The 57,671-nt window shown below is 32.4% G+C and carries 51 protein-coding genes and 1 tRNA gene (2 of these 52 only partly in view); 22 read left to right on the forward strand and 30 right to left on the reverse strand.

From position 1 onward, the window contains the following. From ATE84_RS06695 to ATE84_RS06705, 3 genes are all read right to left on the reverse strand, one after another. Positions 1-2,101, reverse strand: partial view of a CHAT domain-containing protein gene (locus ATE84_RS06695; RefSeq protein ID WP_158237197.1) — the 5' portion only. Its footprint begins 506 nt before the window's first position; the window shows 2,101 of its 2,607 coding nt (coding positions 1-2,101); its start codon is at positions 2,099-2,101; the stop codon falls past the left edge of the window. Then, positions 2,082-4,070, reverse strand: coding sequence for a PKD domain-containing protein (locus tag ATE84_RS06700; RefSeq protein ID WP_101446941.1), 1,989 nt, complete (start codon positions 4,068-4,070; stop codon positions 2,082-2,084). Before ATE84_RS06700 ends, ATE84_RS06695 begins: the two co-directional genes overlap by 20 nt. Positions 4,071-4,218: 148 nt before the next feature. After that, positions 4,219-5,256: a hypothetical protein gene (locus ATE84_RS06705; RefSeq protein WP_143273586.1), complete on the reverse strand. Its 1,038-nt coding sequence runs from the start codon at positions 5,254-5,256 to the stop codon at positions 4,219-4,221. Between the two features lie 105 nt (positions 5,257-5,361). Between ATE84_RS06705 and ATE84_RS06710 the strand changes: the two genes are divergently transcribed. The 12 genes from ATE84_RS06710 to ATE84_RS06765 all read left to right on the forward strand — a co-directional run bounded on the left by ATE84_RS06710 (position 5,362) and on the right by ATE84_RS06765 (position 13,746). Further along, positions 5,362-5,949, forward strand: coding sequence for an RNA polymerase sigma factor (locus tag ATE84_RS06710; RefSeq protein ID WP_101446944.1), 588 nt, complete (start codon positions 5,362-5,364; stop codon positions 5,947-5,949). Next, entirely contained in the window at positions 5,946-6,683 is a 738-nt protein-coding gene (locus tag ATE84_RS06715; RefSeq protein WP_101446946.1) for a hypothetical protein, read from the forward strand. The genes ATE84_RS06710 and ATE84_RS06715 overlap by 4 nt, the downstream gene beginning before the upstream one ends. Positions 6,684-6,792: 109 nt before the next feature. Further along, complete coding sequence (locus ATE84_RS06720) at positions 6,793-7,581, forward strand: TatD family hydrolase (protein ID WP_101446948.1); 789 nt, start codon at positions 6,793-6,795, stop codon at positions 7,579-7,581. Positions 7,582-7,619: 38 nt separating this feature from the next. Further along, a complete protein-coding gene (locus ATE84_RS06725) occupies positions 7,620-8,654 on the forward strand; it encodes an asparaginase (RefSeq protein ID WP_101446950.1) in 1,035 nt (344 codons plus the stop codon). A 69-nt stretch (positions 8,655-8,723) separates the two neighbouring features. After that, positions 8,724-8,811, forward strand: a tRNA-Ser gene (locus ATE84_RS06730). An 82-nt stretch (positions 8,812-8,893) separates the two neighbouring features. After that, on the forward strand, positions 8,894-9,703 hold the full coding sequence (locus ATE84_RS06735) for a MotA/TolQ/ExbB proton channel family protein (protein ID WP_101446952.1): 810 nt from the start codon (positions 8,894-8,896) through the stop codon (positions 9,701-9,703). 97 nt (positions 9,704-9,800) lie between these two features. After that, a complete protein-coding gene (locus ATE84_RS06740; RefSeq protein WP_101446954.1) occupies positions 9,801-10,295 on the forward strand; it encodes a hypothetical protein in 495 nt (164 codons plus the stop codon). Between the two features lie 6 nt (positions 10,296-10,301). Continuing rightward, positions 10,302-10,910: a biopolymer transporter ExbD gene (locus ATE84_RS06745; protein WP_101446956.1), complete on the forward strand. Its 609-nt coding sequence runs from the start codon at positions 10,302-10,304 to the stop codon at positions 10,908-10,910. A gap of 23 nt (positions 10,911-10,933) precedes the next feature. Continuing rightward, on the forward strand, positions 10,934-11,416 hold the full coding sequence (locus tag ATE84_RS06750; protein ID WP_101446958.1) for a biopolymer transporter ExbD: 483 nt from the start codon (positions 10,934-10,936) through the stop codon (positions 11,414-11,416). 396 nt (positions 11,417-11,812) lie between these two features. Continuing rightward, positions 11,813-12,427: a biopolymer transporter ExbD gene (locus ATE84_RS06755; RefSeq protein ID WP_101446960.1), complete on the forward strand. Its 615-nt coding sequence runs from the start codon at positions 11,813-11,815 to the stop codon at positions 12,425-12,427. A gap of 16 nt (positions 12,428-12,443) precedes the next feature. Next, positions 12,444-12,920, forward strand: a complete 477-nt coding sequence (locus ATE84_RS06760; protein ID WP_101446962.1) for a biopolymer transporter ExbD — start codon at positions 12,444-12,446, stop codon at positions 12,918-12,920. A gap of 118 nt (positions 12,921-13,038) precedes the next feature. Beyond that, the gene (locus ATE84_RS06765; RefSeq protein ID WP_101446964.1) at positions 13,039-13,746 is read left to right on the forward strand and encodes a porin family protein; all 708 of its coding nucleotides are present in this window, start codon (positions 13,039-13,041) and stop codon (positions 13,744-13,746) included. Here the strand turns inward: ATE84_RS06765 and ATE84_RS06770 are convergent. The 18 genes from ATE84_RS06770 to ATE84_RS06860 form a co-directional block, all read right to left on the reverse strand. Beyond that, complete coding sequence (locus ATE84_RS06770) at positions 13,741-14,346, reverse strand: hypothetical protein (protein WP_101446966.1); 606 nt, start codon at positions 14,344-14,346, stop codon at positions 13,741-13,743. The two genes, ATE84_RS06765 and ATE84_RS06770, sit on opposite strands and share 6 nt — an antisense overlap. After that, positions 14,346-15,806, reverse strand: coding sequence for an RNA polymerase factor sigma-54 (gene rpoN, locus ATE84_RS06775; RefSeq protein ID WP_101450866.1), 1,461 nt, complete (start codon positions 15,804-15,806; stop codon positions 14,346-14,348). The genes ATE84_RS06770 and rpoN overlap by 1 nt, the downstream gene beginning before the upstream one ends. Positions 15,807-16,307: 501 nt before the next feature. Further along, on the reverse strand, positions 16,308-16,949 hold the full coding sequence (locus ATE84_RS06780) for a response regulator transcription factor (RefSeq protein ID WP_101446968.1): 642 nt from the start codon (positions 16,947-16,949) through the stop codon (positions 16,308-16,310). A 50-nt stretch (positions 16,950-16,999) separates the two neighbouring features. Continuing rightward, positions 17,000-17,794: a sensor histidine kinase gene (locus tag ATE84_RS06785; protein ID WP_101446970.1), complete on the reverse strand. Its 795-nt coding sequence runs from the start codon at positions 17,792-17,794 to the stop codon at positions 17,000-17,002. Continuing rightward, entirely contained in the window at positions 17,767-18,429 is a 663-nt protein-coding gene (locus ATE84_RS06790) for a hypothetical protein (RefSeq protein ID WP_101446972.1), read from the reverse strand. The genes ATE84_RS06785 and ATE84_RS06790 overlap by 28 nt, the downstream gene beginning before the upstream one ends. A 26-nt stretch (positions 18,430-18,455) precedes the next feature. Then, positions 18,456-19,136, reverse strand: a complete 681-nt coding sequence (locus ATE84_RS06795) for a hypothetical protein (protein ID WP_101446974.1) — start codon at positions 19,134-19,136, stop codon at positions 18,456-18,458. 452 nt (positions 19,137-19,588) lie between these two features. Next, on the reverse strand, positions 19,589-20,266 hold the full coding sequence (locus tag ATE84_RS06805; protein WP_101446978.1) for a hypothetical protein: 678 nt from the start codon (positions 20,264-20,266) through the stop codon (positions 19,589-19,591). Continuing rightward, a complete protein-coding gene (locus tag ATE84_RS06810; protein ID WP_101446980.1) occupies positions 20,256-20,984 on the reverse strand; it encodes a hypothetical protein in 729 nt (242 codons plus the stop codon). Before ATE84_RS06810 ends, ATE84_RS06805 begins: the two co-directional genes overlap by 11 nt. Positions 20,985-21,223: 239 nt before the next feature. Next, entirely contained in the window at positions 21,224-21,697 is a 474-nt protein-coding gene (locus ATE84_RS06815; protein WP_101446982.1) for a GNAT family N-acetyltransferase, read from the reverse strand. After that, entirely contained in the window at positions 21,694-22,185 is a 492-nt protein-coding gene (locus ATE84_RS06820; RefSeq protein ID WP_101446984.1) for a MarR family winged helix-turn-helix transcriptional regulator, read from the reverse strand. Before ATE84_RS06820 ends, ATE84_RS06815 begins: the two co-directional genes overlap by 4 nt. A gap of 97 nt (positions 22,186-22,282) precedes the next feature. Further along, on the reverse strand, positions 22,283-27,208 hold the full coding sequence (locus ATE84_RS06825; protein ID WP_101446986.1) for a DNA repair ATPase: 4,926 nt from the start codon (positions 27,206-27,208) through the stop codon (positions 22,283-22,285). 287 nt (positions 27,209-27,495) lie between these two features. Further along, the gene (locus ATE84_RS06830) at positions 27,496-27,747 is read right to left on the reverse strand and encodes a hypothetical protein (protein ID WP_101446988.1); all 252 of its coding nucleotides are present in this window, start codon (positions 27,745-27,747) and stop codon (positions 27,496-27,498) included. A gap of 48 nt (positions 27,748-27,795) precedes the next feature. Then, the gene (locus ATE84_RS06835; RefSeq protein ID WP_101446990.1) at positions 27,796-28,146 is read right to left on the reverse strand and encodes a DUF3592 domain-containing protein; all 351 of its coding nucleotides are present in this window, start codon (positions 28,144-28,146) and stop codon (positions 27,796-27,798) included. Positions 28,147-28,595: 449 nt separating this feature from the next. After that, the gene (locus tag ATE84_RS06840) at positions 28,596-30,662 is read right to left on the reverse strand and encodes a flotillin family protein (protein ID WP_101446992.1); all 2,067 of its coding nucleotides are present in this window, start codon (positions 30,660-30,662) and stop codon (positions 28,596-28,598) included. 5 nt (positions 30,663-30,667) lie between these two features. Further along, entirely contained in the window at positions 30,668-31,390 is a 723-nt protein-coding gene (locus tag ATE84_RS06845) for a hypothetical protein (RefSeq protein WP_101446994.1), read from the reverse strand. A 149-nt stretch (positions 31,391-31,539) separates the two neighbouring features. After that, positions 31,540-31,854 (reverse strand): YbjQ family protein, encoded by a 315-nt coding sequence (locus ATE84_RS06850; RefSeq protein WP_101446996.1) that lies wholly within the window; start codon positions 31,852-31,854, stop codon positions 31,540-31,542. Positions 31,855-31,926: 72 nt separating this feature from the next. Further along, positions 31,927-32,640: a PspA/IM30 family protein gene (locus ATE84_RS06855; RefSeq protein ID WP_101446998.1), complete on the reverse strand. Its 714-nt coding sequence runs from the start codon at positions 32,638-32,640 to the stop codon at positions 31,927-31,929. Between the two features lie 4 nt (positions 32,641-32,644). Then, complete coding sequence (locus ATE84_RS06860; RefSeq protein ID WP_101447000.1) at positions 32,645-33,040, reverse strand: molecular chaperone Tir; 396 nt, start codon at positions 33,038-33,040, stop codon at positions 32,645-32,647. A 325-nt stretch (positions 33,041-33,365) separates the two neighbouring features. Between ATE84_RS06860 and ATE84_RS06865 the strand changes: the two genes are divergently transcribed. The 9 genes from ATE84_RS06865 to ATE84_RS06905 all read left to right on the forward strand — a co-directional run bounded on the left by ATE84_RS06865 (position 33,366) and on the right by ATE84_RS06905 (position 44,088). Then, positions 33,366-34,127, forward strand: coding sequence for a helix-turn-helix domain-containing protein (locus ATE84_RS06865; RefSeq protein ID WP_101447002.1), 762 nt, complete (start codon positions 33,366-33,368; stop codon positions 34,125-34,127). A gap of 252 nt (positions 34,128-34,379) precedes the next feature. Beyond that, positions 34,380-34,574: a hypothetical protein gene (locus ATE84_RS06870; RefSeq protein ID WP_101447004.1), complete on the forward strand. Its 195-nt coding sequence runs from the start codon at positions 34,380-34,382 to the stop codon at positions 34,572-34,574. A gap of 420 nt (positions 34,575-34,994) precedes the next feature. Then, a complete protein-coding gene (gene katG, locus ATE84_RS06875; RefSeq protein ID WP_101447006.1) occupies positions 34,995-37,232 on the forward strand; it encodes a catalase/peroxidase HPI in 2,238 nt (745 codons plus the stop codon). A gap of 280 nt (positions 37,233-37,512) precedes the next feature. Beyond that, positions 37,513-38,076, forward strand: a complete 564-nt coding sequence (locus ATE84_RS06880; RefSeq protein ID WP_143273587.1) for a hypothetical protein — start codon at positions 37,513-37,515, stop codon at positions 38,074-38,076. Between the two features lie 440 nt (positions 38,077-38,516). Beyond that, a complete protein-coding gene (locus tag ATE84_RS06885; RefSeq protein ID WP_158237198.1) occupies positions 38,517-39,269 on the forward strand; it encodes a matrixin family metalloprotease in 753 nt (250 codons plus the stop codon). 400 nt (positions 39,270-39,669) lie between these two features. Beyond that, positions 39,670-41,127, forward strand: a complete 1,458-nt coding sequence (locus ATE84_RS06890; protein WP_101447012.1) for a hypothetical protein — start codon at positions 39,670-39,672, stop codon at positions 41,125-41,127. Between the two features lie 108 nt (positions 41,128-41,235). Beyond that, positions 41,236-42,237 (forward strand): sensor histidine kinase, encoded by a 1,002-nt coding sequence (locus ATE84_RS06895; RefSeq protein WP_158237199.1) that lies wholly within the window; start codon positions 41,236-41,238, stop codon positions 42,235-42,237. Between the two features lie 77 nt (positions 42,238-42,314). Next, on the forward strand, positions 42,315-43,349 hold the full coding sequence (locus tag ATE84_RS06900; RefSeq protein ID WP_101447016.1) for a histidine kinase: 1,035 nt from the start codon (positions 42,315-42,317) through the stop codon (positions 43,347-43,349). Next, entirely contained in the window at positions 43,330-44,088 is a 759-nt protein-coding gene (locus ATE84_RS06905) for a LytTR family DNA-binding domain-containing protein (protein WP_199176859.1), read from the forward strand. Before ATE84_RS06900 ends, ATE84_RS06905 begins: the two co-directional genes overlap by 20 nt. Positions 44,089-44,176: 88 nt before the next feature. Here ATE84_RS06905 and asnS read toward each other — a convergent pair whose 3' ends face one another. From asnS to rplM, 9 genes are all read right to left on the reverse strand, one after another. After that, the gene (gene asnS, locus ATE84_RS06910; RefSeq protein WP_101447020.1) at positions 44,177-45,619 is read right to left on the reverse strand and encodes an asparagine--tRNA ligase; all 1,443 of its coding nucleotides are present in this window, start codon (positions 45,617-45,619) and stop codon (positions 44,177-44,179) included. Positions 45,620-46,224: 605 nt separating this feature from the next. Next, on the reverse strand, positions 46,225-48,633 hold the full coding sequence (locus ATE84_RS06915; RefSeq protein ID WP_101447022.1) for an RND family transporter: 2,409 nt from the start codon (positions 48,631-48,633) through the stop codon (positions 46,225-46,227). An 86-nt stretch (positions 48,634-48,719) separates the two neighbouring features. After that, on the reverse strand, positions 48,720-51,164 hold the full coding sequence (locus ATE84_RS06920; protein ID WP_101447024.1) for a DUF5686 family protein: 2,445 nt from the start codon (positions 51,162-51,164) through the stop codon (positions 48,720-48,722). A 91-nt stretch (positions 51,165-51,255) separates the two neighbouring features. Beyond that, positions 51,256-51,819 (reverse strand): ribosome recycling factor, encoded by a 564-nt coding sequence (frr, locus tag ATE84_RS06925; protein WP_101447026.1) that lies wholly within the window; start codon positions 51,817-51,819, stop codon positions 51,256-51,258. A 46-nt stretch (positions 51,820-51,865) separates the two neighbouring features. Beyond that, positions 51,866-52,573 carry a UMP kinase gene (gene pyrH, locus ATE84_RS06930; protein ID WP_101447028.1) on the reverse strand — a complete coding sequence of 236 codons (708 nt, stop codon included), beginning with the start codon at positions 52,571-52,573 and terminating at the stop codon, positions 51,866-51,868. Positions 52,574-53,026: 453 nt separating this feature from the next. Then, positions 53,027-53,992, reverse strand: coding sequence for a translation elongation factor Ts (gene tsf, locus ATE84_RS06935; protein ID WP_101447030.1), 966 nt, complete (start codon positions 53,990-53,992; stop codon positions 53,027-53,029). A 172-nt stretch (positions 53,993-54,164) separates the two neighbouring features. Then, positions 54,165-55,067, reverse strand: coding sequence for a 30S ribosomal protein S2 (gene rpsB / locus ATE84_RS06940; protein ID WP_101447032.1), 903 nt, complete (start codon positions 55,065-55,067; stop codon positions 54,165-54,167). A 128-nt stretch (positions 55,068-55,195) separates the two neighbouring features. Then, entirely contained in the window at positions 55,196-55,618 is a 423-nt protein-coding gene (gene rpsI / locus ATE84_RS06945) for a 30S ribosomal protein S9 (RefSeq protein WP_101447034.1), read from the reverse strand. Then, on the reverse strand, positions 55,618-56,073 hold the full coding sequence (gene rplM / locus ATE84_RS06950; RefSeq protein ID WP_101447036.1) for a 50S ribosomal protein L13: 456 nt from the start codon (positions 56,071-56,073) through the stop codon (positions 55,618-55,620). The genes rpsI and rplM overlap by 1 nt, the downstream gene beginning before the upstream one ends. A 281-nt stretch (positions 56,074-56,354) precedes the next feature. Here rplM and ATE84_RS06955 point away from each other — a divergent pair, with 281 nt between their 5' ends. After that, positions 56,355-57,671, forward strand: partial view of a DUF5916 domain-containing protein gene (locus ATE84_RS06955; RefSeq protein ID WP_101447038.1) — the 5' portion only. It continues 1,377 nt past the right edge of the window; 1,317 of the gene's 2,694 nt are visible here — the first part of the coding sequence; its start codon is at positions 56,355-56,357; its stop codon lies off the right edge, out of view.

A 57,671-nucleotide genomic window follows, 5' to 3' on the forward strand; every position in this document is an offset into this window, starting at 1 on the left:
ACAAATGAATGATATCATGTTTTTTTGCTAATTCTGTAAACCGTTGATAGGTAGCTTGTTCTTTTTCTATAAAATCACCATTAAAATAACGCTGTATAGATTTGCTTTCGTTTTTTGAAAATGAAAGTTCTGTCTCTGTGTTTTCAAAAACAGGAAATACCCCCAAGACAGTTTTTTTCTGAATGTTTTTAGGATTAGATCTCAAATATTTACTAGCCGAAATTTCATAACTTACTTCAGTAGATCTTAATAAAAAAGACATTTCCTTAAAATTCATAGAACTAGTTTCTTCTAGAAGTAAGGTTTCAAAAGGAATAAAATAGAGAAGACCATCGGGTATAATTAATAACCTTTTGGATTGCCTGGGGATTTTTAATACATTAAAAAGTTCGGCAGCTTTTTTTGTGAATTTGGTAATGTCACGGGTAATGATCGAAGCATTGTCGAAATAATGAACATATTTTTTGATTATGCTTTTGAAATACTCAGGATTTTCTATTTTTTTGATCTCAAAAGAATCTTGGGTGATTACAAATTGATATATGTTTCGATTTCCATAAAAATATTCAATCAAAGTAGTGTGATCTTTTTTTAATTTTTTCTGAAGAGTAGGAATAGAAATGTTGTTTTGATACCGAAGTAGTTTGGGGTATGCGTAATGAAGTTTTTTGAGCATCCCTTTAAGGGCAATAGATGTAGTGTCGTGAGCTGTAGTCCATTTTTGAATTTGAGCGATATTGGCGCCTTCTCCTTTTAATTTTTCTTTTAAAATTAGGGTCTCATAAGAGACTAATTTTGAATTAAGACGATTTTTATTTGAGACCAAAGAATCATTTTTATATTGAGATAATAGTTTTTTGGATATCAAAGCTTCATTTACAAAAGGGGCTTTAGAACGTTCGGCTGCTTGAAACGCTTGTATACCATATTTTTTGTCTTTTTTGTCTTTGTAAATGGTAAAAAGAAGATCGATATAGGTCTCTGTTCTGTTCCTGTTTTGACCGTGTTGAATAATCCGGGTATCTTGAAGGGGATATAAAATATTAAGTTTTGAGTTCACATCAAAGGCTAAATCAAAAGCAGCTATCGCTAGAAGAGGATTTTTAGTTTCTTGATAAATATAGACATGAATGTCTAAAGCTTTTAGCAGAAGTCTATCTGCAATAAGGTGTTCTTTTGATGGTAAATCAGTATTTGCTGAATATCCTGGTAGGAGAGAGGTGTATATTTCTTTCAGGTTTTTTTGAACCTCTCCAAACTCTGATTTGGATAATAAAATATCAATATACGCCAATTGCCATTTGATCGTAGTTCTGGCCGATGTGTTTTTGTTTTTGAGTAATTGAGATCTGGCTTGTAAAATGTAATCCTGAGCATTTTGGAATTCTTTTCTTTCTAAAGCAGTAGCGGCAAGAATCTGATAAGCGTTTATTTGATTAGCATCTATAGCGATTACTTTATTTGCAATTTTTTTTGCTTTGTCATAATTACCAGAATCCAGATAGTTGGTAGCTGTGTTTGTTAATAAATTGGTGTTGTCAGGATCAATGTCCAAGCCTTGTTTAAGTATTTTAAGTGCTTTTGGGTAATTTCCTTGATTGTGATATGCTATTGACAGATTGGTAATTCCTGAAATAATTTTTGAAGTATTCTCAGATTGTTCAGCCAGATATAGATAATTTTTTATGGTGGTTTCAGCTTTGGGTAAATCTCCAATTTCTATATAGATATTGCCAAGAGGTTGCAGACAGTTTTCGATTATATCATAGTCGGTTAATTCTTTTTCATAATATGTTTTCCAGGCAGTCTCATAATATAAAATAGCCGTTGGTTTATGGTTAAACTGATTGTGATAATAGCCTAGATTACAGTTTACAATCACCCAGGCCAACTGATCTGCTTTTGTATGAAGCTGATTTTTTTTTGAAGCAATCATTTTACTTAACCGTAGCGCTCCAGAATTTGAAGGTTTTTGCGCAAAATAATCTAATTGATTATATAAAAATTCCGAGGTTTTTGTTCTTTGTTGTGCCTGCACTGTTGTATTACCTAACCACAGAGCAGCGATACATACCAATGTTCTAAAACTTCCAAATTCCATAAAATTGAATTTGAGAGTTTGGGCTATCAAAATTATGAACATATCTAATTCCCAGGCTTGGTCCTATTCTTACTGTTCCAAAATTCATTCCAACAAAAACACCAGTCTGTATATTTGTAAAATCATCTTTGATTTCTTGTGTTTCTAAAACATCAAGATCTGGGTTTCGAATAATTTCTGTAGTTTGCCCATTTCTGAAAATAGAGAAACCTTCTCCTATGGTTTCTTGATCATTTTTACTGGTAATATCCATTTTTAATTGAATACCTGCTCCCATAGCAAAAAAGTTGTTGAAATTATAGCGAAATGATCCGGGAACTGCATAAATAGAAATGTTATTAAATGTATTCGTTTCAGAGAATTGGATTAAACTCTGAGTGCCATTTGGATCTATAGAAGAAGTTTCAAAGTTTCGTAGTTCATCATATGAAGATGCAGATGCCATTATTTCGGCTTGATAATACCCTCTGTATGATTTAAATGGAGATAGAGTTGCTCCAACAAAGTACTCTTTTTGATTGTCAAGTTCAGGAACCACAATATATCCTGCTTTTGCACCTATAGAAATACCAGGTATAAATCGGGTAGTTGCATAGTTGGTGATAATTGGTTCGTTTTTATCAAAATATATAGCAGTACGACTTTTGGTCTTTTTTTTGTGAAAATTTTTGCCAAATCTCATAGAGTATTTTACAAACCCTTTGGTCGAATCTATTTCTTCTACGTTTTTTTGCTGACTTCCCGGGAGATAAATACGGTTAAACTGAAAAATGATCTTGTCTTTTTTTAAAATAGTATCAAGGCAACTGTAATTAACCTCTCTTTCTTTAGGACATATAGGGCATTCGGGATACATGCCGTCAATTTGCAAGGTAGTTTTATCAAACATTTCTGGAGTGTCTACTGCTAGTTTTATCGTATTGGCAGGACCTTCTCCATTATTTTGAAAACGGACTTTAAATTTGAGGCGTTTAAATCGTACTAGTCGATAATTCATTAACCAGCCATTAGAAGACATTTTATTAGGGTCATGAGAAGTAACAATTTCCATTTCTGTGTCCTTCACGGTATGGTTGTCAAAATTTTCATCAGGAACATAGATGCTTCGTAACGTAACAATGGCACTGGTATCTTTGATCATTTCAGGAGTTGTTTTCAAGGTCCTAAAAATGTTTCGCTCTTCACCAGGTTGCATATCATTAAATGCTATAACTTGATAATTACGATATAATGATTTGGATTCTTCTAATGTGAGTGGAAGGTTTTTTCTTTTAGTAGTGTCCTGAACAAATAATGTTCTATTTTGTAGAGTGGTATGTGCAGAAGAAGCTAATAAAGTATGATCATCATTTTGAGAGAGTGTTTCAGAAATAATGGGTAACGGGATAATCTTTTCCCCATGATGCAATCGAGTGTCTTCTAGAATAAAATTGTCATTTTTGAATTGATTATCATTATAAAATAAGTACAATTTACCACTAGAAACATAGTTATTTGTATTTTTATAACCTGTTATAAATACCATTTCCTGATCTGGTATAGGTTCACGATTTCGTTTCAGAATTAAATCATCATTTTCAATAAAAGGAGAATTAGAATCTACAGAAGCCTCGTCAGATGCATCACCTATAATTATTGATTTAGGTCTACTTGCAGGAGGTTTTCCATTATCATAATTATTAGTTGCCCAAAGTTTGGCTTCGTATGTCCCTGAAGATGTATACCGATGTGTCGGTTTTTGTTTAAAACTGTAATTACCATCACCAAATTCCCAATAGTAGGTGTAAAAAGCTTTGGGAGCACCGGCAATTTGATTTAGAGGAGGCATCTCGGCTTTATAGGCTACTTGATTTCCAATAATTTCATAGGATATAGGTGCTATTCTTGGAATGGTGTCATTGATAAGTATTTGTCCAAAGCTTAAAAATGGAAATAATACTGTACAGTATAAGATGATGTAGCCTCTCATGATTTGTTGTTAGTAGTTACTAAAGATAAGTAAAAAGTTAAATTAGAAATATAGATAAAAATATTCCGGGAGGTAACCTCCCGGAATATATACTGGAATTTGCCGTAACCCCCGCTAACTAATTTACATATTCCAGTATGATTTTGTATTATGGTAACCCGTTTATTAATGTTATTAACTCGGCTTCAGTACCTGTGGTAGTGGACCCTATCATTTCTACATGGTCTTCAGTAATAGTAGCTCCCTGGATTGCATATGTATACGCACCATCCTGAACAGATACAAATATGAAATGTACTTCTAATCCGATAGGGATTTGCCCATAATGCTCAGAGAATAATTCGGTTTCTTCATTATAAATATCCAATAATGCTAATGCGGTTGGTTCGCCATCATAAGATACATATACATTACAATTTGTATTGTCATACCCTTCAGGAACATCTACATAAATAACGGTTTTTGGCCTTGGGTCATTATACCAACGATCAATGTTAGTCCATCCAAAATTATTGATGAAACCAGAATACCCCATTACTCCTGTTCCGCTAGGTCCTTCTCCTTGACCAAGATCAATATTCCCTTCTTCATTTTCTTCCCAAACGACATCGCAATTGATTACATCGTTATCACAACCATTTTCTGCAGCTTTAAAGAGCCTCATTTCAGGATCAAAATTTTCATTTGGCGAAAAAATCTCAAATGCACTTGCAAGTTGTAGTTGGTTTCCATTCTGATTTGCATTTACAAAAAATTCTCCAGCAGATTTTAAAGTCTCGATATCCCCATTTGGACGCTTACCATTGGTAGGCATTTTGGTTAATAGCATTTTGGCTTTATCATAGATTTCTACTAATTCGATAGTAACACTCCCACTAACGGGATCGCCATTTTGATCTAAAAAACTATTTGCAGGAAAATGTAGTTGTGTGCCTTCTTCTCCATACATGTATCCTCCGGTATCAGCATTCATGACAAAAGTTTGGATAGCCTCTTCGCGGTTATCTTTAATTGCTTCTTGTAGCTCTATTCCGTCTATGAATTTTTCAATAATAATATCATTATCATCGTTTTTACAGCTTCCTAATAAAAGAATAGCTGCACCTAAAAGTAAAAAATTCATCATCGCTTTTTTTACGTTCCTACTATTCTTCGGTACTACAGTTGTTCTATTTGATGTTCTCATAATTTTCGAAATTTTGTTGTTTACATCATCAGATCAATAGCTTTGATTTTTTGTTACCCTTATTTTGATAACTTTTTTTAAATTAGTTGCTTATATTCACTATTTATGGGAAATACCAAATTTCATTCTGATCAAAAATATATTGAAGCTCTTTTGAAGAATGATACAATAGTCTTAACCGAGATTTATAATAAATTTGCTCCCAAAGTGGTTGGGTATATAAAAAACAATAGCGGAGATGAGGCCAGAGCTCAGGATATCATCCAGGAAACCTTACTCACTATTTATAAACAAGCAAAAGAGAAAGGATTACAACTTACTTGTCCTTTTGATGCTTATTTCTTCTTGTTGTGTAAGCGTAAATGGTTGAATGAATTAAAAAAGCATTCTAATAATCAGGTAACAATTAATGAAGAGGTTGTATCTATAAATGATGAGAGTGTTCGTTTTGCAGAAGAAACTGAAATATTTAATGCAAAGCACGAACTTTTTAAAGAGATGTTTGACCAATTAGGTAAAGCTTGTAAAGAATTACTGAAAGCAACTTTTACTATAAAATCTATGGAAGAAGTGGCTTCGAAATTAGGGCAATCCTATGGATATGTTCGCAAGAAAAAATCGTTATGTATTGGTCAATTAACAAAACTTGTTCAAAACACTTCTAAGTTTAATAAAATAAAAAATTTGTTATGACCCCAGAAGAAAAATATGAGTTGTTTGATCGGTTCTGTAGTAAAGAGCTTTCTGCTACCGAAGAAGAAACACTAACAAAATTGATTAGAGAGGATGAATCTATTGCAGAGGAGTTTAAACTGTATCAAGAGTTAAATTCACATCTTGATATACGTTTTACTTCAGAAAAAGAGGAGGGAGCATTAGAAAATAATTTGAAAACGATTGGAGATTCACACTTTAACAGGAAAGCAACTACAAAAGAAACCAAAGTCATAAGAATGCCTGCTTGGGTATATGCAGCGGCTGCAAGTGTGGCTGTAATTTTTGGAGTATACTTTTTTGGTCAAAGTAATCCTGTATATAGCGATTTTGCAAATATTCCTGAATTATCAATTACAGAAAGAGGAAATGTAGAAAAGAATAGTAAGAGTGCTGAACATGCCTTTAATTCAAAAGATTATGTTGAAGCCGAAAAACACCTATCCGTATTACTGTCAAAAGATGAAAATAATACAGAATATCAATTCTATTATGGACTATCATTATTAGAACAAGATAAATATGTAGAAACTACTCAGGTTTTAGAAAAATTGTATCGAGGTAACTCTGGATATAAATACAAAGCATTATGGTTTGAAGCACTAAATCAGCTAAAACAGAAAAAACATGATCAATGCATCGCACTGTTAAAGAAAATACCCAAAGATGCGGAAGATTATAATCTGGCTCAGGAATTATTGAAAAAACTGTAGCCTATTGTAATTTATTAATTTGTTTCCTGTATAGTGATATTAAATGAATTCAAAAACAAAAGCAATACATTGCTGATTGGTATTAACTCTAATTTAATACTTTTGCGGCATGATACTAACCGATACCCATACCCATATTTATAGTGAAGCCTTTGATGAAGATCAAGATGAGATGATGCAACGTGCTATAAAAAATGGTGTAACACGATTTTTTGTTCCTGCAATTGATTCTACATATGTCAAAGCTATGTATGCAGCAGAAGCTAAGTATCCTAAACATGTTTTTTTGATGATGGGATTGCATCCTACGCATGTAAAAGAAAATTATAAGGAAGAACTTGTATTTGTAGAGAATGAAATCAAAAACCGTTTCAATGAGGAGGCGGATAAGAATTTTTATGCAGTAGGTGAGATAGGTATAGATCTGTATTGGGATAAAACTTCTTTGGCAGCACAGCAAGAAGCATTTAGATACCAAATCCAATTGGCAAAAAAATACAAACTACCTATAGTAATACATTGTCGTGAAGCTTTTGAAGAAGTTTTTGAAGTATTAGAATCAGAAAAAAGTGATGACTTATTTGGGATTTTTCATTGCTTTACAGGAACCATAGACGATGCTAATCGAGCTATAGGTTATAATATGAAATTAGGAATAGGAGGAGTGGTTACTTTTAAGAATGGTAAAATAGATACGTTTTTAAACCAGATCTCTTTAGATCATATTGTTCTGGAGACAGATGCTCCATATTTGGCGCCGACTCCGTATCGAGGTAAACGTAATGAAAGTTCTTACTTACTTAATGTCCTAGAAAAAATGGCAGAGATATATCAAAAACCGATAGAAGAAATAGCAGCAATTACTACCAAAAATTCTAGAGATATATTTGGAATATAGACCAATAAAAAACGATTTAATTTTCGTTCATTTGCTTTATGAATACTTCGCCAAACATATTACTTATTTATACCGGAGGAACAATTGGAATGGTCAAAGATTTCAAGACTGGTGCTCTGGTAGCTTTTGATTTTGATGAGTTGTTATTAAACATCCCAGAACTCAAACAATTAGATTGTAATATCAACACTATTAGTTTTGAGAAGCCTATTGATTCTTCTGATATGAATGTTGATCGATGGAAAGAACTAGGAGATATTATCAATGTCAATTATAAAAAGTATGACGGGTTTGTTGTTTTGCACGGAAGTGATACCATGTCTTATACAGCATCAGCAATTAGTTTTATGTTTGAAAACCTTGCTAAGCCTATTATTTTTACAGGTTCTCAACTACCAATAGGAGATTTACGAACAGACGCAAAAGAAAATTTGATCACAGCTGTTCAGATTTCGGCATTACAAGAAAAAGGAAAGCCTGTAATTACTGAAGTAGGACTATATTTTGAATATAAGTTGCTTAGAGCCAATAGGACTACTAAGATTAATGCAGAACATTTTGAAGCATTTCAGTCTCTTAATTATCCATCTTTGGTAGAGTCTGGAGTACATCTTAAGATCAATACCTCTTTTTTGCTAAAAAGTAACCGGCGAAAAAAGATGGTATATCATACACATTTTGATAATAATGTTGTTATCGTTAAGATGTTTCCGGGAATTAACGAGAGTATTTTAAAAAGTATTTTTTCTTTAGAAGCGATAAAAGGAATTATTTTAGAAACTTATGGTGCAGGTAATACAACGACAAAAAAATGGTTTACCACTATAATTTCTGATCTGATACAAAAGGGAATACCTGTGGTAAATGTTACACAATGTATAGGAGGAAGTGTAGAAATGGGTAAGTATGATACTAGTATTGCACTAAAAAAAGCAGGTGTTATTTCGGGAAAAGACATTACAACAGAGGCTGGAGTGGCAAAATTGATGTATTTACTAGGAGAAAAATTACCACTTAAAGTCCTCAAAACCATTTATGAAACCTCCCTTCGAGGTGAAATGTTAGAAAATTAACGCCTCAAATTTCACTAGTTAACATTTTTTTTGTTATTTGCTCATCCTTATTTTTCTAAGGGAAAACACAGAGAGGTGGCCGAGTGGTCGAAGGCGCACGCCTGGAAAGTGTGTATACGCCAAAAGCGTATCGAGGGTTCGAATCCCTTCCTCTCTGCATTATTATCAATTTTTTAATAAATTTTATAATATTTTTATATCTTTAACCCTTTAACTAATTAAAATTAAGAATCAGCGCAATGAAAAGATTATTTTCTATTCTGGCAATCGCAGCAGTAATGACCTTTGGAAATTTACAAGCATCTACTGCACCTGCCCAGTTATTAACGGCAAACGTGCAATTATTAATTGCTCCTATAACTAATACGACAACAACTCAAGAAGAAGCAGTATCCGAGACGACTACAGATGAGCTATCTTTTCATCAAAAACTGAAAAAACGTTTTATAGAAGGTGGTCCAGGATTTATGGGTATCGTGCTTCTATGTTTGATTTTAGGTCTTGCGATAGCAATTGAAAGAATTATCTTTTTAAGTCTTTCTACAACAAACACTAAGAAATTACAACAAAATGTAGAAGATGCACTAAATAGTGGTGGTGTTGAAGCAGCAAAAGAAGTATGTAGAAATACAAAAGGACCTGTTGCATCAATATATTATCAAGGTCTAGACAGAGCAGACGAAAGTATAGACGCAGCAGAAAAATCAGTTGTGGCATATGGTGGTGTTCAAATGGGACAATTAGAGAAAAATGTTTCTTGGATATCATTATTTATCGCTCTTGCTCCAATGCTTGGATTTATGGGTACGGTAATAGGTATGATTACGGCATTTGATAAGATTGCGGCTGCAGATGATATGCAACCTTCTCTTGTAGCAGGTGGTATTAAAGTGGCACTTCTTACTACAGTATTTGGTCTTATTGTTGCAATTATTCTTCAAATATTTTATAATTATATCGTTGCAAAAATTGATAGAATAGTAAATGATATGGAAGATGCTTCGATTACATTAATCGATATTTTGGTAGATTACAAGAAAAAGAAATAATTGATGTTTCTAATAAAGATCTGATTTAAAAGATTTTTAATTTACACTTTTATTTAATTACGGATTACTCATGTGATCCATATAAAAAATTAGTAACATGAAAATTTCAAAAATATTATCATATATCGTAATGGCTATTGGTGCTATAGGAGCTGTCTTGTTGTTCTTGATGAGCAATAATTTCGATGGTCTTATGGAGAAATATGGTATTACAGAAACCAAAGATTTTGTTAGAGATGGTGGATCAATGGATGTTTTAAAAGAAGCAACATCTTTAGTAGATCCATTATACGCTCTTACTCTTCTTGTTTTTGTAGGTGTCATAGTCGTTACTTTGATAGCCGTTTTCTCTGCCATGGCTAAGAACTCAGGAGGTCTTAAAAATACTGCAATTGGTATAGTAGCTTTCCTTATTGTTGTAGGTGTTGGCTATGTTGTAGCAGAAGGAGTAGAAGCGCCATTGAACGATGGAGGAGTCCTTTCTGAAAATGGCTCTAAATGGGTAGGAACAGGATTGTATACATTTTACTTTTTGGCTGCTATTGCAGTTGGGTTAATGTTCCTTTCTGGTATTAAGAAACTAATTAAGTAAACAATTATGGCAAGAAGAGCAGCACCAGAAGTTAATGCAGGGTCTATGGCAGATATTGCATTCTTACTTCTTATATTTTTCTTGGTTACTACCACGATCGAAACCGATACAGGTATTAGCCGTAAACTCCCTCCTCCTCAAGAGGAAGATATAGTTCCGCCAGTTCTTAAACAAAAAAATATTTTTGTTGTAGAATTGAATAAGAATAATGATTTATTGGTAGAAGAATCTCCTATGGAATTGAAAGATCTTCGGGAAGCTGCTATTAAGTTCTTAGATAACGGAGGTGGAAGAGGAGAAGAAGCTTGTAGTTACTGTCAAGGTGATAGAGATCCTTCTTCTTCAGATAATCCTACTAAAGCGGTTATATCTTTAAATAACAATAGAGAAACAAATTATAGTGCGTATATAGCAGTTCAAAATGAATTGGTAGCAGCGTATACTACATTACGTAATAGAGAAGCACAACGTCTTTTTGGTAAAACATTTGTACAAATGGAAGCCGACTTTAAAGATGTGAATTATTCTGGAAGTAAGACTAAACTTAAAGAAGATATCAAAAAGATACAATTTTTGTTTCCTGAAAAACTTTCAGAAGCTGAGCCTAAAAAATAGAAATAACATAAAACAGAATTCTTATGTCTAAGTTTAAAAAGAAAAAGAGTGGTGAATTACCTCCAGTTTCTACAGCGTCATTACCGGATATTGTATTTATGTTATTGTTTTTCTTTATGGTGGCAACGGTGATGCGTAAAAATACGCTAATGATAGAAAACAAATTACCTGTCGCCGATCAAATAGAAAAACTAGACAAAAAAAATCTAGTGATGTATATCTATGCAGGAAAACCTAGTTCTAGATATCGTGCAAGTGCAGGTAGTCAAGCAAGAATACAGCTTAATGATAAATTTGCTGATGTAAGTGAAGTAAAAGCATTTGTATTGGCTGAGAGAGCAGCAAAAAGAGAGGAAGAAGTTCCTTTTTTAATTACAGCTCTTAAAATAGATGGAAAGACCAATATGGGACTTGTAGGAGACATCAAAAAAGAATTAAGAGAAGTTCAGGCATTAAAGATTAATTATACAACCAAATCAGGTAAAGCTTCGGATAATTTTAAGTAATACGATACAATTATCTATAGCATAAATGTCTAAATGATATTAAAAATCCTGCCTTTAGGCAGGATTTTTTTAGTACTATTCCTTCCGTCATTTTTGAAAAATGGCATAACAATTGTTGCTAATTTTATATTAGCTGTGATCTATCATTTTATAGCATCAATATCTAACCTTCCAAAGTGATATTGAATATATTGATAAAATGGTTATAATATGAAATAAATTTTTCGAACCCCTCTAGAATATACTTAGTTTACTTCTTGTTTCTGTTAAGAGGTAATATTGTTGGGTATGAAGGTTTTAAATATAATTTCAACATATTTTCTTCTGCATATTTCTTGTCACTTATGATCATGGTTTCTTGATTCTGTAAGTAATTATTAACTAAATATGTTTATTATGACAAGAAGATTAAGACCAAGTGTTAATGCGGGATCTATGGCTGATATCGCATTTTTATTACTCATCTTTTTTCTGGTTTCTACTAAGATGGAAACAGATTATGGGATCACCAGAAAATTATCACCTCCAGCAGATGATTATCCTACAGAAGCAATTATCATGGAAAAAAACCTCTTTAAGGTAGAATTAAATCAGCTTAATGAATTATCGGTTGAAGGGACTTCAATGAAGATTTCGGCTCTTAAAGACGCAGCCATTGCATTTCTGGATAATGGAGGAGGGTTTGGCGAATTAGCCTGTAACTATTGTAAAGGAGAAGGTGATGTTACATCCTCTGATCACCCAACTAAGGCGATTATATCTCTTATTAATAATCGTGAGACAAATTATGCTACATATGTAGCTGTGCAAAATGAATTAGTAGCTGCATATACTGAGTTACGTAATCGAGAAGCAAAAAGATTATATGGTTTTTCCTTTACGGAAATAAGGAAAAGTTTCAAAGATGCTCGTAATCCTAATGATAAAGAAGTGTTAAGAGAGCGAATTAAGACAATTCAATCCCTGTACCCAGAAAAGATTACTGAAGCAGAACCTAGAAATCAATATTAATTTAATTTATATAATTATGTCTAAATTTAAAAATAAGAAAAACGAGCAGTTACCAGAAATTTCAACTGCATCACTTCCCGATATTGTATTTATGCTGTTATTTTTCTTTATGGTGGCTACTGTAATGCGTAACAATACGCTAATGATAGAGAACAAATTACCTGTCGCAGATCAAATAGAAAAATTAGATAATAAGAATTTAATTATGAATGTATATGCAGGAAAACCTAGTTCTAGATACAGGAATATAGGTTCTGAAGCCAGAATTCAGCTTAATGATAAGTTTGCAGATATAGAGGATATAAAAGCATTTATTTTGGCAGAAAGGGCTTCTAAAACAGATGCAATGCTTCCTTTCCTGATAACTTCTTTAAAGATTGATGAGCATACTAAAATGGGACTGGTCGGTGATATTAAGAATGAATTGAGAAAAGTTCATGCTCTTAAAATTAATTATGCCACCAAAATCGGAGAAATGAATGATAATTTTTAGCAAACTTGTTTAACTAGTAATCAAAATCCTGCCGAAAGGCAGGATTTTGTATGATTTCGTTTTGTTTTTATAAACTTTCTCTTATTTCTAAAGAAATAGATTTATTTTAGTGATCTATATGAAAAAATTGTTTGTATTCATTGTATGTTATTTGTTTGTGTTTCTTTCTTCAGGACAGGAAACCGAGCAGGATTCTACTCAAGAAATAGAGATAGATTCTTTATATCGAGAAGATCAATTTTACGTAGGCGTAACATTTAACCTACTACTTAATAAACCAGCAGGTGTGAGTCAATCTGGTTTTTCTGGAGGATTACATTTAGGGTTTATACGAGATATGCCAATTAATAAAAGGCGTAATGTTGCTATAGGTTTGGGAATAGGCTATTCATTAAATGTTTATAATCAGAATTTGTTTATAGGGGAGCAAGAAAATACAGAACAGAGTATATTTAGAAGTTTAGAAGGTGTTGATTACAGTACAAATAGATTTACCACGCATTTGGTTGAAGCTCCTTTTGAGTTTAGATGGCGTACATCTACTTCTAAAACTCATAAATTTTATAGAGTTTATACAGGTGTTAGAATGGGGTATCTATATTCTTTTAACTCTAATTTTAAGCAACCTGGAAACCGTGTGAGACAAACAAAATTAGATGAATTAAATAGATGGAGGGTGGGAGCGACCTTCACATTTGGATGGAATACTTTTAATTTTCATTTCTATTATAGTTTAAATACCTTATTCAATAATGATGCTGTAATTGAGGGAGAATCTGTTGGATTGAATACTGCAAAAATAGGATTGATGTTCTATATTTTATAACCAGAAATTTGCTAAGGTAAGTTGTGGGATTATCCCAATTAAAAATCCTAGGATTAATTCTAAGTTACTATGTGCTTTGCAGTGTAATCTAGATGTGGCTACCAATCCATTAAAAATCATTAACATGGCTATTAGAATGGTTAAATTAAGTCCAAAATGAATACTTATTGCTACAGTAAACATGGTGATTCCACTAATTCCAATCATATGTAAGCTTGCTTTTATGTTAAATAATACCATAAAAATTGCACTTAATGATGAAAACAAAATCCCTAAAAAGAAAAAGTATAATTCAGGGTAGTGATACACATCAATCACCATTTTGATGACTACTATAAGTAAAATAGATTGTAGTAGTAGTGGGATTTTACGTTGTTTTACGTTTTCAAGATGTATTGAGGTAATAGTTCCGGTGCTTTTTAATAAAAAAAATAATACGATGGGTATTAGGATAGTAAGAATAATTAGCCCAAAGACTTTGGCTCTAATAATTTCGATAGGGATAAATCTTGGAGCAGTACTAAAATAAATTATAGCACCCAAAAGAGGCATCAACAACGGATGTAAAATATAAGAAACACTTCTAAGAAAAAAATTCATTAAATTTTCTTTCGTAATCTGGCAACAGGGATATCTAATTGCTCCCTGTACTTGGCTACAGTTCTTCTGGCTATAGGATATCCTTTCTCTTTAAGGATTTTGGCAAGCTTTTCATCCGTAAGAGGTTTTTTCTTGTCTTCTTCGCCTATAGTTATTTCCAGTATTTTTTTAATTTCTCTGGTAGAGACTTCTTCCCCTTGATCATTAGTCATTGATTCAGAAAAGAACTCTTTGATAAGTTTTGTCCCATAAGGAGTATCAACATATTTACTGTTTGCTACTCTTGAAACAGTACTTACATCCATAGAGATCTCATCGGCAATGTCTTTTAAAATCATTGGCTTAAGATTTCTTTCGTCTCCACTAAGAAAATAACTTTTTTGATAGTGCATTATTGCACTCATAGTAATAAAAAGTGTCTGTTGTCTTTGCTTTACAGCTTCGATAAACCATTTTGCAGCATCTAATTTTTGTTTAATAAACAAAACAGCATCCTTTTGTGATTTAGATTTTTCTTTACTGGCTTTATATCCTTGAAGCATATTGTTGTATTCTCTAGATACATGAAGTTCTGGAGCATTACGGCCGTTTAGAGTCAATTCAAGTTCACCATCTACAATTCTGATTGTAAAATCAGGAACTACATGTTCAATCAAACGATTGTTACCTGCATATGCTCCTCCTGGTTTAGGGTTAAGATGTTCAATTTCATCGATTGCTTCTTTTAGTTGTTCTTCAGTAACGTCAAATTTCACTAAAAGTTTGTCATAATGCTTTTTGCTAAAATGGTCAAAAGCCTTTTTTAAGATCCCTGAAGCTAATTTTATTGGAATAGTGGTTTCTTTTCTATCCAATTGAATCCAAAGACATTCTTGCAAATTACGAGCGCCAACACCTGCAGGATCCAGTTGATGAACAATTTGTAAGACATTTTCTATTTTTTCCTCGGTAGTATATACATTTTGAGTGAAGGCTAAATCATCTAAAATATCAGATAAAGGCCTTCTTATATAACCGCTTTCATCAACACTACCAACAAGAAATTCAGCAATTTCTCTTTCTTCATCATTAAATCGGTAGGTGTTTAATTGATTAACCAAATGTTGATGGAAAGATGTTCCAGAGGCGTAAGGGACACTTTTTTCCTCATCATCAGCACTATAATTATTAGAACTTAACCTGTAACTTGGAATCTCATCATCACTAAGATATTCATCAACATTGATGTCTGCCTCTATTTTCTCGGTTCCATAATCCTCTTCTGCAGCACTTTCATTACTAAATGCATCATCAAGTTCATCCGCTTTATCTTTTCCGCTATCAAGAGCAGGGTTCTCTTCCATTTCTTGTTTCAAACGTTGTTCGAATGCTTGCGTAGGAAGTTGAATCAACTTCATGAGTTGAATCTGCTGTGGAGAAAGTTTCTGAGAAAGCTTAAAATTTAATTGTTGTTTTAGCATAAAAATGATCAATGTTCTTCTACTTACAAAAATAAACAAAAAACACTGTTTTTAAAGTAGTATAAGACGGTTAGTTTATTTAAAAGAATGCTATAAAACCATAAATGAGATGATTTTATTTCTGGCTGTAATCAATAAACGGGCCAAAAGTAATTATAATATGTAATAAACGAGGTTTTTTTAATACATAAACCGGGCAAAGTTAGATCAGTTATGGATAGGGTCAAAACTTCTTACTACAAAGAACTTGTTGAAGTGTTTTCAGATTTGTGTTTCTCAAACATCTTCGATATGCTTTATGCTTTTAATCAAAGAATTAACTTAAAGGTATTTATGGACTTAGTGTAAGAATTCAATTTTCAAATTCCTTTCTATATAGAGGAAAGGATTGTGCTGTGAAAAACTCAGCTAGGCTATTAAGGATAATATTTTTTTAAATTTTTAGATGTTCTTTTATCCATATTTGTATGTAGAAATCCAAAATAAAGGAGAGATCATAAGCTAAGGAACAAATAATTTACTTTTGATAGCATAAATAACCAAACCTGTTCTGTTTTTTAGATTTAGTTTTTCAAAAATAGAATCTCGATATCCTTCAATTGTTTTTGGACTTAAACACATGTCGTTTGCAATTTCTTTATATGTTTTCTCGGTACAAGCATGTTTAATAAATTCTACCTCTCGATCTTTGAGTACGACATTGTTTTCTTCTTTAGGGTTTAGTGATCCTAATAATAAATTGGTTACATCTTTTGTGTGGTAAAAACCTGTTTCCTGCACCTGGATAAGCGCATTTTCCAGAATACTTTTTTCTGTATCTTTTAATAGATATCCTTTTGCACCTGCTCTAAGCATTTTAAGGATTGTATTTTCGTCTTCTTCTACTGATAATGCTAGTACCTTTACTTGTGGGTATTGTTCCTTTAATGCCGCTGTAGTTTCAATCCCATTCATGATAGGCATATTGATATCCATAAGTACAATATCCGGGATGTTTTTAGGATCTTTAAATCGGGTAAGTAGCTCTTTCCCGTTTTTACAGATATATAGAATTTTAAATTTAGGAAACCCATTTACTAGTCCAGATAATGCCTGGGATAGTAAAATATGATCTTCTACAATAACTACTGAGTATTTCATGATTGATGATACTTATTATTTGTTTGTGTGAATAGTTTTCTTTCTATACAAAGTTAATTAACTTCATTGTCTAAAGCCATCGAACTTTCGTTTTTATAAGGATAAGTTAGTGTTATTGCCGTTCCTTTTCCTTTTTGTGATGTTATTTGTACGATGGCATCGATTAATTTCCCTCTATTTTGCATGTTACTTAGTCCTATCCCTCTTTTAGTAGGGCAATCTATTTGATCAAAACCAACACCATTATCTTTTGCATGGATTACCAATTTATCGATACCATAATGTACATCAACATCCAGATTTGAAGCTTTAGAATGTTTGATGGTATTCGTAAAGAATTCCTGTAATATCCTAAAGATGATAATCTCGGCCTTATCATCCAATACTTCTATCTCTTCATTACTGGTGATTGTGGCTTTAATAAATTGCATGCGATTAAATCGTTCTATTTCTAAGGTTATCGCTTCTGTAAGACTTAAGCTTTTTATAGTATCTGGGTTAATCAATTTTGATAGCGATCGCAATTCTGTAAGGCTTTTGGTTATAGTCTCGGTCACCTCTTCTAATTTATCGGGGTCATCTTGCGCTATATTTACTTGTATTTTGGCCAGCGTGAGTAGCTGGCCAATATTATCATGTAACTCCCAGCTAATATTACGGAGTGTCTCTTCTCTGATTTCGATCTGAGTCTCTGCAATAGCTCTTTCAAACTTTTTCTCTGCCTCCTTTTGTTGTAACAAGAGACTGTTCTTCCTTTTTTGAAAAATCAAAAAAAGAGAAATCATTAAAATGATAATTACAACAAGTACTGTACTTGCTATTAATATTGCTGTTTCTTGTCGCTCCATATAAAGCCTATTATAAAGCAAAGGTTCATAATTATAGTTAAAGTTACAGTAGTTAAAAATGAAACAAAACCATCTGTTAAACTTACATAATAATTTCTGAGAATTCTAAATGGAATTTGACCAATACTATGTATTAATAAACCAATACTTATCCAAAAAAGTAAATTTTTTTCTATTCTTAATACTTTTTTGGATTTAAGAATTTCTATATAGTAAAAAATAATGGTAATAATAAGGAAACACGCTGCTATAATATATGGTATAATTTGGAGTTGAATCAAATAATTTTGATAGAACCCATTAATTACTAATGATATTATATATAATGAATAAAAAATATTAATAGCCTTTTTATATTCCTTATTGACAATGTAACTTTTAAAAAGAAAAAAATAATATGAGAAATTTATTAGATAAAAGATATTATATAAAATACGCGCTTCTTCAATGTCTAAACTTCTTCTTAGGTAAATTCCTGTAAACAGTTCATTAATTGCAGTATACCAGATTAAATATATGAAATTATTGAGTTTTGTTTTCTTATATTTTTTTTGATATATAGTTCCAATAATTGCAGTTAGTAATTCTATAAAAATAGTTACATGCATTATTGTTATTAGAAGTTCATTTTTCATAAATAAATTGTCAATTTTTACATGGGTTATGGATGGCTTCCTACATCATTACCAATTGTACTTTTTTCAGGCCCATATGCATTGATAAATGAAAAGAAGCTTGCTGTGTTGATTTTTGTTTGGTTAAGATTTTGACCATATTTTTGATGATCAAATTCATTTTCAAGGAATATGATTTCTGGTTTACCATCACTGTTTCTATCTACAAAAGTGAAGCCGCGATGTAAATCTGTATCTCCTTTTAGAGTTGTTGGTGCAATAAAAAATGTATTTCTTCTTGGATCTGGTATGGATTTTCCATCATCAAATTTTTCTTTATCAGGATAGTTGCCTAGATATAGGCGATATCCTGTAATGTCAATTGTGTCGGGGGTGATTTGATTAACATAAGCTATATATTGATCCAGAAATTTTTTGGATAAATAAAAAGATCTCGAAGGCATAAATTCATCATTTGGTTTTCTTGTTGTTGGACATAGACTATCTAATATGTAATCTCGTTTGCCTTCAAATGTTTTAATTACACAAACACGATTTTTTGTATAACTATTATATAGTTCTGTAGCATCTTTAAAAGAAATAATCTCTTTGGGTTTTGTCACTATTGGTAGATCTGGATTTTCACACTTTCTAATTACCAAAAAAGTAAGTATTGCAGTGATAATAATAACAATGGGGTATCCGATAAAGTTAGTTTTTTTGTCCATTTTTTTAGGTTTATTAATATGTTTGTTGTGATGCTGGTGGTTGCCAGAGAAATTAATTAAGGTTGTTTTTGATTATATTTGATTCCAACTTTTACTGAAATGATAGTTTTTTGAGATCCTCTTATTACTATAGGGGAAACTCTATCTGCAATTAAAAATACTATTATTCTATAGTTTTAAAAAAGTATTGACATATTTTGTTGCTGCAAAAATGTTTCAAACCATTGATAATAAGTGTTTTTTGGGTTGTTTTAAGTGTTTTGGAGTATATGTGGATTTTGAAAAAAGGGGGGTTTTACCCCTTTCTAAAAAAGGGATTCGACTCTTTTGTAGTGTTAAAAACACTTCTTACGAATATTATATAGAGAGTGTATTTTTTGTAAGAAACAAACATGAATTTTATAAAAAGAGCGTTAAAGAGTTTTTTTAATAATATAAGTCCCTTTGTGGTATTACTTCGTTGAATGGGAGATTGTTTTTTTATGAAATAAAAAACCGGCTATAAAACAACTATTCATAATAATAGAGAGAATACTGTTTAGTATAAAAATTATTGAAGGTTCATTTTGGCTTGCATAATAATTTCGTACTATAGAAAAAGGAGTGATTCCCATATAATAAATCAATAACCCAGCACTGATCCAGAACAAAAACTCTTTTTTGATCTCTTGCATTTGCTCTGATTTTAGTAGTTCTGCGTAATAAAAAATAATAGAAATCATTAATAGAAATGCACCAAGAAGAAACGGTATACTTTGTAACTGAACTAGATAATTTTCATAAAATCCACATATAAAAAGAGTGATTATGTATAGTGTGATAAAATACTTTATAAAGCGTTTACTTGTTTTTTCTTTGGTATGCCAGTGGTAAATAAAAAATAGAAATAAGAAAGTAGAAGTGGTAGATATATTATATAGTATTAGATTGTTAGAATTAGGAAACCAATGCCTTGTATTATAAGCAATAATATCATTGATAAAGATATAAATCAGAAAAATAGAAAACCATTTTAATAAACCATTAATCTTATAGGTAAACAAAAAAAATAGCCCGGTAAGTGCAGCGATGCATTGAATACCAAAGGCTATCTTTCTCAATAGTATCAGTAGTTCTAAATTAGAATCCATATTCTGGAGGAGTTGCTCCTAATTGGTTTGCAATAAGGCTATATTTATCATCGCCACTTATTTTTCTTGGAAAGGACAAATTATCTGTCTTATTACGATTTCGTCTTAAATGACTAAATCCATTATTTTTATCTAATAATTTTACTTTACCATCATTGTTAAGTGTATATCCTATATGTAAAATATGATTGTCATATTTTTTTTCTAGTGTAGGAGCGATAAAGATGGTTTGATGTCTTGCGTTTTTATTACTCCCACTAGAGGAGACATATGTGTCAGAATATAATGCGAAATAGAAACGTAATCCGGTTGTTTTTACGCCTGATTTTTGCGATAACTCATCAACATATGATAAATAGCTACGTAACTCAGAAATTTCATAAAACATAGACCTTGTAGGTTTAAAAGAGGTTCCGTTTGAATCTGTATTAACAACTTCACTAATCAAATCTGCTCTATCATCATAGTTCTTATATATTCTTTGTGCTTGCGTAAAACTGATAATATTTTTGGGTTTCCTTCTACGGGATTTTTCTTGACCTAGTTTTTCTTCTAAATCTTTGACTTTTGTTTCTAAAGTTTCGATTTTTCTTAGATATTCTTCTTCTTCAAGAACTTCTATAGCCGAATCCTGTTGGCAGGAATGTAAAAAGAATAAACTACTGATTAATGCTAGAAATAGGGCGAAAAATGTACTGCGGTGTGTTGGTTTTTTCATGACGATTACTTTTGGTGATATGTTATTATTTTCCAATGTAAGAGTCTTCGTGTTAGGTTTTAAGAATACTCGTGATATTGAAAACATTTTTTAGATATGGTTTTAATATATAAGGTTGTCTAAAAAATGTTTTCAAAAGTACAACTTATTATGATCTGAATATGAGATTATTTATTGTAATGTGTAGAAAAATTACTTACTCTGTTTAGGAAAGGAAAGAAAATGAATTATTTTGATTCTTACAATACAAGCTCCATTTTGATATTACTTCGTTGATAGGGTGGAGTATCCTCTAGAGGTACTTCTACAAAACCGTACTTACTGTAGATATAGATCGCATTTTCTAAAATTCTATTAGAATAAAGTAATATTTTTTTCCAACCTTGATCTTTAGAAAATTGAATACAGAACTGCATTAATTGCTGCCCGATTTTTTGACCTTGAAATTTTGGAGAAACAGCCATTTTTCCCAGTTCGTAGATACCTTCTTCAGTTTTGATTAGTGAAAAAGTACCTGCTATGTCGTTATTTACTTTAGCAAAAAAAATCAACCCTCCTTTATTAATGATTGTTTCTTCACATTGTTCTAATAAATCAGTATCATGTGGTTCTACAACAAAATATTTTTCGAGCCATTCTATATTAAGAGCTGCGAAATCTTTTGCATATTTTGAATCAAATGGAATGATAGATATTTTTCCTGAAGCTGTCATAGTGATGATATTTGATATTTTTCAAGAATACGCTCGCTTAATGACTTTTTTCTTAACTGATCTTCTAGATGGGTTAAGTGCCTGATAAGGCTTGTTGCGGTTCCTTCAGTTAACCATTTTACTTGTTCGTCAATTATTTTCCATAATGGAATCATAATTTGATGTGTCTCATTGCCTTTTTTTGTTAATTGAAATAATTTTTTTCTTTTATCAGATGTATCGATTTTATATTCGACCAATTCTTTATCCATTAGTTTTTTTAGTGCTTGTGTGATGGCAGGTTGAGTGTAGTGTAGCTTTTCCTGTATATCAGTTGTAGTAGTATGACCCTGATCTATTATGATTTTAAAAATTGGAAATAAGTAAGGATCAAAATCAATATGACAAGAAGTATATACAACTTGAATTTCTTTCATCACAAATTCGCTTAGACGCTTTAATCTCGACCCTAAGCCTAGTTCTGCATATTCTTGTAATTTATCTTGCATAAGTGTTTATATAAGTACTTATGTAAAAGTATGAAATATTTTCTAAAAACTAAAAAATGAATATACCTCACAGGTTTCTTAGACCTGTGAGGTATATTCATTTTTTATCTAATCCTTTCTTCAATACTTCCTGGATTCCGGCTAGGTGATCACTAAATTGCATCATTTGTGCTAAAACTTGAGCCATTTCGTTTTTATCTCCAAAGCCTTTTAATGCATTGTTTTTTGTGAAAGTTTCTTTCATTGCTTCCCAACGAATAACCTCTTCTTTTTCAATGGACTGAGTCATTTCTTTGTATTTTAACAGGTTAGCTTCAGCAGCACTGGTTAGGGTTTGTGATTCATTTTCATAATGAGAGAGGAGTAGAGTCTGCAATTCTTTTTCATTCATAATTGGAACTATTTTGGCTACTAATTTATTCATATCACGATAAGAACCTTGTAATTTGAATGAAGGTTCAACACGATAGGCATCTTCCATTGCGGCAGATTTAATATAGGTTTCGTTTACTTTTAGTATTGTATTACGGATGATGATTACTTTTTCAAGTACTGCCAAATAATCTTGTATTTCTTGTTTAGTATGATTTCCTTGTAATTCTATACCTTCCTTTGATCCGGTTTCTGCCATTTCTATTAAATGGTAGATATCTTCATAATGTTTACCACTTAACTGATGAAGAATAGGGTTAGAGGTCATCGAATTTTCTATCAAACTTAATTTAAACAGATTTGCAGTATCTCCAATAATATCTCCCAGATTATAGATATCTGCTCGATTGGCTAACATGTCTGGAATCTGGAATTTCTCTCCGCTTTCGGTATATGGATTTCCTGCCATAATTACACAGAATTTTTTACTGCGTAAATCGTAGGTTTTGGGAGTTCCATTGTATACACCTTCTATTTTACGAGTACCATCAGATAGCGAGATAAATTTTTGTAAAAACTCAGGATTACAATGCTGTATGTCATCTAGGTACAGCATCACATTGTTGCCCATTTCAAAAGCAAGATTAAGTTTTTTTAGCTCCTCGCGAGCAGCAGAATTATTTGCTGCCATTGGATCTACTGAGGTTACCTCGTGACCAATTGCTGGGCCATTAATTTTCATGAATACCAACCCCAATCGATTGGCCATATACTCCATGAGGGTCGTTTTACCGTAACCAGGAGGAGAAATAAGTAATAACATTCCCATTCGATCGGTACGTTTATTGTCTCCTAAACTTCCCAATTGTTTGGATAGATTATCTCCAAATAAAGGCAGATATACCTGGTCTATTAATTTATTTCTTACAAAAGAAGAAAGTACTTTCGGCTCAAATTCAGTAAGCTTAAGGTCTTCTTTTAATGTCTCTGTAACTTTATGTTTAGCTTCGCGATATGCTCCAAAAGAAGGTACATTTACTGTAGAAAACTGCTCCATTTTAGAAATGAATTCATGATAATTAAACTCAAAAGTATTTTCTGTAATTGAGTTGTGGCTACCATTTAATCCTTCTATTATTTGTGAAGGGTTAACATGAATTACTTCTGAAATAGATTCGTCTTTGAACAATAAAATACAAACCACCTCATGTGCATATTTGGTTTGTAAAGGATGATTTGTTTTTAAATATGAAGATACCCACTGTAATGCAAGGTTGATTTTGTAGTTCCAGTCAATAGTTCCGTTTGAACGAGATTTAGTATCTAGTTCCAATGATTTTTTGAGTTTGGCAAATCCTTTTTTCTTTTTTAATGCTTTGATAAATGCATCATGTAATTCATTTGCTGTTTGACTAGTGCAGAAGGTATGATCTTTTTGTAATTCTATAAATAGATAATTTGCAATTTCATTTGTAGTATCTTCTGAGTATCCTTCGGTTTCGATAAGCGCATTAGAAAATGAATTTATAATCTCTTTTTCTAGATTTGTGATCACCTTATGATATTCATTGCTTTCAGGAAAAATATCTAAAACTTCTCCTGAAGCTTTTATAATATCATTCCATTTTTTTTGATTTTTTGATTCCAAACTATACCAGAAATATTGTGCAAAAGCACGTGTATTTGGATCGAAACGCAATACTCCTAAGTCGTGATCTTTGGTTGTTAATACTTTTAATATTTTAAAAGCATCTATGTCATGAACACCTTTTACATAGCCTTCTGCATAGTTTTTACTACTTTCTGATTTCACGAGTTCTAAGAGTTCATCATCACTCAGCGATTTGAGGTCAGATTTTATTGAATCTTTAGTAGAATGAGTGTAATGTTTAAATATTTTAAACGCAAGATAAGAAGCACGATACACTTCTTGATTTTCTGAAATTAATTCCTGATCCCAGTATTTTTTTGATTCTAATAATGTTTCATTGATGATTTCTTGATAAAAATCGGTTCCTGTAAGGTGATAATTCAAACTACCATCTTTATATACAATGGTTAGATCTAGAGGTTGTTTATTTACCCCAAATTTATGTTTTCCAAGTTTGATGATATTCTCCCCATCTTCATAGAGATCTTGCTTGTCTTTAAGTTTACGCGTAGCATCTTCTTTAGCAACCTTTATGGCTGTTTCAATAGATTCGGCTTTGCCTGCATCATCTAATTTCTGTAATTGGGTAACAATATCTCTCAATTTATTGATCATGAGATCAGAAGCAAAATACCCGTTGATATCAATAACCGAATCAAAACTTAGTGCTTTTTTAGTTACACCTTTTAAAATTCGATTAGCGGCATTCTCTAGAGCAATAGTTTTTTTATTTTGAGCTTCAATTAAACTATTTTTTCGAGTTTCAAAGGCATTATATACCTCTTCTCTTTTCTCGATAATCTGAGTAATAAATTCCTCGAAATCGGCAAATCTTCCTTCTAAATCTTCTAATTGAACAGATACTTTATTTAGTAACTCATCTGTTTTTTCGGGAGTATTAGCAATATCTAGGTAGTTGATGATACTTTGATCAACAAGTTTTAATTGTGCTGCGAATTCGGCTGTAGCTTCTTTGCTACCAAGAGATTTGATCTTGTTTTTGATACCAGATTTAAGCTGGTTTATCGTTGCAAAGATTAAAGAAATAGTATCGATAATCTTTGTTGAGTGTGAGGTGTCTTCGATTTGTAGATTAGAAACAATGTCGATTAACATTTCCAGATCCGTTGCGATCTGATTGACTTCTTGCTCTAATTTTTTGGCATCAATTACTTTTTTGATTTTCTCAAGAAGAACTTGCTTTTCTTCTACACGAGTGTGATAGGGGAGTAGCGCTTTGTCATCCAGTAAAAACTGTACAGAACGCTGTGATATTTTTTCTGTTTGCTCTGCAATCTTAGTTTCGAGTTCTTCGGTAAATGTGTTGTCTACATACCTAATGTCGTTTAGACCAATAACTTCGCCACGCAGTGTGCGCAATTGTGATAAAACTTCAACAAAATCATCAATAGAACGAAAGGAACTGCTTTTGATTTTACCAAAAATGGCCTCGGCTTTGGTTAGCGTTTCCTTAGTTATATTTGCAGCAGTTTTTCTAAGTTGAACTACTTTTTCAAATTCATCTATAGCAGAATTTGCCGCACCATTAATTTCCTCAAGAGGGATGTCTAACCTAAAAGTGTCTTCTTCACGAATCCAATAATAACTGTCAATAATGTCATTAGAGAATTTGGCGATATCATCATACAGTCCATCGTAGTTATCTTCTTTATTAAGTAATGTGATCAAAGCATTACTCTCTGCCATTGCTTTTACAATGTCTTTATTACCGATTTTGTAAAGCAAGGTGTCGATATGTTCTGAAGGTAATACATCACCTTTTATAAAAGGTGTTTGCCATATCTGTATAACATGATGCTTAGTTTGTTCGTTTTCGGTTTTAAAATAGCATAATTCACCATGCTCTAATATTGTAAAACCATTACAGACTATAGGTGTTTTTACTTCTTGTTCGATAACATTGTAAGCCATTAGGGTATACAATCCTTTATTAGCTTGATAAAAAATATAAAGAAAATCTTCTCCGTTTGGTGATGTGATTTTCTCCTGAAACTTTATGTTATTGACCTCATTGGTAAATAATTTAAAGTCACCAGACTGGAGATAGTATCCGTTGGGATAAATAATCCCTTGGTCATCAGGAAGTAATATACAAGCATCTTTGATACAACTTATTTTTTTTACTTCCTGCATTTTATGATTATAGACGAAGTAACGTGGAGTTTCCTGAAAAGGCTTGATTTCGAGAACTATGAGATTACCCAAGTCTGCAAAACGATATTGCCCATCATCTAGTGTTTGATCAACATGTTCTACAATTTCATCTAAAATCCCTTTTCCTTCGTCGGTATTGTCTTCAATTTTGATCGTTAAATCCCCTCCGATGGTTTCTACAAATACCTTATCAAGGATTGAAATATGGGGGTGTGCTCCATAGCGATGCATATCCCGGGTAACTTCGGTCCAATTGAATTCATGTTGTTTTGGAAATTTGAACTCGTGTTCGCTACGATTATCAATATAAGAAAGAGTATCTTCATTGATTAACCATTTGAAGGTTTTAATATCAGAAACGCTTTCACTAAGTTGAAATACCATATGAAGGTAATTTCCATTAATAGCGAATTTAGAAAATATAGTATTACGATAGTATTTGTAGAGATTGGTGAAGTCATCAATAAAAATAGAATCATTAATGAGATCTAATGATTTAGCAGCAAAATGATCATTTTTATAAGTGTATATACTAAATACATCTTCGAGTGTAATCTCTGTACGAAGTCCAAAATGAACATTGTATCCAAAAAGGCAAAAATCACCGATGGTTATAATGTCTCTGGCAATACAATTATGCTCTGTACTAATACGGTTATTAGCAATTAACTTGGTTTCTACACTGCCAAAAACTTCTTTTCGTGCCTCATTAAGTTGCGTCAAACGGTTTTGCAGCTCACCTTTTTGTTTTTGTAAACGCTTTTGAATGATTTCGTAGGTTCCTCCATCCAATTGTATGTCTTTTTCTTTTTTGATCTCTTCCATAGTTTGTACTCTAGTGTTTCATCAGAGTTGTTTCAAAGCTCCACTCTTCTTTGAGGAGGGACAGATTTACCAAAGATAAATCATGAGTGGTATAGTGCCCGAAACCACCTCTTTCTTCCACTTTGTGGAATTCATTTTCCTCCTTTGCAGGAGGAGAGTCTTTAATAGTTTTTTTACTTTGTGAAAATTGCTGTCTTTTTGTTTTTTAAGCCTTTCCTATAGATTTCTAAGTGTTTTCTGTTATGAATATGGTTATTACTCAAAATTTAATTTCAATATTCCTTTACCTATGAGTTCTTATTATTTTGATAAGTTCTCCATAATTCTTCGGGATTATCAATATATGTTTCTACTGTACCACATGAGCAACAAACCTTTGCTTTTAACTTATATCTTGTAGTCCCCTTAAAAAACAGCGCATCAGGGTTTTTATAGATCTCAAGAGAAAGGTCGTTTTTTACATTAACCTCCCCTAAATCAGTAATTCTTACTCCTGTTACTATTTTATTAGATTTACAATTGTTACATATGGTATTCATATTCTTAGGATTAAATTTAGTTTAATATTTGTATGCACTGATAGACACTTATTTGACCTTTTCAATTCTGGAATTTGTAGGTTTTTCAGAATCATATATGATTTTAATAGAATCTCCTACTTTTCCAGTTTTGGTAAAATATAAATCGTGTTCATGTCTTGAAATCTCTTGTGTTTTTATATATTCTTCAGCATCTATCATGTATTTGTATCTAATATGAATGTTCTCAACTACAGGTGATAATTCATTATCATATTTGTTAGTTGAAATTTTTTCAATTACAGCCGATGTGCTCACCCCGTTTTTTTCTAGGGTTTCTTTTTTAGCGTATGTGTTATATGCCAATACGCTGATACATAATAATAAAACTGCTATTAATCTTATAAGTTTTTTATTCATGTTTTTCATTTTTTAAATGGATACATATACTATAGATCCAACAATTGAAATTATAACAATACCAGAACCAATTAATCGTCTTCTGAAAGCAATTATCGTTGCTTCTTAAGCTGATTTCTGATCTCTTGTAATAATCTCTTCAGAAACTGGCTCTACTTTGATGCCTTGGCTTTCTTCGTTAAAAGTTTCTCTAATTGTTTTTCTCCCATTATTCCTTAAGAAATGAGCCTACACATCATTGTTTCCTTCTCTTCTCGTAATTAAATCATATTAAACAGTTAAACAAATCCCATTCTAAGCCTCTCTGGAATGAGAAGGCTTTTATGGATTTAAAAATGTGTTCATGATTATGTTCATAAAGTGTTGTGAGTTCTTAACCACCTGTTTTTCTGACAGAGGTGGATTCATTTTCCTCCTTTTAACAAGGAGGAGAGTTATTTTTCGGGTTTTTATTTCAGCTTTTTATCAGATAATCCTAATCCTTTAGCGAGATTAAAGAGATTTGTAAACAGGTTATTCTCATCTGGATCTGTTGTTTTCTGTTTCAATTCTAGTAACAGGTTGGCAATAGTTAGATTTTTGATATCTTCAGAAGAGATCCCGTATTGGGTAGCGAATTCTTTTATTTTTTGTAAAAGATTCCCTTTTACATCTTCGCTGCCAAGTATAGCATCTTTTACATCCTGAATATTATCTGAATGTTTTACTAATCTATCGATTCCTTTGGCTCTTGTAATCTGACCCACTATCTGATCAAAGAACATAGTTTCACCACCTACAATATCTATATTAGCAGCTTTGAGAGCTTCTCCGATTACCTCTGCCTGAGCATCAGCAATTTCTTTTTGTATATTGATATGTGCCAGATCTACTTGTAATTCTTTATCTAAGCGTAGCTTAAATTCTTCGTGCTCTTTACCAACTCCGTCAAGTTTCTTCATTGCTTCTGCTTTCTCTTCAATTCCGGCAGCGTCGGCAAGTGCTTTTTCTTTAATAACTTCGGCTTCTGCAAGTCCTTCTTCTCTAACGGCTTCTGCTTTTGCTTGAATTCCTGCGGCTTCTGCTTTTGCTTTTTTCTCAATGATTGTAGCTTCAACAAGACCTTCACGTTCATGAGCATCAGCTTTGGCATGCATCACTTGTGCTTCAGACATACCTAGTGTAGCTTCTTCTTTGGCTTGTGCTTCTGCTAAGGTTTTACGAGCCTCTGCTTCTTTCTCACTAGCTTCTTTTTGCGCCTGAGCTTCAATATTAATTTCTTCAGCTTTTTGTTTTGCTGCTTCTTTTTGCGCTTCTGCAGCTTTGATTGTTCTGATCAATGATTCTTCAGCATTAGCTTCTGCAATGGTAATTTTTACTTGTTTCTCACGATCAGCAGTCTTGAATGCTTCGATATCCTTCATGTTCTCTTGCTCTTCGACTACCCCTTTTTCTAAGGTTACTCGATCACGAATCACATCCTGGATATTCTTTTTCTCAACTTCAACTACTTTTTCTTTTTCAATCTGAGCCAAAGTAACGATACGCTCACGTTCTGTAGCTTCAAGCATTCTATCTTTTTCTACTCTTTCTGTTTCTACAACATCAGTTCGTTGTTTGTTTTTTGCAGCAACAATGATTTGTCGTTCCATATTCTCTTCTGCAACTTTTACTTTCTCTTGTGTAGCGATACGAGCAGTTTCAGATTTTAACCTTTCTTCTTCAGAGACTTTTAATATTTCTGCTTCTTCGCGAGATTTAATATTAGAAATTTCTCGTTTTTGTTGTTCTTCTTTTTCGGCTAATTGTTTATCTAGTTCTAGAATAGCTTCACGTGCTTCTACATCCTGTTTACGGATTACTTTTTCTTCATCGCGTTTAATCAAATTTGATTTTATGTTTTGCGCAGCAGTAAGTTCAATAATTTTTTTAATTCCTTCTGCATCCAGAATATTATCTGCTTTCATTACGTTTAGAGAAGTCTGTTCTAAATCATCAATTGCACAGTCGTCTAAGATATATCCATTTAGATCTGTACCAATAATGTTCACAATTTCATCTCTAAATTCTCGTCTGGCTTCATATAGTTCTACGAATTCGAATTTTTTACCTACCGTTTTCAAAGCTTCAGAGAACTTAGCATCAAAAAGACTACGTAAGGTATCAATTTCAGAAGCACGATTACAACCGATCGTTTGAGCAACATTGATGATATCTTCAACAGATTTGTTTACTCTAACAAAAAAGGCAACTTTAATATCTGCTCTTATATTATCTTTACATATTAATCCATTTACTCCGGTTCGTTCGATTTCTATTTTCTTGATAGAAATGTCCATAATTTCAACTTTGTGAAGTACTGGTATTACATATAGACCTTTATCAAAAGCAACTGCTGTTCCTCCAAAACCGGTACGTACAAGAGATTCTCCTTGCGGAATTTTCCTATAGAATATGGCGATTATTATAAAGTATAGTACGATAAGGAGTACTAATGCTACCACCACGATGATGGCTATGTTGGCTAGATTGCTCATAAATATTAATTTAATGGTTGAATGATATAAAGTTGTTTGTTTTTTTCTTGATTAACGATCTCTACTGGTGTATTGGCCAAAATCTCCATTCCGTCTTTAGATTTTACCATTACTTTGATAGGATCGGATTGTATTTTTATTTCTAAGGTCGAAATTTTATCTCCAGAAATTGAGCTTTGTAGTATCCCTTGTCGGCCTAATAATTCTAAAGCACTTTCGCCTTTATTATTAAAATTGGTAAAGAATCTCTTAAATGGGGTAGTAAATATCTTGGTTAAAAATAAGGCAGGAATAATACCTCCAAAGAAAAAAGTAAACCCAAAATCGTTATCGTAGCTATGTGTTATCGATGTGCCAGCCATTGTGATTGCCCACCAAAACAATACAAAAAACGAAAAGGTGAACATAAATGGTAGCCCTACAAAATTGAAATAGATCAAAAATATCTGAAAGAAATTCAATTTACCTCGGCGGCGTATTACATCTTCTTTTTTTACTTCGGTATTAGAGATATCCTGAATATCGAGATTTGCTCGGGCATCAAAATCTGATTCCATATCGATATCAGCATCTACATCGGCATCTATATCTAAGTCAATATCTGCATCAAAGAAGTCCAGATCCATACCTGTTAGCGTAGTAAGCAGCCAATACAGGATTAATAATCCAAACAATATGGTTAATGGTAGATTAACTATTGAAATTGCTATGTCAAATAATTCTTTCAAGATAGATGGTTGTTTAAAAAGTTAATTATCTCTTTGTTCAAAATCTTTACTCAATTTTATCTTAATCCTTCGGATAATTAGGAAAATAAGAACGAATAGAAGTACTCCTCCAAAAAGCAGAAACATTAGCGTTTCCATAGTGTCAGAAGTTATTTAAATCTTACTGCAGTACCATAGGCTAGTATTTCTGATGCGCCTTGCATAACCATTGATGTCGTAAGTCTGATATTTATTACCGCATCTGCACCTATTTTTTTTGCGTCCTGGATCATTCTTTGCATTGCTTGATCTCTGGATTGAGCTTGAAGCTTTGTATATTCTTCAATTTCTCCACCTACAATATTTTTTAAACCAGCAAAAACATCTCTGCCAATATTTCTCGATCTTACTGTACTTCCTCTGGCAATGCCCAATATTTCATATACTTCTTTACCAGGAATATTTTCTGTTGTTGAAATTATCATAGTGTTTTGATTTAAAAGTTTTTATTTCATTGGTATTGTTAGAAATTGATCTCTTAGGCGAGGTTGGGAGGTCTATTTCTTTTTATCATCTATCCCTAGCTGTTCTTTAAGCTTTGCTAAATCATCTTCGGCATTGGCTTCTGTGACGTCTATGGCTTTATCGATTTCTTCATCAATAGATTTAGAAGTATTGGCAATGTCTCCATAAGCTTCAGCCAAAGCTTCTTCTTGATTTACTTTGTCTTTCATACGTTCTAGCATAGAAACTGTACTTGAACTATCGATTTCTGCCATTTGCTTATTCACATTTTTTGTAGCAGTAGAAACCTTCACACGTGCTTTTAGGGTTTTTAATTCGTTTTCCCATTTGCTTATATTCTGTTTGATCTCTTGAACATTTTTTTCTAATTGACTAACAGAAGAATCAAATTTTTCAGATTCACCTTTACTACGATTTACATGCAGCATAGCTTCTTCTTTTTTTACCAAAGCTTCTTTAGCTAATCGATCAGCTTCTGTAACATCCAGATCACCATTTTGCGCTTTTTTTAGAATCAGCATTGCTTTTTGTTGATAATCTTCTGCTTTTGAAACAAATTCTTCGGTGTCATTTTTGGCTCTTATTGCCATCGCTTTTACCTGGGCTAAAGCTTCAAGACTTTTTTCTAAATCAGTTTTCATATCTCGTATTCCTTGTTCGGTCATTTTGATAGGATCCTCCATTTTATCAATAGCAGAATTAGCTTCTGCTTCACCTATTTTGAATAATCGCTTAAAAAAGTTCATAGTATTAGTATTTTGAATAATTTATAATTTGGTCAGAATATTCACTTAACAATAACCCTAAAGAGTTTAAAGAACCTTCGAGTTCATTAAGATCTAGGTTTTCTACTTGCAAGGTGTCTCTAAAGATTACTTTCTCGCCAGACTGATCAAGAACAAAAGCACCATGTACGATATCTCGATTTTTCTGAAGTAAGTTTCGATAAACAACCTCATTTTTATTTTTGATATTAAAAATATGTTGTTCCATTATTAAAATAGGAGGTGCGACTCCAAGAATCATATTTTTGATTCCTTCATTTTCTTTACTAATCATGATAATACCTTCTCCTATATTTTCGTGAATGATATCGTAGTTGAGTTGAAGTAAAAAGTCTTTTACCAGTTGAAAATGATCTTGCATGTGACGGTTTATTTGATTGATAATTAGTAATTCTTTCAGATTGTTTGACTGTGTATCAATATTACAAAAAGCAGTACAACTTTTCGATAAAATCTATAACTAAATTAGCTAGATAATATACAATGACTATCATGGGTATGATGATTTTTTAGATTAATAATTTAGTGTGTTGCTAAAAATTTTAGTAATGTTCTTTTTTCTATTGGAATAAAATGTCATGTGGAAAAATATCTCTACTAAAATTAGCATTTTTAAAAAGTATTAGCTAATATTGTTAGTGTAAATGTACGATTATTTTTTATAATTGCAAATAAAATTAGCAAAAATGTCTTTTTTTGGAAAAAATATAAAAAAAATACGAAGTGTTAAAGGTTTAAGTCAGCAAGCTTTTGCAGAGTTATTTGACTTAAAACGTGGTACTTTGGGAGCTTATGAAGAGGGTAGAAGTGAGCCGAAGATCGAAACACTAATTAAAGTAGCTAATCATTTTAGCATAGTCATAGATGATTTATTAACAAATGAACTTACCGTAAATCAACTTTTGAAGTTTAAAGGTGATCTTACTACTTATGCAGAGGATGTTAAACGAGAAAAATTTGCGATCATTCCTTGTATAACAGAAAATACAGCTGGTGATTATGTTGCTTTATATAATAAAGAAGGTTTTGTTAAAGAGTTGCCAACTATGCAATTGCCTGTAAACCCAACCAAAGAATTTAGAGGGTATACCGTAAGTAACTTGGAAATGACTTCTCATGATAAAGGTTTTTACCCAAAAGATGTTGTAGTAGGAGAAAAAGTTCCGGCAACTGTAATTAAAAAATTAAATAATGGGACATTGGTTTTTGTAGTAGTTGAAGACAAACTAATTTTTAGAAGATTATATGTTGCAAAAGGTAATGTAGTATTAAGAGCAGATCATAAAAATATTGAAGATTCAATATACCCTTTGTCAGAAATTAAAGAATTATGGAGAGTTAGATATGTGTTTTTTAGACGTATACCCGAATTTGGAGATCTTGTGGAAGATAAATTGTTGATGATAGAACAAGAATTGTTGAAGATGAAAGACCGGCTATCGCAATAGTATTATTGTGTTATAGATTTTTTAATTAGTCTAAAATGAACTTTAAAAAATAGAAATTCTTCTTTGATTTCTCTTTAAAAGGTAATAGAAACCTATTTTAACTTTTTTTAAACCCACTTTATCAGAATTCACTTCATATACGAAGGGAGTGCTTCTACTTTTGTTTTCATTATTATTTGTAATTAGATAAAAAATGTAAAACTAGGAACTCATGGTAATGTAAAAACTACCGTAGGTTATATTGAAGATTTTATGTACGCTACAAGTACATCAATAGCGAGTTATAAAAATAAGCTTCATTGGCAATTGAGTAAAGGGTACACTAAATCATCATGGCGCGAAGATCTGATAATATCACGTCAGGTTTTAGATGAATCATATAATCAAACTTCTATTTCACCATTTGCTCCAGAAACATTGGATTTTAGAAAATGGATAGAGCAATAAATGGTATTGCTAATTTTTGACTTATTCATTTATCTTTTTTTAAAAGTAATTTGCTGATTATTATGATTTTATGAAATATATTTTTAAATTATGATGGACATTGCGGAGTTGTTTTGCGCATAATTTGTAATCAGATTTCTATGCTTTATTATATCTTCAAAATACTACGCATATGAGGCTGTGTTTTATATTAATCTTTACCGAATAAAATAAAGAAAAACGAAGTCTTAAAGAAGTTCGTTTTTTATTTTATTGGAGTTATTCAATTCTAAAGTACACATTTATCATTATCATATGAATTTATAAAAGGATTAAATAGCTTGATAGTTTTTTTATATCGAAAACTTAAAAACAATAAATGTATTTTATTGTAAATTTGAAAGAGCAAGAACAATGATCATCTAATTTAATCTATTAGCAATGGAAAATAAAAATCTCAAGAGTACAGAGTCTCATGATTTTAATAGTGAGAGCAAATGTCCCTTTATGAATGGTACACCGAAACAAGGTGCTGGTACTGGAACCTCTAATCGCGATTGGTGGCCAAATCAGTTGAAATTGAATATTCTTCGTCAACATTCCTTATCATCCAATCCTATGGGAGAAGAATTTAATTATAGTAAAGAGTTTAAGACTCTTGATCTCAAAGCAATCAAGAAAGACCTTTTTGAATTGATGACGGATTCGCAAGATTGGTGGCCTGCAGATTATGGTCATTATGGCCCTCTTTTTATTCGTATGGCATGGCATAGTGCCGGTACTTATCGAATTGCCGATGGTCGCGGAGGTGCTGGTTCGGGAACCCAACGTTTTGCACCATTAAACAGTTGGCCCGATAATGCCAACCTAGATAAAGCACGGTTATTATTATGGCCAATTAAGCAAAAATATGGTAAGAAAATTTCCTGGGCAGATCTTATGATTTTTGCAGGTAATTGCGCATTAGAGTCTATGGGGTTCAAAACTTTTGGTTTTGGCGGAGGGCGTGAGGATGTTTGGGAACCTGAACAAGATATTTATTGGGGTGCTGAGACTGAATGGTTAGGCGACAAACGTTATACCGATGACCGAAAGCTAGAGAACCCTTTAGGTGCTGTTCAGATGGGGTTGATTTATGTAAACCCTGAAGGACCCAATGGAAATCCTGATCCAATTGCTGCAGCTCACGATATTCGTGAAACCTTTGGTCGTATGGCAATGGACGATGAAGAAACGGTTGCTCTCATTGCCGGTGGGCATACTTTTGGTAAAACTCATGGTGCTGCCAATCCGGATCAATATGTAGAGAGAGAACCAGCTGCTGCAGGTATTGAGGAACAAAATTTGGGTTGGAAAAATAACTTTGGAAGCGGTAATGCAGGTGATACTATTACAAGTGGGTTAGAAGGAGCATGGACTAGTACTCCCACCAAGTGGAGTAATAACTTCTTCTGGAATTTATTTGGTTACGAATGGGAATTGACCAAAAGTCCTGCTGGGGCACATCAATGGATACCAAAACATGGCGCTGGTGCCGATAGTGTACCAGATGCACATGACACTTCTATACGTCACGCACCAATTATGCTTACGACAGACCTTGCTTTAAGAATGGATCCTGCCTATGAGAAAATTTCAAGGCGTTTTTATGAAAATCCAGATGAGTTTGCAGATGTATTTGCTCGTGCATGGTATAAGTTAACGCATCGTGATATGGGACCGATTGCAAGATATCTTGGTCCAGAAGTACCTAAAGAAGAGTTAATTTGGCAAGACCCGATCCCAAAAATTACAGGAACATTAATAGATGATAAAGACATTACCAATCTAAAAAACAAAATACTTTCTTCAGGATTATCAGTTTCTCAATTAGTATCCACTGCCTGGGCTTCGGCATCCACATTTCGTGGTTCTGATAAACGTGGTGGTGCAAATGGAGCACGTATTCGTCTTACCCCACAAAAGAATTGGGAAGTGAATAATCCAGCTCAGTTAGCCAAAGTATTAGAAACTTTAGAGAGTATTCAACAAGAATTTAATGGTTCAAAATCTGGAGATAAGAAAGTTTCAATAGCAGACTTGATAGTTCTAGGAGGAGTTGTAGGAGTAGAGGAAGCAGCAAAGAATGCCGGACATAAGATTACTGTACCTTTTTCTCCAGGGAGAGCCGATGCATTACAAGAGCAAACCGATATAGAATCCTTTTCTGTTCTTGAACCTGTTGCTGATGGCTTTCGTAACTATAAGAAAACAAAATCTTCTATATCTGCAGAAGAAATGTTAGTAGATAGAGCTCAGTTATTAACGTTGACTGTTCCCGAAATGACAGTTCTTGTAGGTGGTCTTCGCGTGTTGAATACGAATTTTGATCAATCTCAACATGGAGTTTTTACGCAACGCCATGAGGTTCTTACGAATGATTTCTTTATCAATTTACTTGATTTAAGTACTACCTGGAAAGCAACTTCAGATATTCAAGAAGTATTTGAAGGATGTGACCGCACCACAGGAGAAGTAAAATGGACAGGTACTCGAACAGATCTTATATTTGGTTCTAATTCTGAACTACGGGCTCTTGCCGAGGTTTATGCTTGCGAAGATTCTGAAAAGAAATTCATAGATCATTTTGTCGCAGCTTGGTGCAAAGTCATGGATCTTGATCGATTTGATAAAGCATAATAATAGTAATAAATTATAAGAAGATTAAAGCAACGGGTGGTTTGTTGCAAACCACCTGTTTTTATTACATGATAAAAGGCGTGAAATTTTAATAAGACTACCGTACTAATTCATACGGTAACTTTTGGTCAAAAAGGGATCTTTACATTATTAGTTGAAATAGAACGGAGATATAGTTACTGGGGATACCTGTGTATTTAAAGTAGAAATACATGTTAAAAATTGAGGTTTAGTAGATTTCAAGATTATTTAAGCTTACTCAGTGAACAGAAACAACGATATGGAAAGTATAAAATCGGTAAATATCAGATCTATTGATTTTAGAAGGCAATTGTTAATGTCCTCTGATATGGTAGCTGTTTTTGAATCTTTCTTAAAAGAAAACATCGGAAATGAGGTATTAGTTATAAATACTAATATCGGAATGGAGGTGTATTATTTCTCTAATAATGATTATAGTATATTTATTAGAGAAAGTATCTTATTGTATACACTTACTCAAATAGATCGTAAAACACTCAAATTTAAAAATAATCAGAATAAGGAAGAGGTGTGTCAGAGTTTTTGTCAAGCATTAGTTACATTTTCTCAATACCCTCAAATCTTTTTGGCATACACAAAAAAATTTATTCATCTTAAAGACAAAAACAAATCGAGCAAATTTGTGATCCCTATTTTAGATAGTTTTTTTGAAAAAGTGCTTAAGGAACTTTTAAAGACAGGTAAAATACCACACTACGAAAAGATAAAAAAAGCAAAAAGCAAATCTCAAAAACCCAATCCTTATAAAAATATTATTGAAAATTTAATTTCTGAAATTTTATTAAAGAAACATTCTAATTAGTTGTGTTTTAGAATTAAAACTATCTCAATAGTGAGATAATGTTTAAATATTAAGATGGTGAACAGGGGAAAAACCCCCTTAAAACCATGTACTCTACGTTAACATTTGTAGTATTTAACTTTCTTTTTTGAGTAAAAAAATGTTAAAGTTTCAGTAAAAACACCTATTTATCGTCGAAATACATGGTGTTTTGGTGATTACGTAAATATATTACGTTTTTACCGTATTCGAATATTGATAATCTATACTACCTTTATAATGAATTGATTACGGAGAATTATATCGATTCAAGATTAAAAGTAAATTCGTCAAAATGTAAAATAATCTTCTATTGCCCCAGAAGAATGTTTAACACGGTTTAAAAGAATAAGAATTAAAAAATGATTCTTCTTTTAAAATACCAATACTTCTTACCCCGGAGGTATCCCAAATCTAAAAAAATGACGAAAATTACTAAACCTACATTCAACAGTTCTATAGTTAATAGTATACTTCAGATCGAGAACTTTTTCTATAACGTCTTTCTTAAGACTTCATTTAATATTAATAAAAATGGTTTTGAAGGAACCTTTAAAAAGGTATGCCAACGATTCCTTTTTATAATATCGATTCCTTTTTTGTTGTCTTGTAGTGCAGGTGATGACCTTAATTCTGTTGATGTAGAGCCAGAATTTGTGGCCTTAGAGAAAATTATAAAAGTTAACATCATTTATGTAGAATCTTCAGAAACTTCAAATAAATCATCATATACTCTTAACGAAGCAGAATTTATAAACTATTTAAATGGAGAATATTTTCACAGATTTGGAATAGGGTTAGAGTTAGGTGAGTCCAAGAGTTTAATTAATGAAGAACTTTATGATCTTAGAGATAATGCAGGTTCAGAACCTAGCACATTTTTGATGCAGTCCCGAGAATCGTATGATAAAAGTAAAGTGAATATATATATTGTTAAGAGATGTAATATCCTTGGTATTGCAGGAATTGGAAGGGATCAAAGAGTATTGATGACAGATGAAAATCTATTTACTTCAACGGCTCCACATGAAATAGGACATGCTTTAGGTTTGTTTCATAGTCACGAATCAGAAAACATTATGAATACAATAAACAAGGATTCTAGGCATAATTTTAATAAAGATCAGGAAAAGAAAATAAAGAAACGAATTGATGAAATTAATTTAAATAATTAAACTCAATTATAATAGCTATACCCAATAGCTTAGCCATTAAATAATATATAATCTATTATTGACATGATATTAAATCAAATATAATTATGGGTTACCTTTTAGATAAATATAATAATAAATTCATGTACCAACCATACCTAAATAGACCTACGGTATTCATATTCTTTAAATTCAATACTAAAGGATCGTTATACTTAAAACGATCATTGTTTAAGACTGATGGAGATATTAACTAATTAAATTGATATTCCAAAGGAAGTAGAGTTTTTAAGATAATATGCGATAATGTACAGTTCAATACATTCGCGGTACAGTTCGATTCATTTAGTTTTTTATATAGGACATAGTGTTCCACCTTTGCATTAATAAAATCAATCAATTAATCAAAAAACGAACAGTTATGAATCTTGTATCCAGAATTATTATTACCAACCTGTTTAAGGTGGTACTATTAATTGCTTCTTTGCTTTTTGCAACAAGTATTAGTGCTCAAAACACATCTTATGCCGTAAATCATACTAAAGGTAAAACGACTATTAAGGTTCAAAATGGTGTGTTTGATAATTTCTCAATAAATTATGAGGGAGAAATTACCTTATCAAATGATGATAAAGATGTAGCCGCTATTTCTGATGGTGGTTACCTCGAAATAAAAAAATCTGCTTTTGGAAGTAGACGTAGGATTGTAATCGAATCCGAAGGGAATGGAAAGCTTAATAAAAAGTATTTTGTTGGTTCTTCTAGAAAAAACTTTGACTCTGAAGGTAAAAAATGGCTTGGTGAGATTTTGCCAAAAATTGTAAAAACAACAACTTTAGGAGCAAAAGGTAGAGTAGATCGATTCTATAAGCAAGGTGGTGCTAACATGGTATTTAAAGAAATCAGATCTCTTGAAAGCGACCATGTAAAATCTGCGTATTTAAAATTGATATTAGAAAAAAAACTATCTCCCAAAGAGATGGAATCATTACTAAGATTAGCCGGAGAAGAAATAAAATCAGATCACTACTTAGCCGAATTATTGAGGTACAAACAACAAAACTTTTTTGCTTCTAATGCACTGATATTAGCATATATAGAAGCTGCAAAAAGTATAGGATCAGATCACTATGCTACAGTAGTATTAAATACTGCTATTGAAGATGGTAATCTTTCTGATGACCAAATAGGTAAACTATTTAAGATAACTACAGGAATTGATTCTGATCATTATATGTCACAGGTACTTATCAATGTGATGAAGAAACGAGAGCTAAATGCTACCAACCTTAATCTTTTAATCGAAAATTCTAAGCAAATAGGGTCAGATCACTATAAAGCACAAGTATTAATTAAAGCATTAGAACTTCCCGGGTTGTCAAAAGGTAATTACAATTCGTTTATAGGAACACTTGAAGATATCCAGTCGGATCATTACATCACAACCGTTCTTTCTAAGCTATTGGATAAGGGATTAAATAGTAATGAATTAAGTGAATTACTCACACTTGCAGGAGAATCTATTGGATCAGACCATTATTTGGTAGAGGTTTTAAGCAAAGTTGTTGATAGACAAGGTTTGGATGGTGAGAATATGGATGTCTATATCCAGGCATTATCTAGCGTTAGTTCGGATCATTATGCTTCTGTTGCTCTAATAAAATTAGCAAGGAAAAATATTAACAGTGGCCAACTTATAAAAGTACTTCAAAATGCATCTGCTCAAATAAGTTCAGATCATTATTTATCAGAAACTCTAGTGGCTTTTTCCCCATCGGTTAATAAATCTGGAGATAATGTAAAAGAAGCCTATCGTACCGCTTGTAAAAGTATTTCATCAGAAACGTATTTTGGAAGAGCACTTCGAGCTTTAAAATAACAATAGATATTTCATCCTGTCAATAGTCTTTTACATGTCTGTATTATTGACTATTTTGGTAGGATGAAGTATAGTATAGATCATTATATATACCAACCATCATCAATCGTGAAAAAGTATCTCACTATCATTTTAGTAGGGTTTCTTCTGGGAATGCTTACGTATGGTTTTTTGGGTTTTGCACAAGAAGAGGATAATACAAAGTTATTATGGTTATCAGGACTTCTGGGAGTTATCATAGCCTATATAAACACAATCTTCAATGAGCTATTTAACAAATTTATTTCCTGGAAAAAATATACCGGATTTCGTCTTTTAACTGGGGTGTTATCCAATACCATCATTTCCTTTCTTTTGATTAGTATTGTTTTATATGGATATACTTTTGTAAAAGATACACCGAATTCTTTTATTGAAGATTATAGCGAAATAATATTAAAACTGATCATTTTGATGTTTTTTATGGCTCTGGTTTATAACGTTATTTACTTTGCTATACATTCGTATTATCAATATGCAAAAGGTCAGATAATAGCGTTGCAGTTAGAACGAAAACAAACTGAATTACAGTTAAGAGCACTAAAATCGCAATTAAGTCCACATTTCTTGTTCAACAGTATGAACACAATATCTTCTTTGGTGTTTAGCGATGTACAAAAAGCAGAATCATTTATTCGAGAACTTGCTAAGTCTTACCAATATATTTTAAACAAATATGAAAGCAAATGGTTGACAGTTGAAGAAGAACTACAGTTTGTGAATTCTTACCATTTTTTATTGCAAACACGATTTAATGATCGTATTAATTTAGAGATTGTATTGCCAGATTGGGTATTAAAAAGTAAAATCCCACCACTAGCGCTTCAAATGTTGATTGAGAATGCTGTAAAACATAATCAGATGACTTCTTCTCAAATATTAAAAATAAGTATTACTTGTGATAATAGTGATATTTGTGTCACAAATAATAAAACAGCAAGACCAGAGGGAATAGATTCTTTTAAGATTGGATTAGGTAATATAAGATCAAGATATGAACTAATATTCAATAGAGCAATTACTGTAGTAGATGATGAACGATTTACTGTAAAGCTTCCTGTAATTATATAAATCAAGTATGATAAACGATTACTCTAAAATGATTACAATACGATGCCACCTGAACTCTAAAAATATGAAAAAAGAAGATGAATAAGTTATTTATACATCATCCAATATTTAGAATCATTAGTCCATTATGTAGTGGTGCATTGGTATATTTACTTATTTTATTGGTAAATAATAATGTAGCTCAGTTACAGGAAGAATTTCTTGGTCAAGAACTATATGTGTGTATTGGATTAGCATATCTCATTCAAGAATATTCTAGAATATCCTTGTTCTTTTTTGAAAAACTCAAATTTCCAAAATCATTTATTGGCAAGATTATTTTTCAGATTATTATTTCGGTAATTACTTCTGTACTTCTGGTTTCTGGATCCATGTTTCTGTACTTTGATTTGGTATTAGGGTTTACGCCTAATATTTCAGAGTTAATCATTTTTAATAGCATCTTTTCTGTTATTACGATCATATATCTTTCATTATACCTAAGTCATCAGTTCTTACATAAAATAAATACAGAAATAATGGCAAAAGAACTATCTCTGAAAGAGGGGGTAGAACAGGATTTTATTCAGTTTAAAAAAGGAATAAACCCAACATTAATGTTTGAAACTTTGGAGTCATTAATAGTGGTCATGAAAAAGGATACTGATAAAGCAGAATTTTTAGTAGATCATTTTTCGGCAGTATATCGATATATCCTTTCCAAAACAACAAAAGAGTTAGTGCCTATTAATGAAGAACTCGATGTTTTGGATCAATTATTACTTTTGTTTGAATACTTGCCGTACAGAAAAGCGAAATTTGTTAAAGAAGAATCAATACATACGTTAGTAGTTCCTGGGAGTCTTTTATCCTGTGCAGAACAGATTATAAGAAGTACGATTGTTTCAAGAGACACAGAGCTTGTTGTGACGATGACTCAGGATTCGAAATATGTTTTATTAAAATATCCGCATCAGGAAAAGATTAGTTATACTATGGATAACAATAGTATCAAAGATATTCTGGATATGTATCGATTCTATACAGATACACCAATTACTGTAGCCAAAGATGATATTTATACTATAATTTATATACCAAAACTTACTATTGATGAAAGTAGCAATAATTGAAGACGAACCTCTAGCAGCAGAAAAGTTAGAGCGTTACTTGCTGAAGTATGATTCTGATATCCAGGTGATACATAAACTACCCTCAATAGAAGAAGCAGTACTTTGGATAAACGTACATCAAGAAGAAGTAGATCTTTTTTTTATGGATGTTCAACTTATAGATGGGCTTAGTTTTGAGATTTTTAACAAAGTTAAGGTGAATAAACCTGTAATCTTTACAACAGCTTTTGATGAGTTTGCAATTGATGCTTTTAAAGTAAATAGTATAGACTATCTTCTAAAACCAATATTGTTTACGGATCTTTCAAAAGCATTGAAAAAACTAGAAACATTACGATCTCAGTTTTTGGGAGAGGTTAGTGTTAGTCATGCGGTTAAGAATATGGCTAATACTTCATATAAGAATAGATTTTTGGTCCGCCTTGGCAATCATATTCATTCAGTCAAAAGTGAAGATATTTCCTTTTTCTTTGCAGAAGGACGGGATGCCTATCTTGTTGCAGAGAACCGAAAAAAATACATGATAGAATATAAATTAGAAACCCTCGAAGAATTATTGGAACCTAAAAGTTTTTTTAGAGTGAATCGAACCTTTATTGTCAATATCAATGCTATCCAGGATGTATTGGTCTATTCTAACAGGCGCTTAAAACTTACCTTAAACCAAAATATAGATAAAGAAGTTATTGTAAGTCGGGAAAAAGTTACAGATTTTAAACAATGGTTCGAAGGGAATTGAAATACCGTAGAATATAAAACTTCCCCAAAAATGAATATAATCCATTATTGAGGAAGTAATCTGATATTTTGAATTTTGTTTTTGTAGTTTAAAACTCTGCGTTAAGAGGTGTTCTTGGGTAAGGGATCACATCTCTAATATTACCCATTCCCGTTACAAAAAGAACAAGACGCTCAAATCCAAGTCCAAAACCACTATGTGTACATGTACCAAAACGACGAGTATCTAAATACCACCATAATTCCTCTTCAGGAATATTAAGAGCGGCCATTTTTTCTTTAAGTACGTCCAAACGCTCTTCACGTTGAGAGCCACCTACTATTTCTCCAATACCTGGAAATAAGATATCCATAGCTCTTACCGTTTTTCCATCTTCATTAAGTCGCATATAAAACGATTTAATATCTGCCGGGTAATCAAATAAAATCACAGGACATTTAAAGTGCTTTTCGACAAGAAATCTTTCGTGTTCACTCTGTAGATCAGCACCCCATCCATCAATAGGAAATTTAAATTTCTTCTTCTTATTAGGCTTAGAGTTTTTAAGAATGTCAATGGCTTCGGTATAACTTACTCGTTTAAAATTGTTCTCTAATATAAACTTTAACTTATCTCGCAATAACATTTCGGCACGTTCTGCCTGAGGTTTTTGTTTATCCTCCTGTACTAGACGATTTTCTAAAAACTCAAGATCATCCTGACAGTTATCCAAAACAAACTGGATTACGTATTTAATAAAATCTTCTGCCAAATCCATATTGCCATCCAGATCACAGAAAGCAACTTCAGGTTCTACCATCCAGAATTCTGCAAGATGTCGAGATGTATTTGAGTTTTCTGCTCTAAAAGTAGGCCCAAAGGTATACACCTGACCTAATCCCATAGCATAAGTCTCGGCTTCTAATTGACCAGAAACGGTTAAGTTTGTTTCACCACCAAAGAAATCGTCTTTATAATCAACTTCACCATTCTCATTTTTCGGAATGTTAGTAAGATCCATATTGGTTACTTTAAATGCTTCTCCGGCACCCTCGGCATCACTTTTTGTAATTACTGGTGTATGTACATAGTAAAAATCATTCTTTTGAAAATATTCATGTATTGCAAAAGATAATTTTGAGCGCACTCTCATGATCGCACCAAAGGTGTTGGTACGAACTCGTAGATGGGCCTGCTCCCGTAATTTTTCTAGTGTATGTCGTTTTGGAGATAAAATAGTAAGCTTTAATTCTTCGGGATCAGCATCTCCTTCGACCTCTACATTAGATATCTGGATTTCTACACGTTGCCCTTTTCCTTGACTTTCTACAAGAGTACCTGTTATCGCAACCGCTGCTCCTACATTTATTCTACTTTGAGTTGCTGCATCGATGGTATTATCTTCTAAAACACACTGAATATTATTAATAGTTGATCCATCATTAATCGCTATAAAACGATCGTTTCTAAAAGAACGAACCCAGCCTTTAACAAGTACAGGCTGTAATAGTTTATCACTTTGTAGTACCTCTATTATTTTAGTATGTTTCATCTGTTTTTTAAATATTATTTGTTTTTGGCCTTATATCTATTAAAAGAATTTGTGGGTATAAAACCAAAGATGTTTGAATTTTGAGGTAGCAAAGATAATTTTTTAATCGGATTGAAGCATAATCTTATGAATTCAAAAAAGATTATAGTAATCAAAATATATTTTGATGTTCTTTTTAAACCTTGCATTCATATTATGAAAATACCAAATCTGACGTTTTTTTGAATTATGATTCTATGTAAAAATCGTAAATGGATATGTTTTGATTGAAAAAAGAATGTTTTTTTGAAGTTTTTTTGATGAAATTCAAAAAAACATACTTGTTTTTTTTGAGGTTTAAATTACTGAAAATAAGTAATTTAAATGATGTTTTGTTGAATTTTACTTGTTTGAATAGTGTTAAATTTTAGGTTGTTTATACAAAAAGGGGATTTTTCCCCCCTATTGGGTATTTCAAAATATAAAAAGGGGCAGTATCTTGCATATGCAATTATGACGATTGTGTTTACGTTAAGTTTAGTTCGATAGGTTTTGGGGTAATCTATCTTACAGAAGTCCCGTTAGTTTCTAGCGGGGCTTTTTTTATGAAGATCTGCTTTATTTCCTTATTCTTCCTCGTCTTGAGTTTCTTCAAGCTCTTCATCATTTGGAATGATTTTAAGGGTAGGCTCTTTAAGGGTTTTCTTGTTTGCTATACTTCGCTCTAACGAAAGTAATAAAGAAGGAAGTAGTAAAAGATTAGCTAACATAGCAAATAGTAAGGTTGTTGATACCAACCCTCCAAGTGCTTTGGTTCCTCCAAAACTAGATATCATAAATACAGAAAATCCAAAAAACAAAACAGTTGAGGTATAAAACATACTTACTCCTGTTTCTCGTAATGAAGCAAGTACTGATTTTCTAATCCTCCAATGGTTAGCTTTCAATTCTTGTCTATATTTTGCAAGAAAGTGAATTGTATCATCTACCGAAATACCAAATGCGATACTAAAAACTAATATTGTAGAAGGTTTTATTGGTACTCCAAGATATCCCATAAGACCCGCAGTCATAAGTAATGGTAATAAATTTGGAATCAGAGATATGACAATCATTTTCCAGGATCGAAACATCCAGGCCATAAAAAGGGCAATTAGAATTACTGCAAGTCCGAGAGAAAGAGATAAGTTCCATACCAGGTATTTGGTTCCTTTCTGGAAAATAAGCGCCTTACCAGTAAAAGAAACGTCATATCTGTCTTTAGGAAAAATTTTCTCTAACTGTGGTTTTAGAGTGGCTTCTATACGCTCCATTTCTTCTGTGCCTACATCTTTCATAAAGGTAGTGATTCTTGCGTATTGTCCTGTAGAATCCACATAACTATTCATTACTCCTACTTTGGACTCAAAACTTTTGGCATATGGCAAAATAAAATTTCGCTCCTGACTAGTAGGTATTTGATAATATTTGGGATTTCCGTTATAGAAAGCTTGTTTAGCGTATTTAACAAGGTTGACAATAGAAATAGGCTTTGATAACTCAGGAGTCTCTTCAAGAAGCTCCTGAAGCTTCTCCATGCGTTTCAATGTAGGTAATTTTAGAACACCTTGTTTTCTTTTAGTATCTATTAATATTTCTAATGGCATTACACCATCAAATTCTTCTTCAAAAAATTCTATGTCTTTATAAAATCCAGCTGATTTAGGCATATCCTCTAATAGACTTCCAGAAACTTTTATGGTATAAATACCAATGATGCTAACGATCAAAATAATGACAGAAGAAAAATAGATTGTTACTCGCCTTGTTTTTACCATCTTTTCCATCCAATCCATTAACTTCTCAATCCATCCTTTGCCCAGATGTTTTAAGTGTCTTTCCTTGGGTTGGGGCATATAGCTATAAATTATAGTAATGACTAGAAGGCAAAGTATAAATAAGGCGATTATATTTAGTGAAGCAACAATACCAAATTCTTTAAGTAATTTACTTTCGGTTAATGCAAAAGTTGCAAACCCCGAAGCAGTAGTTACATTTGTCATTAATGTAGCATTACCCACTTTGGTGATTACCCGTTGAAGAGATTTTGCTTTATTACCATGTTTTTTTATTTCTTGTTGGTATTTGTTAATTAAAAAAATACAATTAGGAATACCAATTACAATCACTAATGGAGGAATAATAGCTGTAAGTACAGTTATTTCATACTCTAAAAGCCCTAAAATTCCAAAAGCCCACATTACCCCAATAATTACAGCAGTCATGGATATAAAAGTGGCTCTTAAAGATCTAAAAAAGAAAAAGAATATCAATGAAGTAACCAGTAAAGCGGCAAGAATGAAAATTTCTATTTCATCCATGATGTTTTGAGAATTCAAAGTTCTGATATATGGCATACCAGAAACTTTTACATCCATATTATGTTCATTTTCAAAAGCTAAAACCAAAGGAAGTAGGACTTCTTCAATAAACTTTTTTCGCTTCTTAGTGTTTACAATATCTTTTTTTAGATATAGAGCACTTTGGATAGTTTTGGACTTTTTGCTATAGATAAGTCCTTCATAGAATGGTAGCTTGTTGAATAACTCGTGTTCATAGTTAGATACCTGTTTTTCGGTATAGCTAGAGTCTTTAATAAAAGGCACTAATTCAAATCGGGGAGGGTTATCTTCTTTTTTTAAAGTTTTAAGATCAGCTATAGAAACTACCAAATCAATCTCTTCGTATTTTTTGAACGAGTCATTAAAATCATTCCATGCCTTTAGCTTTTTAGAAGTAAAAAGCGTACTGTCTTTAACAGCCATTACGATTAGATTACCTTCTTCGCCAAATTTTTGAAGGAATTTTTGATATAATATATTTACCTCATGATCATCGGGAAGTAGATTCGCTTCTGAGTGAGAAAACTTCATGTTTTTCCACTGAAAACCTAAAAAAACCGTAATTCCTATTATTGCTAGAAATATTATCGCTCTATTGCGAAGTATAATTCCAGCTAGTGCATTCCAAAACCCGAAACTGAATAATTTTGCCATCCTTTATTTTCCTGCTGCAAATGTAATGATTGGTGAATTATTATTTTGGTATTTCTGAAAAAGAAAAATGATTTATCGTACAAAGACTATAGTTTTAGATAAAAGGTGAATTTACCCGAAATATTGTCCTCAAATCGTGGAAGATGATAGGCCCCATAACGATATGCAAAACTAAGTCCGAAACCTGCAAATAATTTGTTGATTTCAAATCCAGACTCTTGATAACCTTGTTGTAAAGATGAAAAATTTACTCCTTGATGATTTTCAAGATTACTAACATCTCCGATTGCGTAACGTGTTATAAAAACAAGCTCTGGTTTAAACCAATTCGTCACTTTTACAGGTTTAATTCTATGTTTAACCTGTAATGTTGCTAATCTATCATTAAAAAACTCCCCAAAATACATAGTCTCAAAGGTTCTTCTGCCTGCTACAGAAAATCGTTGAAGTACTGTTTCTTTGGTTGGAGCATTAGGATAAGCATGATATAAATGTGTAAGTGGGATATCCCCAGAGGCAATATCTGCTTCAAATAAAATACTCGTTTTAGATTGGTTAATACGATTAATAATATATTCTGCTTTTAGACCTATTTTACTGTATGAGAAATTACTATCAAATATGCCTTTAAAACCTTGCGTATATTGTGCCGTGATTTTTGGATATCCATCATGAATTTCTTTATATCGATTAGGTGTTTTTAGAAATTTACTAAATGGACTCCATCTCAATGCTATGGTAGCTTCTGCTGTTTTATACCCTGAAAATAGATTACCATCATTTAAATATTGATATCCTCCTGTCTGATTGATATTGCTTATAGAAAATTGAGTTTCTGAAAGTAGCTTTGGCAATATCTGCTGTTGCAAACTAGCACTCCAGGTTCTGTGCTTGTAATAAAAATCTATATTTACCAAGCGTGGTTCGAATAAAGAATATACTCTTCTATCTGTAAGATAGAGAAAACTACCTACTTCTCTAATGTCATCGGTATAATTAAAATTAAACCAGGAGTTTGATTTTTTATTTACTAATAACCCTCCTCCAACACCATATTTAGATTTTGAATCTCTAAACCCATAAACAAAATAGCCTTCGAGTCTAAATTGATTAGAGAACTTGGTGTTTGTTAAACCACCTACTCCTAAACGTAACCCTTCATAATTATTATATTTTACAGGATAAGTGAGATCAAAGTTGAAAAACCCAACAGGATAATATCCAATATTAAAACTTTGGATAACATTAATTCTACGTTCTATGTTTTGAGCTTTTACAATACTATCTATAACTTGAAACGAGTTTAGATCTTTTTCTGTAATCGCACTAGTGCGATATTGATTCCAATAAGATTCTGATCTACTATTAGCTTCAGGATCTATTCTTATTGCTGCTTGATTTTGTTTAATGTCTTGAATGGTATCTAATTTGATATCAAATAAGTCTGTTGTAGAGACTAAAAAATCATTATTTCCAGAAAAACTTTTTTTATCATTTCCTAATCTTCCTACAGAGATTTGACCTCCAAATAAGCTTACCTTTTGCCTTCCGTTCCCTGGTCTTATTGTAATTTCTTGTTTGGTCGGAAACCAGCTCTCTTTTTCAGAGACGTATTTAAAACTATGAGTTGCCATTACATTAAGTTCTCCTCGTAATTCTATGATAGCTTTTTGAATTGCTAATGTTTTTATGTCTAGATAGAGTACCCCTTCTAAACTTGCATAATTTTTGGATTTACGAGGTTGAAATAGAATAACAAAAGATGGGTTTTTACCCTGCACAGTATCCAGAACTTTATAATAATAATTTCTAAGGGCTGCTCTTTTTGATAAAGGCCCTATGTATTTGTTGTTAAAAATCGTATAATCTTCATTATAAAGAGAGTTGGATTGTATTTTAATACCAAGTACACTGTAGATAGGCTCTTTAAAACCACTCATTCGAGTTGCTAAGACTGTTTCTTTTTCACCTGTATTTTTTCTATATTGATGTAAACTTATTTTCTCTGAAAGAAAAGAATGAGCTTTGTTAAATAGGTGTTCCATCTCAACACTGGTAGTGTCTTGGGTGTTTAGTTGGGCTTGATTGTCCTCTGTGATTTTTAATTTGTTATAACTTTTGTAGCTAAAACTACGTAATAGCTTTTTTGGATTGTTTTTGTCTTTTCTACGTATTGCTTCTGCAATAAGTTGAGTGGCAATGTTCTCAGGAGTATCTAGCTTTACCGTTTCAAGATTTTCCTCTTTGGTACTAAGTTGTATTTCTAGTTTTTCTGAATTCTTAGATGCTATTAAAACGGTCTTTGTTTGATATCCTAAGTAGCTTATGGTAAGATTAACAGGGAAGGTGTTACATCGAATAACAAATTCACCTTTAACAGAGGTTAAGGCGTATGAAGAACTACTAGTTTTTACAGTGGCAAAAGGTAGGGGTTGATTAGAACTTTCATCAATGACAATACCATTAATACTAACTTGAGAAATTAAGACAAAGTGTACAAAAAATAATAAACAAAAAAATTTGTTCTGCATTATACCAAATAGGTTCAAAAAAAGCGAAGATACAAAAAAAGCGTTTCTAATAAGAAAACGCTTTACTTATAATTTACGTACATTAGAAATGTTAAACTGTCATGATTTCTTTTTCTTTATGACTAAGCATTTCATCAACCTTTTTAATGTATGTATCTGTTAATGCTTGAATATCTACTTCTGTATTTTTTGCTAAGTCCTCTGATAATCCATCTTTTTCTAGTTTCTTGATCTCATTATTAGCATTTTTTCGATCATTTCGTATACCAACTTTAGAATCTTCTGCCTCAGCTTTTGCTTGTTTTGCAAGATCTTTACGGCGTTCTTCTGTAAGAGGAGGGACGCTAATGATAACACTTTCGCCATTATTCATTGGATTAAACCCTAAATTAGCTATCTGAATACCTTTTTCAATTTCAGGAATTACAGACTTGTCAAAAGGCTGAATTGTGATGGTTCTTGCATCAGGAGTGGATACATTCCCTACTTGGTTTAAAGGGGTAGGAGAGCCATAGTATTCTACCATTACACTACCTAACATAGCAGGAGATGCTTTGCCGGCTCTAATATTGAGTAATTTTTTTTCTAAATGAGTAATTGCTGCTTGCATTGACTCTTTTGTCGAATCTATAATAAAATCTATTTCTTCTTTCATATTTTAGTTCTTTTCTTCTGATTAGTCAAAAAATAAGCCAATGTGATTAAAGGTTTACTTGGGTACCTATGGATTCACCAGAAACTACTTTTAGTAAATTTCCAGCTTTATTCATGTCAAAGACTATTATAGGTAATTCGTTTTCCTGGCTTAATGTAAATGCTGTTGTATCCATCACCTTCAGACCTTTACGTAAAACATCATCAAAAGATATGAAATCAAATTTTGTTGCATCAGCATTTTTTTCTGGATCAGAGGTGTATATTCCATCTACTCTAGTGCCTTTTAAAATGACGTCTGCATTAATTTCTATAGCTCTAAGGACTGCAGCTGAGTCAGTGGTGAAATAAGGATTCCCTGTTCCTCCACCAAATATAACAACTCTTCCTTTTTCAAGATGGCGTATAGCTCTTCGGCGTATAAAAGGCTCTGCAACCTCATTAATCTTTACTGCAGACTGCAATCGAGTAGGTATTTCGGCATCTTCAAGAGCACTCTGTAAGGCTAATCCATTAATAACTGTTGCAAGCATACCCATATGATCTGCTTGAACTCTGTCCATTCCTTTACTAGCACCTGCGACACCTCTAAAAATATTACCTCCTCCGATCACAATAGCGACTTGTACACCTTTTTCTGTGATTTGTTTGATTTCATAGGCATACTCGGCCAATCTTTTAGGATCAATTCCATATTGACGATCACCCATTAGAGCTTCGCCAGATAATTTAAGTAATATTCTTTTATATTCCATTATGAGATTTAACTGTGGTGCAAATATAATGATATTCTTAATTTAGAAAATAGTTTAGATTATAAAGGTGGATTTTTAAGTTGAATTGTTAAATGTTAAAGTTTAAAAATAATTTAAAAAAAGGGTGGTTTTCCCCTAGATAGGGTATTGATTCGTGTTGAATTATGTTATAGGTTTGCATCAAGGAAAACAAAAAAGGTGTTGGGGATGATAAATGTTTTTAGAAAGGTGATAGATGTTTTTTAGTATACAAATACCATTAGGTTATTTGTGTGTTATAGACTGATTGGGGAGTTAGTCTGTATTGGAGTGAGTTTTTGAAGAAATTCGAAACTTATAAACGTCAGAAACCTGAAAGAAAATATTTTGATAATGATGAATAAAAAACCGCTTCTATTATAGAAGCGGTTTTTATTTTTTCAGATAAATCTGAACAATATATAATTATTTGGATTAACCCAGAGCTACTCTTTCAAAAGAAACTACAGATATATCTCCAAGTGTTTTTACATAATCAGCAACACTTTTCTTTTCATCTTTAATGAAGTTTTGGTCAAGAAGACATTGTTCTTGATCCAAAGTTGTATTGTCAGAAATAAATCTTTCTAACTTTCCAGGAAGAATTCTATCCCAGATTTGTTCTGGTTTACCTTCTGCTTTAAGCTCGTCTTTTAATTTTTCTTCTGCCTGTGCAATTACATCATCAGTCAATTGAGATCTTGAAATAAATTGAGGAACATTTTTCAATGTTTTTCCTAATCTACCAAGTTCAATATTTTCTTTTTCGATTGCAGCAATTCTTGCTTGAGTTTCTGAAGCAACATATTCTGGATCAAAATCTTTGTAAGATAGTGTAGTTGCTCCCATAGAAGCTACTTGCATAGAGATATCTTTGGCAAGTACCTCTGCGCTATCTATTTCATTTGATAAACCGGTTAAAGCGCCAATTTTATTACCATGGATATAAGATCCTACAAAAGGAGCCTCTAGTACTTTAAAATCTCCTATTTCGATTTTTTCTCCAATAACACCAGTTTGTTCAGTAAGCTTTTCCTGAACTGTCATACCATTAAAATCTGCAGCTAAAAATTCTTCTTTAGAAGAAGTGTTAAGTGCTAGTTCAGCTAATTCTCGTGCTAAAGAAACAAAAGAATCATTTTTTCCTACAAAATCAGTTTCACAATTAAGAGAAACAATTACTCCTTTGTTTTTTGCGTCATTAACTTTTGCAATAACTGCACCTTCAGAAGATTCTCTATCTGCTCTTTTATCAGCAATTTTTTGTCCTTTTTCTCTTAGGACTTTGATAGCTTTGTCAAAATCTCCTTCAGCCTCAACAAGGGCTTTTTTGCAGTCCATCATTCCGGCACCTGTAGCTTTACGCAATTTACTTACTTCGGCTGCTGTAATATTTGCCATATCTTTAAATATTTAATGTGTAAAAATGTATTGTTTGTATAAAAAACAAGTCGTTTAGTTAGTACTACAAAAGTAAAGAACCAAACGACTTATCAATTTTATATTAAAGTTAAATTTTGTCGTAGAGATAAAAGCTTAACTTCGAATTTTAATAGATTGTATATCTATTTGTTTATTCTTCCTCTTGCTTTGCAGCTTCAGTTACTGGAGCTTCTACTTTAGTTTCAGCTTTTGCAGGTGCTTCAACCTTTGCAGGTGTTTCAGCTTTTGCAGGTGTTTCAGCTTTTGCAGGTGCTTCAGTCTTTGCAGATGTTTCAGTTTTTACTGGTGCTTCAGCTTTTGTGTCCTTTTTAGGGGCATCTTTTTTAGGAGCATCTTTTGCAGCTTTTCTTTCGCTTAGACCTTCTATAACAGCATCACTAACATAAGTCATAACTTTGTCTATAGATTTAGAAGCATCATCATTTGCAGGGATTACATACTGTACTTGACGTGGGTCAGAGTTCGTATCAACCATTGCAAAAATAGGAATGTTTAATTTCTGAGCTTCTTTTACTGCGATATGTTCGCGAGTAATATCTACAACAAATAATGCCCCAGGTAGACGAGTCATATCAGAAATAGAACCTAAATTCTTTTCTAATTTTGCTCTTAAACGGTCTACTTGTAAACGTTCTTTTTTAGATAGTGTGTTAAAGGTACCGTCTTTCTTCATTCTATCGATAGAAGCCATTTTTTTGACTGCTTTACGAATAGTAACAAAGTTAGTAAGCATACCACCAGGCCATCTTTCTGTAATATAAGGCTGGTTAGCTTTACTTGCTTTTTCGGCTACGATTTCTTTAGCTTGTTTTTTAGTCGCAACAAAAAGGATTTTTCTGCCGGACGCTGCTATTTTTTTTAAAGCCTCACCAGCTTCATCAATTTTTGCAGCAGTTTTATATAAGTTAATGATGTGGATACCATTACGCTCCATATAAATATATGGTGCCATATTTGGATCCCATCTTCTTGTAAGGTGACCAAAGTGTACACCTGCATCAAGTAATTCTTTTACTTCGATATTGTTTGCCATTTTTGTAATAGTTTACGTTCTGTTGAATTAGCAATGCTCAAGTGGCTACTTTTTGTAAGGCCTTGTGCATTTAGATGCTAAACTAACACCTCATGAATTGAGGTAACAACAAATACTGTTTTAATAAATTAACGTTTAGAGAACTGGAATTTCTTACGAGCTTTCTTCTGACCGAATTTCTTACGCTCCACCATTCTTGGATCTCTGGTCAATAAACCTTCTGGCTTAAGAATACCTCTGTTTCCTGTTGCTCTTCCGTCTTCTGTTTCTTCAACGTCATCTGTGTCAAAAGTACACATTGCTCTTGATATTGCTAAACGTATTGCTTCAGCTTGTCCTGTGACACCACCGCCGTAAACATTTACCAAGATGTCAAATTTTCCATCATTTCCTGTTAAAACCAATGGTTGGTTTACTTTGTACTGCAATGTAGCAGTAGGGAAATAATCATTTAAATCTTTTTTGTTTACCACGATCTTTCCAGAACCTTCTTTAAGATAAATTCTAGCTACAGCCGTTTTTCTACGACCAATTTTGTGAATAACTTCCATTACTTAAATTCGTTTAAGTTAACAGTTTTAGGTTGCTGAGCTTCCTGACTGTGATCTGCTCCTGCATAAACCTTTAAATTACGGAATAAAGCAGCACCTAATTTGTTCTTAGGTAACATTCCTTTTACCGATTTTTCGATTAAACGCTCTGGATTTTTGTCATACAATTCCTGAGCAGTAAGACTTCTTTGCCCTCCAGGGTATCCAGTGTGACGGATATACGATTTATCTGTCCACTTTTTTCCTGTTAAGTTGATTTTTTCGGCATTGGTAATGATAACATTATCACCGCAATCAACGTGTGGGGTAAAGTTAGGCTTGTGTTTTCCTCTTAGTAGTAATGCAACTACAGAAGAAAGACGCCCTAAAGTCTGTCCTTCAGCATCTACATGCAACCATTCTTTTGTAACGGTAGCTTTGTTGGCAGATACTGTTTTGTAACTTAATGTGTCCACACTAATTATTTTTACTTAATTAAACATTCCTTTTCCTATATAAAATAGGGGTGCAAATGTACAATTATATATTTAGATAGCAAACAGGTAATAGATATTATTTTTAAAGTATGACTCATTGGTTTTCAGCTATATTGATATAATAATGAGTTGTCCTGTTTGTTTTATGCTCTATAATCAGCTTCTCTTGTTAATTTTTTACTAAAAAACAGTATGAAGTGTGACAAACTTAAATAATTTCTGTCATCTTAGTTATATCAATCATCAAACTTCTACTAATCATGAAATGTTATACCTGTCTTTTGGTACTCTTTTTGTTTCCAATTATCTCCTTCGCACAAGATTCTACCAGTACGGTTAAAAAAAGAATTTATACTACAAAACCTTTAAAGGGAATTGAGGCTCCAACAATAAATGGTTTAATTGATGAACCAGGTTGGGATGTGGTAGAATGGACTAGTGATTTTATTGAAAATCAGCCTGATGAAAACACACCGCCAGGTCAAAAGACTAAATTTAAAATTGTTTATGATCAAAACTATCTATATGTAGCGTATCGGTGTTATGATACCGAACCAGATAAAATAGAAAAACGATTATCAAGAAGAGATGGTTTTGCAGGAGATTGGGTAGAGATTAATTTGGATACATACCATGATAAAAGAACTGGTTTTTCGTTTAGCATTACAGCTGCAGGGGTAAAGGGTGATGAATTTATTTCACGAAATGGAAACAATTGGGATAGTAGCTGGAATCCTGTATGGTATGCTGCAAGTAATATAGATGATGAAGGATGGACTGCCGAAGTTAAAATTCCACTTAGTCAATTAAAATTTGGTAAAAATAAAGAGCAGATATGGGGGCTGCAAGTAACCCGTAGGTTGTTTAGAAAAGATGAAAAATCGGTATGGCAACGTATACCACAGGATGCTCCAGGATGGGTGAGTGAGTTCGGAGAATTGCATGGCCTTATTGATATTGAACCACAAAAGCAATTAGAAATCCAGCCATTTGCAGTAACACAATTTGATACTTATCCAGAAGAAAAAGGAAATCCATTTAGAGATGGAAAAGATTTTAAATTGAATGGAGGGTTGGACGCTAAAATTGGAATTACCAATGATCTTACTCTGGATTTAACTGTGAATCCTGATTTTGGACAGGTTGAAGCTGATCCTGCAGCTATTGCATTAGATGGGTTTCAGATTTTCTTCAGAGAACAACGACCCTTTTTTGTAGAAAATAAAAATATATTCGATTATCGCTTTGCCAATAATCAGGATAATGTGTTTTACTCTCGTAGGATCGGTAGGAGCCCTCAGGGATCAATTTCTGAAATTGACAATGAGTTTGTGGATAAGCCAACAAATACAACAATTCTTGGAGCAGCAAAGTTTAGTGGAAAAACCAAGGACGGCTGGTCTATTGGTGTTTTAGAGAGTGTAACCTCAAGAGAGATTGCAAAAATTGAGGATGAAAATGGAAATAGGAGAGAAGCTATTGTAGAACCTTTAACTAATTATATGGTTGGGAGGGTGCAAAAAGATTTTAATAAACGTAATTCATTTATTGGAGGAATCATTACTGCTACTAATCGA

Source organism: Aquimarina sp. MAR_2010_214 (assembly GCF_002846555.1).
In the GTDB taxonomy this organism is placed as follows: Bacteria; Bacteroidota; Bacteroidia; order Flavobacteriales; family Flavobacteriaceae; genus Aquimarina.

What these genes read in the sequence shown, in the direction of transcription:
- ATE84_RS06770 (WP_101446966.1), bottom strand. Translation starts at nt 14,346, where the DNA reads ATGAATTTTTTTCTTAGAAGTGTTTCTTATATTTTACATCCGTTGTTG.
- asnS (WP_101447020.1), bottom strand. Translation starts at nt 45,619, where the DNA reads ATGAAACATACTAAAATAATAGAGGTACTACAAAGTGATAAACTATTA.
- ATE84_RS06900 (WP_101447016.1), top strand. Translation starts at nt 42,315, where the DNA reads ATGAATAAGTTATTTATACATCATCCAATATTTAGAATCATTAGTCCA.
- ATE84_RS06825 (WP_101446986.1), bottom strand. Translation starts at nt 27,208, where the DNA reads ATGGAAGAGATCAAAAAAGAAAAAGACATACAATTGGATGGAGGAACC.
- ATE84_RS06840 (WP_101446992.1), bottom strand. Translation starts at nt 30,662, where the DNA reads ATGAGCAATCTAGCCAACATAGCCATCATCGTGGTGGTAGCATTAGTA.
- ATE84_RS06720 (WP_101446948.1), top strand. Translation starts at nt 6,793, where the DNA reads ATGATACTAACCGATACCCATACCCATATTTATAGTGAAGCCTTTGAT.
- ATE84_RS06830 (WP_101446988.1), bottom strand. Translation starts at nt 27,747, where the DNA reads ATGAATACCATATGTAACAATTGTAAATCTAATAAAATAGTAACAGGA.
- ATE84_RS06785 (WP_101446970.1), bottom strand. Translation starts at nt 17,794, where the DNA reads ATGGAGCGACAAGAAACAGCAATATTAATAGCAAGTACAGTACTTGTT.
- ATE84_RS06920 (WP_101447024.1), bottom strand. Translation starts at nt 51,164, where the DNA reads ATGCAGAACAAATTTTTTTGTTTATTATTTTTTGTACACTTTGTCTTA.
- ATE84_RS06870 (WP_101447004.1), top strand. Translation starts at nt 34,380, where the DNA reads ATGTACGCTACAAGTACATCAATAGCGAGTTATAAAAATAAGCTTCAT.
- ATE84_RS06880 (WP_143273587.1), top strand. Translation starts at nt 37,513, where the DNA reads ATGGAAAGTATAAAATCGGTAAATATCAGATCTATTGATTTTAGAAGG.
- ATE84_RS06740 (WP_101446954.1), top strand. Translation starts at nt 9,801, where the DNA reads ATGAAAATTTCAAAAATATTATCATATATCGTAATGGCTATTGGTGCT.
- ATE84_RS06860 (WP_101447000.1), bottom strand. Translation starts at nt 33,040, where the DNA reads ATGCAAGATCATTTTCAACTGGTAAAAGACTTTTTACTTCAACTCAAC.
- ATE84_RS06715 (WP_101446946.1), top strand. Translation starts at nt 5,946, where the DNA reads ATGACCCCAGAAGAAAAATATGAGTTGTTTGATCGGTTCTGTAGTAAA.
- ATE84_RS06745 (WP_101446956.1), top strand. Translation starts at nt 10,302, where the DNA reads ATGGCAAGAAGAGCAGCACCAGAAGTTAATGCAGGGTCTATGGCAGAT.
- ATE84_RS06765 (WP_101446964.1), top strand. Translation starts at nt 13,039, where the DNA reads ATGAAAAAATTGTTTGTATTCATTGTATGTTATTTGTTTGTGTTTCTT.
- tsf (WP_101447030.1), bottom strand. Translation starts at nt 53,992, where the DNA reads ATGGCAAATATTACAGCAGCCGAAGTAAGTAAATTGCGTAAAGCTACA.
- ATE84_RS06805 (WP_101446978.1), bottom strand. Translation starts at nt 20,266, where the DNA reads ATGGATTCTAATTTAGAACTACTGATACTATTGAGAAAGATAGCCTTT.
- ATE84_RS06755 (WP_101446960.1), top strand. Translation starts at nt 11,813, where the DNA reads ATGACAAGAAGATTAAGACCAAGTGTTAATGCGGGATCTATGGCTGAT.
- ATE84_RS06850 (WP_101446996.1), bottom strand. Translation starts at nt 31,854, where the DNA reads ATGATAATTTCAACAACAGAAAATATTCCTGGTAAAGAAGTATATGAA.
- ATE84_RS06735 (WP_101446952.1), top strand. Translation starts at nt 8,894, where the DNA reads ATGAAAAGATTATTTTCTATTCTGGCAATCGCAGCAGTAATGACCTTT.
- ATE84_RS06700 (WP_101446941.1), bottom strand. Translation starts at nt 4,070, where the DNA reads ATGAGAGGCTACATCATCTTATACTGTACAGTATTATTTCCATTTTTA.
- ATE84_RS06865 (WP_101447002.1), top strand. Translation starts at nt 33,366, where the DNA reads ATGTCTTTTTTTGGAAAAAATATAAAAAAAATACGAAGTGTTAAAGGT.
- ATE84_RS06810 (WP_101446980.1), bottom strand. Translation starts at nt 20,984, where the DNA reads ATGAAAAAACCAACACACCGCAGTACATTTTTCGCCCTATTTCTAGCA.
- rpsI (WP_101447034.1), bottom strand. Translation starts at nt 55,618, where the DNA reads ATGGAAGTTATTCACAAAATTGGTCGTAGAAAAACGGCTGTAGCTAGA.
- ATE84_RS06885 (WP_158237198.1), top strand. Translation starts at nt 38,517, where the DNA reads ATGACGAAAATTACTAAACCTACATTCAACAGTTCTATAGTTAATAGT.
- ATE84_RS06835 (WP_101446990.1), bottom strand. Translation starts at nt 28,146, where the DNA reads ATGAATAAAAAACTTATAAGATTAATAGCAGTTTTATTATTATGTATC.
- ATE84_RS06705 (WP_143273586.1), bottom strand. Translation starts at nt 5,256, where the DNA reads ATGAGAACATCAAATAGAACAACTGTAGTACCGAAGAATAGTAGGAAC.
- ATE84_RS06820 (WP_101446984.1), bottom strand. Translation starts at nt 22,185, where the DNA reads ATGCAAGATAAATTACAAGAATATGCAGAACTAGGCTTAGGGTCGAGA.
- ATE84_RS06710 (WP_101446944.1), top strand. Translation starts at nt 5,362, where the DNA reads ATGGGAAATACCAAATTTCATTCTGATCAAAAATATATTGAAGCTCTT.
- rpsB (WP_101447032.1), bottom strand. Translation starts at nt 55,067, where the DNA reads ATGGCAAACAATATCGAAGTAAAAGAATTACTTGATGCAGGTGTACAC.
- frr (WP_101447026.1), bottom strand. Translation starts at nt 51,819, where the DNA reads ATGAAAGAAGAAATAGATTTTATTATAGATTCGACAAAAGAGTCAATG.
- ATE84_RS06760 (WP_101446962.1), top strand. Translation starts at nt 12,444, where the DNA reads ATGTCTAAATTTAAAAATAAGAAAAACGAGCAGTTACCAGAAATTTCA.
- pyrH (WP_101447028.1), bottom strand. Translation starts at nt 52,573, where the DNA reads ATGGAATATAAAAGAATATTACTTAAATTATCTGGCGAAGCTCTAATG.
- ATE84_RS06915 (WP_101447022.1), bottom strand. Translation starts at nt 48,633, where the DNA reads ATGGCAAAATTATTCAGTTTCGGGTTTTGGAATGCACTAGCTGGAATT.
- ATE84_RS06795 (WP_101446974.1), bottom strand. Translation starts at nt 19,136, where the DNA reads ATGGACAAAAAAACTAACTTTATCGGATACCCCATTGTTATTATTATC.
- katG (WP_101447006.1), top strand. Translation starts at nt 34,995, where the DNA reads ATGGAAAATAAAAATCTCAAGAGTACAGAGTCTCATGATTTTAATAGT.
- ATE84_RS06905 (WP_199176859.1), top strand. Translation starts at nt 43,330, where the DNA reads ATGAAAGTAGCAATAATTGAAGACGAACCTCTAGCAGCAGAAAAGTTA.
- rpoN (WP_101450866.1), bottom strand. Translation starts at nt 15,806, where the DNA reads ATGCTAAAACAACAATTAAATTTTAAGCTTTCTCAGAAACTTTCTCCA.
- ATE84_RS06855 (WP_101446998.1), bottom strand. Translation starts at nt 32,640, where the DNA reads ATGAACTTTTTTAAGCGATTATTCAAAATAGGTGAAGCAGAAGCTAAT.
- ATE84_RS06815 (WP_101446982.1), bottom strand. Translation starts at nt 21,697, where the DNA reads ATGACAGCTTCAGGAAAAATATCTATCATTCCATTTGATTCAAAATAT.
- ATE84_RS06890 (WP_101447012.1), top strand. Translation starts at nt 39,670, where the DNA reads ATGAATCTTGTATCCAGAATTATTATTACCAACCTGTTTAAGGTGGTA.
- ATE84_RS06750 (WP_101446958.1), top strand. Translation starts at nt 10,934, where the DNA reads ATGTCTAAGTTTAAAAAGAAAAAGAGTGGTGAATTACCTCCAGTTTCT.
- ATE84_RS06725 (WP_101446950.1), top strand. Translation starts at nt 7,620, where the DNA reads ATGAATACTTCGCCAAACATATTACTTATTTATACCGGAGGAACAATT.
- ATE84_RS06790 (WP_101446972.1), bottom strand. Translation starts at nt 18,429, where the DNA reads ATGAAAAATGAACTTCTAATAACAATAATGCATGTAACTATTTTTATA.